Origin of the sequence: Bacillus sp. Root131 (genome assembly GCF_001429475.1) — a bacterium.
Classification (GTDB): domain Bacteria; phylum Bacillota; class Bacilli; order Bacillales; family Bacillaceae_G; genus Bacillus_A; species Bacillus_A thuringiensis_S.
On the sequence record NZ_LMJQ01000001.1, the window covers coordinates 360887 to 418557 of the forward strand.

The following is a 57671-nucleotide window of genomic DNA, read 5'->3' on the forward strand; positions in this document are numbered from 1 at the left end:
AGATTTACTAGTATCAACAGGCGGCACAGTATACGTAACAGTAACGAAACCGAATAAAGATGAGAGTAAGAGAGTCGCAGTGAAGTACGAAGCAGAGCCAACAACGGTGGCACCAGCCGTAGAAAAAATCACAGTGTCAAATAATAAAGTGGAAGCAGAAGATACAATTACAGTGTCAGAACTGAAAAAAGGTGACATTGTNAACGGTGGCACCAGCCGTAGAAAAAATCACAGTGTCAAATAATAAAGTGGAAGCAGAAGATACAATTACAGTGTCAGAACTGAAAAAAGGTGACATTGTYCGTGTATATGAAGCATCAAAAGGTGGAGAAGCAATCGTAACATCAGAAGCAGTAGCGGAAGGAAAAACAGAAGCAACAATTTTAGGGAAAGATCTTTTAAAAGTAACAGGTGGCACGGTATATGTAAGTGTACAAAGTGAAAATGAGCTAGAAAGTGCTCGTACAGCGGTGAAATATGAATCACAAGTAACGGCGGAGCCAGTAGGTGGAAATATTGTTGTTTTAAATAATGACGGAGCGGCTGATATTGTTAGAGTGACTGGTTTAACAGCAGGTGATAAGGTAAGTGTATATAATGAAGAGACAGTCCAAGAAGCAATTGGAACAGCAACGGTAGCAGAAAATAAAACGGCGGTAAATGTTGTAATCCCTCAATTAGGAGAAGTAGCAGGAAAAATCTATGTAAGTGTTACAAAAGTAAATAAAGATGAAAGTAAACGTGTTGCAATAAATTATATTGCTGAGTAATTCGTGCAGTTAATGAATTAGATGGAATAAAGGAAAGTGCACTAGTAAATAGTTGGCTAACTATTTACTAGTAGCACTTTTTTATTTAATAAATAATTTTTAAATAGAAAAATAGTTTGTTAATAACGATTTTTAGGATGGTAGGTGTAAATAGTCTGTGAAAAAATACTTAATAGTATATTTTAGATTAAGGGAAGAAAATATAATTATTTCTAAGTTATATTAAAAAAGAGCGTTTGAAAAGTTGAAGTGACCCCTAAAAGTTAGACACGGTTATTTCATTAGGCAGCTTGATAAAAGTGAGTCCGGTATTGTACCGGGCTCATTTTTAATTTTTCCTTAATCCGTTTCGTATTATAATAATCTATATATTTTTCTAATTCTATTTTAAAGTGCTCTACATTTTCAAATTCTTTTATGTAGAGGAACTCCGACTTCATAATCCCAAAGAAATTTTCTATTACTGCGTTGTCGTAACAGTTGCCTTTTCGAGACATACTCTGGGCGATAGCTCTTGATTCAAGAGTACGGACGTACTGTCTCATTTGATAATGCTATCCTTGATCCGAATGCATCAGTAGCTGGTGCGTTTCAGGTAAACGTTCCAATGTTTTCTCTAACATGTCTGAAACAAGCGAATACGTCGGTCTAGAACCAATTGTATAGGTAATAATTTCACCATTATACAAATCTAATACAGGTGATACATACAGTTTTTCTCCAAACAATTTAAACTCTGTGATGTCTGTTACCCACTTTTGATTCGGTGCATCTGTATGAAAATTACGCTCTAAAATATTAGGTGCAATTCTACCGACTTTTCCTTTATAGGATTTATATTTCTTCATACGCACAACACACTTTAACCCAAGCTCTTTCATAATGCGCTGAACCTTCTTGTGGTTCACTTTCTGGCCACGATTCGTTAACTCATCACGAATGCGACGGTAACCATAACGACCTTTATTTTCCTCATAAATCGCTTTAATCTCAGCTTTCAAATCGGCATCTACATCTGGAAGATTCATTTTCTTTACTAAATCATAATACGTGCTTCGAGGAATAGTAGCTAGCTCCACGAGTGCCTTCACCGAATATTTATGCCTTAATTCATAGACTACTTGCGCTTTGTCTTGTTTTGTGATTTTTCCTTGTTTTGAACTAAGGCATTTAACTTTTTTAAGTACTCATTTTCCATCTCAAGCTGTTTAATGCGTGCTTCAAGTGCTTCGACTGATCCTTCAGCTAAAGGTTGTTTTAATTGTTTATTTGAATCTTTTTTCATGGATGGACGCCCCTTTTTCTTAGATTGAAGGGCATCAATTCCTTGTGTTTCGAGCTGTTTTTTCCAAACAGAAATCGTTGAAGGGGTAGGAATATTAAAGATAGCTGCCGTCTCAAATAAGGACATACCGTTTTCAATCATAAAGTTTAGTACGTCTAGTTTAAATTGTTGTGTGTAATTTGTACATCGTTTTAGAAAAGCTTCCAGACCATTCTGTTTATATTGGTTTACCCAATTCAAAATGATTGTGTCACTTATACCGAGCGATCTACCTATTTCTCGATAACTTTCATTTCCGTTCAAATAACGTAGAACAATTTGTATTTTTTCATCAGCTGTAAATTTAGCCATAGAAAAACTGCACCCCCAATTGTTAGACTGTGCCTAACAATTGGGTGCAGTTCAGTTAGGCTATTCTCTTTTATTTTATGATGAAATAAATAGTTGAACTTCTTTATATAGTGGAATGATAAAAGAGAGGGAAGTATGGTTTGGAATGCATTAGACGCATTGAAATAGCTATGCCAAGTTTGTAAGCATTCAAACAGTGAATAGATATTTGGCCTTAATTGTTGGGGGGATATTGATATATAAAAACACACCTCTCAATTTGTAGAGAGGTGTGTTTTTATAGTTACTAAATGGATTATTGTAATAATTTACTTACCATTTGTGGAGTTTGGTTTGCTTGAGAAAGCATGCTGATACCAGCTTCGTTTAAAATTTTGAACTTAGTCATTTCAGACATTTCTTTTGCCATATCAGCATCTTCGATTTGAGAAGCAGCATCAGCCATGCTAGTTTCTTGACTCTTCAAGTTGTTAGCATTAAATTCAAAACGGTTTAATGTTGCACCAAGTGTAGCGCGTTGTCCAGCAACTGTTGTGATGGCAGCGTCAATTGCATCAATTGCTTGCTTAGCACTCGTTGGATCTGCAGCAGCTGTACTTTCAGCATCACCTTCATCACCAATTTGTACATCAAGACCTAAATCAGCGGATTTAACACTGTTAAGTGTAATCTCGATTTGAGCAGGATTAGTAGATCCTGTATCTAGCGTTTGAATTTTAATTTTTTTATCTGCAGTACCTAATAATTGTTGATCATTGAATTGCGTATTTTTTGCAATATAATCAATTTGTTCTGTAAGTTGAGCAAATTCTTTTTGTAAAGAAGCTTGGTTACCTTTAGTGTTTGTACCATTGGCAGATTGGTTAGCAAGGTCACGCATACGTAATAAAATGTTAGAAACTGAGTTTAAAGCTGAGTCAGCTGTACGAATTAAAGACATACCATCTTGAGTGTTTCGTCCAGCTACGTTTAAACCGCCTTCACGTGCTTTCATACGAGTTGCGATTGCAAGACCTGCTGCATCGTCAGAAGCGCTGTTGATACGTTTACCGCTTGATAAACGGTCCATAGCGTTGCTCATTTTTGCTTGGTTTTGGCGCATGTACTCTTGAGTACGCATGCTGTTAATGTTTGTATTAATTCTCATGTTAAGAAACCCCCATTTTTTTATATTGACTTTTCTGCAAATTGAAAAACGGTAATATGCGAAAAAATCAATTTCGAGATTTATTGTAATCCTTGCTACAACGGGTGTCAACTAAAAATTCGAATTAATAAATATAAAAAAATAACAGTTTAACAATATATTCATTTTTTTATTACATAATTATTAAAAGGATTATTGCAAACTTTAAAAAAAAACTCTAATATTAGATTATCTTTGTTTACCGAAAAGGTGATATTATGATAGTTGGAAATATAGTAAAAGAAGTGCTTGCATATAAGAAAGGACAAATTCAGCAAAAGCTAAGTAGTCCACAAGCATTTGTTAGTAGTCGTTTTCAAGAGAAGTTGCAGAGTGAGCCTGCGAAGGAGACGAAAGAAACTACGCAGCCGGCAAAAGTAGAGGATATGAGTCAGCCGGTACAATCTACGAAAATAGAAGCGGTTGTTAATAAACCGGCAGAAACTATTAATAAAGTAGAGGAAGCGAGTAAGCCTGAAGAAAAGGCTGAAACGAAGAAAGCAGATGAAGTGCAAGTTGCGCAAAAAGAGTTTGAACGACGTTTCCCAGAAACGAAAAATGAGGCTGTTGATACGTGGGAATTAACGAAGAAGTATAATATTCAAAAAATACGTTCTTCCAATGAAGGGAAGTATGAGGATATTATTGATCGCACTAGCCGTACATACGGAATTCCGAAAACGTTAATTCAAAAAATGATTGAAGTAGAGTCTAATTTTAATCCGAAAACGGTGTCACATGCAGGTGCGATGGGACTTATGCAGCTTATGCCAGCGAATGTGAAGGAGATGGGCGTGAAGAATCCCTTTTCACCAGCTGAAAGTATTGAAGGTGGCGTGAAAGAGTTAAGCGGTTATTTAAAGAAGAATAACGGCGACTTAGTATTGGCACTTGCTTCTTATAATGCTGGCCCTGGGAATGTGAGAAAGTACGGAGGCGTACCGCCATTTAAAGAAACGCAAGGATATATTAAAAAAATATTAAATATCGACGTTTCAAAATAGGGAGTTTCATATATAGAGAGAACATGAAATTTTCGTGAACATGATATGGGAGTTGGCTAGATTTGAAATTACAAGATGATATTCCGTTAACAATTTATTTTGAAATCGGAAATACGAAAAAGAAAATTGAAGATTTGCTTCATATTACGAAAGGTACATTGTATCGTCTTGAAAATTCAACGAAAAATACGGTGCGTCTTATGCTTGAGAATGAAGAGATTGGAACCGGAAAGATTTTGACGAAGAATGGGAAGATGTACGTTGAAATCGTTGAATTGAAAAGGTAGGGAAGGGGATTGTCATGAGTGGCGAAAAATTAAGCCAAGAGCAAATTGATGCCCTGCTGAAGGCGGTAAATGAAGGCGAGGAAATGCCAGCTTTCGCACAAGAAGCAGGAAAGCAAGAGAAATTTCAAGAGTATGATTTTAATAGACCAGAGAAGTTCGGTGTTGAGCATTTACGTAGTTTGCAAGCGATTGCTTCTACGTTTGGAAAACAGACGTCACAGACGTTATCAGCGCGTATGCGTATTCCAATTGAACTAGAGCCTTCAACAGTTGAGCAAGTTCCATTTACGAGTGAGTATGTGGAGAAAATGCCGAAAGATTATTATTTATATTGCGTGATTGATCTCGGTTTACCAGAGCTTGGAGAAATTGTTATTGAGATTGATTTAGCATTCGTTATTTATATTCATGAATGTTGGCTTGGCGGAGATAGTAAGCGTAACTTTACGATGCGCAGACCGTTAACAGCATTTGAGTTTTTAACGCTTGATAATATATTCTTGCTTCTTTGTAAAAATTTAGAGCAATCATTTGAAAGTGTTGTTGCGATTGAACCGAAATTTGTAACGACGGAAACAGATCCGAATGCATTAAAGATTACGACAGCGAGCGATATCATTTCATTACTTAACGTAAATATGAAAACAGATTTTTGGAATACGACGGTGCGTATCGGGATTCCGTTCTTATCTGTTGAAGAAATTATGGATAAGTTAACGTCTGAAAATATTGTCGAACATTCTTCGGACAAACGTAGGAAGTATACGTCTGAAGTGGAAGTGAAAGTAAATCAAGTGTACAAACCTGTTCACGTTGCGATTGGTGAGCAGAAAATGACAATGAGTGAGATTGAACAAATTGAAGAAGGCGATATTATTCCGCTTCATACGAAAGTTTCGGATGAATTACTTGGTTATGTAGATGGAAAGCATAAATTTAATTGTTTTATTGGAAAAGATGGAACGCGTAAGGCGCTCCTATTTAAAAGTTTTGTAGAGTAGGAGGATCCATATGAAGCATGAAGTATCTCCCGTGTCATTAATGGGATTAGAAGATTTTGCAGGAAAGCGAAATGAAGCAGGTAAAGCACATATCGATACTGTTTCAGATATTTCGATTGAACTTGGTGTAAAGCTTGGAAAGTCATCTATTACGCTTGGAGATGTAAAGCAGTTAAAAGTTGGCGATGTTCTTGAAGTAGAGAAAAACTTAGGACATAAAGTAGATGTGTATTTAAGTAATATGAAAGTCGGCATCGGTGAAGCAATCGTAATGGACGAGAAATTCGGTATTATCATTTCTGAAATTGAAGCTGACAAGAAACAAGCGGCGCTTATGAAAGCGCAAAGTCAAATGCAAGATAAAGAGTAGAGGAGGAGTCATATGTCGTATATGACGACCTTATTTCAAGTCGTTTTACTGTTTGGTGCGCTCGGTTACGGTGCATATTATATGACGAAAAAGACGCGCAAACAGCAGTTTTTTAAGCAGGGTGAAAATGGCCATATTCAAGTAAAAGACGGCGTTTATTTAAATCATCAAACGAGTGCCTTTTTATTTGAAGTGGACGGAAAGCAAGTGTTCACTGTTATTAGTAATAACGGTGTACAGTCTGTGCAATTAACCGGAACAGGAAATCAGTTTCAACAAGCACTAGAAGACGCGGTGAAGACTGAAACGAAAAAAGTAGAGGATCCATCATGAGAATAAAGAAACAGTTATCATTATTAGCCGTTATTTTCGTATTTTCTATCGTTTTTTCAATTATTTTTGTAAATCCAGCGTATGCGGCCCCGAACGGTTTTATTAATTTCGAAAATGGAAAAGAGTTTACGAGTAATTCAAGTGTACAACTATTTGCGCTCGTTACCCTTTTATCATTATCTTCTTCTATCGTTCTATTATTTACACATTTTACTTATTTTATGATCGTTCTTGGGATTACACGTCAAGGACTTGGGGTAATGAATTTACCACCAAACCAAGTGCTTGTTGGACTTGCATTATTTTTATCACTCTTTACGATGCAGCCTGTACTCGGGCAACTGAAGAGCGATGTGTGGGATCCGATGACGAAAGAGAAAATAACAGTAAGTCAAGCTGCGGAAACGACAGCTCCTATTATGAAAGAATATATGTCAAAGCATACGTATAAGCATGATTTGAAAATGATGCTGAAAGTACGCGGAGAAGAGTTGCCGAAAGATTTGAAAGATCTTTCCTTATTTACACTCGTACCATCCTTTACGTTAACGCAAATTCAAAAAGGTTTACTAACAGGGATGTTCATTTATTTAGCGTTTGTATTTATAGATTTGATTATTAGTACACTTTTAATGTACCTCGGGATGATGATGGTACCGCCGATGATTTTAAGTTTACCGTTTAAAATACTCGTTTTCGTATATTTAGGTGGATATACAAAAATTGTCGATATTATGTTTAAGACGGTCGCCTGAAGCGTTTGATGCTATGTGATAGGAGTCATATAAATGAATACGTCACCAATTATAGATATTTTCCAAACCTTTTTTTATAAAGGGGTTATGATTTTAATGCCGATTGCCGTTGTAAGTCTGATTGTCGTTATTATTATCGCGGTTATTATGGCAATGATGCAAATTCAAGAGCAAACGCTGACGTTTTTACCGAAAATGGCGAGTATTGTGCTCGTAATTATCATTTTAGGTCCGTGGATGTTCCAAGAGTTAACGATGCTTATTTTAGATTTATTTGATAAAATCCCATCGCTATTGCGTTCGTACTAAGATAGGTGAACTGAAATGAATATGGAATTATGGGCGGCAACGTTTTTTGCGTTTTGTCGCATTACTTCATTTTTATATTTTTTACCGTTTTTCTCAGGCCGATCCATTCCAGCAATGGCGAAGGTTACAGTTGGACTCGCTCTTTCAATTACAGTGGCGGATCAAGTGGATGTCTCTCACATCAAGACAGTTTGGGACGTTGCAGCTTATGCAGGAACGCAAATTGTAATTGGATTATCACTTTCAAAAATTGTAGAAATGCTGTGGAACATTCCGAAAATGGCAGGGCATATTTTAGACTTTGATATTGGTTTATCACAAGCAAGTTTGTTTGATGTAAATGCAGGGTCACAGTCCACTTTGCTATCAACAATTTTTGATATATTTTTTCTTATTATTTTTATTTCACTGGGCGGCATTAACTATTTCGTTGCCACTATTTTAAAGTCGTTTCAATATACAGAGGCGATTTCAAAATTGTTGACGACTAGTTTTTTAGATAGTCTACTCGCAACGTTATTATTTGCGATCACATCAGCGGTTGAAATTGCTCTGCCGCTTATGGGAAGTTTATTCATCATTAACTTTGTTCTTATTTTAATTGCAAAAAATGCTCCGCAATTAAACGTTTTTATGAATGCATACGTAATTAAAATTACATGTGGGATTTTGTTTATTGCGATGAGTGTACCGATGCTCGGTTATGTGTTTAAAAATATGACGGATGTATTACTTGAAGAGTATACGAAACTATTTAACTTTTTCTTAACGAAGTAGGGGGACGCGCATGGCAAAGGATAATAAAACAGAAAAGGCCACCCCGCAGAAGCGTAAAAAATCGCGTGAAGAAGGGAATATTGCCCGGAGTAAAGATTTAAATAATTTATTTTCCATACTTGTATTAGCAGTTGTCGTTTATTTCTTCGGAGATTGGCTAGGGTTTGAGATTGCGAATTCCGTAGCGGTACTGTTTAATCAAATTGGAAAAAATACAGATTCAACCGAGTATTTCTATTTAATGGGGATGCTACTACTAAAAGTATCAGCTCCGATATTAATACTCGTATACGCTTTTCATTTATTCAATTATATGATTCAAGTCGGCTTTTTATTTTCTTCAAAAGTTATTAAGCCGAAAGCGTCACGTATTAATCCGAAAAACTATTTTACGAGACTGTTTAGTCGTAAAAGTTTAGTAGATATTTTGAAATCACTATTTTATATGGGATTAATCGGTTACGTCGCTTATGTTCTTTTTAAAAAGAATTTAGAGAAAATCGTGAGCATGATTGGATTTAACTGGACTGCGTCACTTACTGAAATTATTAGGCAAATTAAATTTATTTTCTTAGCAATTTTAATTATTTTAATCGTTCTTTCTATTATTGATTTCATTTACCAAAGATGGGAGTACGAGCAAGATATTAAGATGAAAAAAGAAGAAGTAAAAAGGGAGCATAAAGATAATGAAGGGGACCCGCAAGTAAAGGGGAAACGAAAAAACTTTATGCATGCCATCTTGCAAGGGACAATCGCGAAGAAGATGGATGGTGCAACGTTTATTGTGAACAACCCGACGCATATTTCGGTTGTACTTCGTTACAATAAACACATTGATGCAGCACCAATTGTCGTTGCAAAAGGGGAAGATGAGCTCGCATTATATATACGAACGCTTGCCCGTGAACAAGAAATACCAATGGTGGAAAACCGTCCGCTTGCTCGTTCTTTATATTATCAGGTCGAGGAAGATGAGACGATTCCAGAAGATTTATACGTAGCTGTAATTGAAGTTATGCGCTATTTAATTCAGACGAACGAACTTGAAGTGTAATAGCGCGTTTGGAGGAGATCTCTTTGTTTAAGATAGAGTCTGCAAGAACCTATTTTTCTATCTTTTTAGCAGCGTCATTCGTAGTGGCGCTCTTAATTCCACTTCCACCATTTATACTTGATATCATTATCGTTTTTCTACTAAGTATGTCAGTGCTTATTTATATGCGAGCGACAAGTATTAACGAGTGGGATGAATTAAAGTCATTTCCAACGATGTTGTTATTAATCGGGATTTTCCGCGTATCGATTAACGTTTCGACGACGCGAGCGATTTTGACAGATGGAAATGCAGGTCATGTTATTGAAGAGTTCGGCCAGTTCGTAATTGGCGGAAACTTATTAATTGGTATCGTTATTTTTACAGTATTAATCATATTCCAGTTTATCGTTGCAAACGGTGCATCTCGTACAGCTGAAGTAGCAGCTCGTTTTACACTTGATTCTTTACCGGGGAAACAAATGTCTATCGATGCTGATTTAAACCAGCGTATTATTTCAGAAAAAGATGCACAGGCAAAACGAAAAAAATTAAATATGGAAACAGAGTTTTACGGGGCGATGGATGGTGCCGGAAAGTTCATTAAAGGGGACGTTATTTTCGGGATTGTCATTTTATTCGTAAACATTATTTTCGGTTTAATTGTCGGCATGATGCAGCAAGGAATGAGCTTTGCAGATGCAGCTCTTCATTATACACAGTTAACTGTCGGTGACGGAATCGTAAACCAAATCGGTTCATTAATGCTTGCAATTTCAACAGGTATTATCGTAACGCGTGTATTTGACGGCTCACCGGATACAGTAACAGAAGGTATCTTTAAAGAGTTATTAGCGCATGAAGTCGTTGTATATGCACTAGGTGGTTTATTTATCGCAATGGGTATTTTTACTCCGCTACCGTTTCTACCATTCGCACTCGTTGGTGGAACGATTATCTTCTTAGGCATTCGTAATAAAAATCGAATAAAGAAAGAAAAAGAAGACGAGCTTCAAAAAGAATTAGAAATGATTCAAGGCGAAGATGAGCAACTGCAACAAGTGGAAGATTCATTCGGAGTATTTACGGATAAATATCCGATTATTGTAGAACTCGGTTTAGATTTAGCAGCACTTGTAAAGCAGAAAATTAACGGGGAAACAGCTCGTGATAAAGTTGTTCTTATGCGGAAGTCGATTATTACTGACCTTGGTATTAACGTTCCTGGAATTAACTTTAAAGATAATACGAGCTTTAGACCACGCGGACGTTACATTATTCGTATTAAAGGTGCGAAGGCAGCTGAAGGTGTTTTAAAATCAGGTTATTTATTAGCACTGAAAACACCGAACGTAATGGCTGATTTAGATGCAGAGCCAGCTAAAGATCCAATTTTCGGTGAAGATGGATATTGGATTTTAGAGCATATGGTGCAAGATGCACAAATGAAAGGCTATCAAGTGTTAGAGCCACTTAGCATATTAATTACACATTTAGATGTTGTCGTTAGACGTAATCTTCATGAATTAATTCAGCGTCAACATGTAAAAGACTTAATTAACTCGCTTGAAAATGATAATGGCGTTCTATTAGAAGAGATTAAGAAGAAAGAAATTGATTTATCACTCGTTCAAAATGTTATTAAACAACTTCTAAAAGAAGGTATTTCTATTCGTGATTTACCAACAATTATTGAAGGTATTATTGACGGCAAAGAAATTTATCAAAACCACGTTGACGGTGTGACATCATTTGTTCGTGAATGTATTTCAAAAGTTATTTGTGAAAATGCGAAAAATCCGGACGGAAAAATATATGCAGCGCTCTTCTCTGATTCAATTGAGTTAGATGCGGATGTTGTGAATAATTCATATCAAGGTTACTTATTAAACTGGGATTTAGATTTAGAAACACGTGTCGTTGAGCAAGTGCAGCGCGTCTTTAAGCAAGCACGTTTAATGGGAAGAGAACCAGTGTTATTAACACGTAGAAAAGATTTTAGATTTGCGATCGTAAGACTGCTAGAACGTTATCAAGTGGAAGCACAAGTACTTTGTATTAGCGAATTAGCACCAGAAATTGTTGTGGATCAAATTGCTTATATTGAATAGTAGGGGGTGAAGTAATGGAAAGTACAGAAAAGAAAGAAGCGTTAATGCGAATAAAAGCAGCTTCGAAAAATGAATTGTATCGAAAGTTATTTGACCAATATGGTACAGATTATTATTACGTTGTCGATGAAAGTGTAAAACGAAATATACCGTTTTTCTGGAAAAAGGATTATGAAATGTTAGTTGCTTTTCCAGAAGAAAAACAGGAAGAAGTGAATGAAGGTACAGCTCAATTTCATGAACAGTTAATGGATGTTGTGAATGATCCTTCAGAACAAATTGTGAAGGCGAATGGAATTCAATCAGTACTGCACAATTTAGAAAACGTAACGACTTCTATGTCATACGCGGCGATGCAAACAGGAAATAGTGAAGAATGGGCAAGAAAAAAAGAGAAACTATTAAAGCTGTTCGAAAAAGGAATTGTCGTTGTGAAACCGACGAAAGAAGCGGAAGTAACGAAAAAGAAAAAAGTTGTGAAACAAGTCGTTCCGGTAAAGAAAGAAGAAGTAGCTCCAAAGAAAGAAAATCAAGAATCTGTACCGTTTATTATTCAAAAAGTAATTCGGATGCTAGAACAAAACGATGTAGAACAATATTTCATTTATGCATATGCTGAAAAGTTAAAAATAAAGTTTGAAAATGCAACGATGATTACAGAAGAAGAAGTTATCAGGTACATATTGGAAGATATGAAATCTCATTTTAATACGGAAAACGTCTTTGAAAAAGAAGTACAAACAATCGCATTAATCGGTCCAACTGGCGTTGGTAAAACGACGACACTCGCGAAAATGGCATGGCAATTTCACGGTAAGAACAAAACAGTTGGTTTTATAACGACAGATCATTCTCGCATAGGGACAGTGCAGCAATTGCAAGATAACGTAAAGACAATTGGATCGGAAGTAATTGCTGTGCGTGATGAAGCTGCAATGACAAGAGCGCTTACGTATTTTAAAGAAGAAGCACGCGTCGATTATATTTTAATTGATACAGCCGGAAAAAATTATCGTACGTCAGAAACAGTGGAAGAAATGATTGAAACGATGGGACAAGTAGAACCAGATTATATTTGTTTAACGTTATCAGCTTCGATGAAAAGTAAAGATATGATTGAAATCATTACAAACTTTAAAGATATTCATATAGATGGTATTGTGTTTACAAAATTTGATGAAACAGCAAGTAGTGGCGAATTGTTGAAAATTCCAGCAGTATCATCAGCTCCTATTGTATTAATGACAGATGGCCAAGACATAAGGAAAAATATACATATCGCTACAGCTGAACATTTAGCGAAACAAATGTTACAAACATCGTAGAAAAGAGGTGAAGAATAAGGCGCTTGCCTTATTCAAATGAATATGAACGGTCTTTATATAGGTTCTATGGGTATGATGAATTACATGCAGCGTATTAATGTTCATTCGAATAACGTTGCAAATGCTCAAACGACAGGATTTAAAGCAGAAAATATGACGTCTAAAGTATTTGATGTACAAGACACATATCGCCGAGGAGATGGGGCGGTAACAAATATCGGTTCGGTCGATTACGCTGTAGTACCAGCTGCAACACATGTGAATTTAGTACAAGGAAATATACAAATGACAAATAGTGCTACAGATTTCTTTTTAGATGACGGCGCGGCCGGCACAACATCATTTTTCGTTACTTCTAAAAATGATGAAACGTTTTTAACGAGAGATGGTAGTTTCACATTAAATAGTGATCGTTATTTACAAACATCTTCAGGTGCTTTCGTAATGGGAGAGAATAATGAGCGTATTCGTATTCCAGAAGGAGCAAAGGTTGCTGTACAAGCAGACGGTACATTATATGATGAAGTAACACAAAATAATATTGCTCGTTTACAAACAAAAACAGTAGATGCCGAAACGAATGCTCGTCTCGTGCAACGTGAGAACAAAAGCTTTACACTAGCAGAAGGAAACATTGCTAATTTACCGAACGGAACAGGAATAGTAAAAAATCATATGCTAGAAAATTCAAATGTTGATATGACGAAAGAGATGGCAGATCTTATGACGGATCAAAAAATGATTCAAGCATCACAGCGTGTTATGACGTCATTTGATAAAATTTATGAAAAAGAAGCGAATGAAATATTGAGATAAAAGACTTCCAAAAGTGGGAGTCTTTTTTGTTATTGCTTTTATTACAGTTACATCATAAAATGATAATGATTATCAATATCATTTTATCTATTTTCATAAGAATAGAATTTCATAATGACAGCAACATTTGTTTAACTAAGTGAATTAAAAATAAGGGGATGGTGTGAAGATGTCTAAAAAGAATCAACTTTGCATTGGATTATGTTTAATTTCTAGAAAGAAAGAACAAGAGAATGAGTTTAATTCCGGAATTGATGAGCAAGTAGAGTTGGCACTACAGGCAGAAAAGGCTAAGTTAGATTTTGTTTTTAAAGCCGATTATTTAGTGGCCCACCCAGATTTAATTGCTAGAAATAAAGGGAATGTAATTTTAGACCCAACATTATTGTTTACTGCTATTGCGTACGCAACTGAAAAAATTGGAGTCGTTACAACCGCTTCAACTTCATTTTATCCACCATATATATTAGCAAGGCAATTACAATCGTTACACTGGATTAGTAACGGCCGAGTAGGGTGGAATATTGTTACATCAATTGACGGTGCTGAAAACTTTGGTGAGGAAGGGATGCCATCATCTGAGGAGAGATATGCGAAAGCAGCAGAATGTACAGAGTTAGTAAGAAAACTTTGGAGGAGTCATCCTTATGAAGTGTTGAAAATAGATAACACTGAAGTTATTAGAGAGATGGCCAAGCCAATTGAACATAGTGGTGAATATTTTGAGGTAAAAGGTCCGCTGAATATCCCACAGCATATATCAGGAGAAATGCCATTATTTCAAGCCGGTGCTTCAGAGTCTGGTCGGAATTTTGCTGCTTCTGTTGCAGATGCAATTTTTGCTGCAACGCCAGATGTAGAGTCAGGTATTGAACTTCGTCAAGATTTAAGAAGAAGAGCAGAACAGCATGGCCGGAAGCAAGATGCTATACGCGTATTACCTGGATTATATTTCTTTATAGGTGATACATATGAAGAGGCGCTAGAAATGCATAGACAAGCTCATCAACATCTCACAAAAGAGAAGAGATATGCGTTACTTGAAATGGTTCTCGGATTAGATGCGAGAGGGATTCCGCTAGAAAGTAAAATTACCGAAGAGATGCTGCCAAGTCGGGATCAAACTGTACGTAGTAAAACACATGCAGAATTATTACGGCATTTCATTATTAAAAATGAACCAACAGTTGAACAAATACTAGAGCGACCAGAAGTTGTTGGATCGGCTCATTGGGTTGCGGTTGGTACACCAAAAGACGTTGCGAAGCAAATTATGGATAGGTTTGAGGCCGGAGCGTTAGATGGATTTATTGCTATTCCAGGAGGACCTCCCAAGTCACTAAATCTATTCTTTAGTGAAGTCATTCCTTTATTTGTGAAGGCGGGAGTATTTAGAGAAGAGTATACAGGTTCTACTTTACGGGAGCATTTGGCGGGAAACATGTTAAATACTTTACAGTTAAAATAAATAATAGCATGTAGAAAAAAGCCTTATTATAAAAGGCTTTTTTTATTTAAAATTAAAAATTCTGAAATATAAGTTGACTGTATGAATATTATTTTTTATATTAGTAGGTATAACTATAACTACTAAAGAGGTGAGAGTATGAAAACGGCATTATATTTAGAAGATGCATACAAAACGAGTTGCGAGACAGAAGTGATAAGAGTGGAAGGGAATAAAGTATTTGTAAAAGAAACAGTTTTTTATCCAACTGGTGGAGGACAGGAATGTGATACGGGTGTCATTGTACAAGATGGGTCTGTATTTGAAGTTGAAAAAGTAAAGAAGGAGCAGGGAGAAATAGTTCACTATATAAAAGATGAAGCTCAAGTAAAATTAGGTCCAGTTAAATTAGAGATTAATTGGGAAAGACGTCATAATTTAATGCGTCATCACTCTTTACTGCATCTTATCGGAGCTGTAGTTTATGAAAAGTATGGAGCTCTATGCACCGGAAATCAAATTTATCCTGATAAAGCACGTATCGATTTTAATGAGTTACAAGAGTTATCGAGCGTGGAAGTAGAAGAAATTGTTGAGGCAGTGAATAAACTTATTAAGCAAAATAAAGAAATTTCCACTCGTTATATGAGCCGCGAAGAAGCAGAAAATGCTGTAGGAATGATTAAAACAGCAATCAATCTCCTGCCAACTACTATCCAAGAAATCCGCATTGTTACAATTGAAAACTTAGACGAACAAGCTTGTGGAGGCACACATGTGAAAAATACGAGTGAAATAGGAACACTTGTTATTGATAAAGTAAAAAGTAAAGGGAAGCAAAATCGCCGTTTTGAAGTAAGAGCGATTTAGATTGTGAGGGGTTACCGATGGATGAAATTATAAAGGAATTACAAAAGTTAGGATTTTCCCAATATGAATGTAAAGCGTATATTGGATTGTTAAAACATTCCCCAGTAACTGGCTATGAAGTGAGTAAACAAACAGGAGTACCTCGTTCTATGATTTACGAGGTACTCGGTAAGTTAATGGATAAAGGAGCAGTGCATATTGTACCTTCTGAACCAGTTAAATATGTACCAGTACCAGCTACCGAATTAATGAATCGAATGCGAAAAGACTTTGAAAAGTCCTTTGAATTTTTAGATGAGAAATTAAATTGTTTAGAACAAGAGCGACAAATAGATGTAATTTCGCATATTCGCTCAAATGATCGTGTTTTAAAAGAAATATGCAATATAATTAATAGGGCAAAGGAAGAATTATGGATTTCTGTATGGGAAGATCAAGTGCATGAAATTGAGCCATACATTTATCAAAAGGAAGAGGAAGGCGTACATATATTTTCAATCTTATTTGGAGCTCCAGAAACAAAAATAGGAGCGACGTTTCACCATAATTATATGACGCCTCACGTTGTTGAAAAGAGAATGGGTGGTCATTTAACTGTTATTGCGCGTGATGGAGAGGAAGTATTAATTGCGAACTTCTCAAATGATAGCACTTCATGGGCCGTTACAACGTATGACCCAGCGCTAGTTCTCGTTGCTACAGAGTATGTGCGGCACGATATTATGGTTGAAGAAATCACGAAGGAATTTGGAGCTGATAAGTTAGATACGTTATGGCGTGAAAATATAGATTTAGTTCATGTCGTAACAGGAAAACGAACTTTAGAAGGAATGGAGGATGATAGAGATGAGTAAAGCTCAGGCACATGTAGCTTTGCAGAGCGATGATACATTTCAGCAAGGAGTAAAAGATTGTTTACCAACTGTATTTGGTTACTTGAGCATCGGTATAGCAGCTGGTGTAATTGCAAAAACAGCAGGTTTTTCTATCATTGAAATTGCATTTATGTCCACTTTAATTTATGCAGGTTCTGCCCAATTTATATTAGCTGGTATGTATGCAGCCGGTGCTCCTGCTTCCGCAATTATTTTTACTGTATTTTTTGTTAACTTGCGCCACCTTCTTATGAGTGCTGCACTCGCGCCGTACTTTACGAAAATTCCTCTATTTAAAAACTTAATCATCGGTTCGCAAATTACAGATGAAACTTTCGGCGTTGCAGTGCAACACGCGGCGCAAAAAGGATATTTAGGTGAAAGATGGATGATCGGGCTTAACGTAACAGCGTATTTAAATTGGATTCTTGCTACTATTATTGGTGGACTGTTTGGTGAGTGGATACCAGATCCACATACATACGGGATGGATTATGCATTACCAGCGATGTTTATTGGATTATTTGTTCTTCAGCTCATAAGTAGTAAACCAAAACTAGCAATTCATTTAAGTGTTGCAATTGTAGCGATTATCATCGCATACGTTTCACACCTATTTATGCCAGATAGTATAGCGGTTATTATCGCAACCTTACTAGCTGCGACGATTGGAGTGGTGATTGAAAAATGGAAATGAGATTAGATGTATTATTACTTTTACTAGCAGCAGGAGCTGTTACACTCGTGCCACGTATTTTACCTCTACTCGTATTTAGCAAACTACAAATTCCTGACTGGGGTTTAAAATGGTTAAATTACATACCAATTGCGATATTAGCAGCGCTTTTAGCACAAGTTTTATTTATGCATGAGACGATGCAGTGGGATTACCTTATCGCAGCAATTCCCACATTTCTTGTAGCGATATATACTCGTAGTTTATTAGGTACAGTATTAACGGGAGTGGTTGTGATTATTTTGTTACGTTTCTTTTTCTAAAAAGGATTACGCTCATATAATAGCGAAAGGTGTAATAACATGAAAAATATAGGGGTGGTGTTATGATACTTTTAACGATAGGAGCAATTTTGTTAACGTTGTTTATTTTCTTTATTATCGGCTTTATTACGTTTATGATGTTTGTTGATAAGGCGACACCTCAAATATATTATACACCTTGTGAATCAGTGACAGTGAAAGCTAAAGGTAAAGATAGAAGGAAGAAAAGTTGAATGTTGGCTTTTCTTCCTTCTTCTATTACATCCCCGAAATAACTAACAACAATAACCCAAATAAAGAACTAATAAAGTTTCACTTTACAAGAAATGAATCTATTACATTGTATGCTTGTTTTGTAGAGTGCCCGTTATATTTTTCAGTGTACGGATTTAGAAATCCATGTTCACCGTGTAGTTGTTGTATTTCTAGTAAAGGATTTTTTTGTTGCTGCAATGTTTGAATTAAAGAGGATACTGAAAAACTAGCTTCTTTTTCAGGAAATATAAGTAGTGTAGCGCATGTAGGCTTTATGTGAACATAGTCGCGTATACGAGAACCGTAACATCCGATGATAAAATCTATTTTCGGATTGTTACTACATAGCCATGAGATGGTAGCTCCAACACTAAAGCCGATAAGTCCAATATGTGTATAATTGCTTGAAAGGGTATTGATGAATGCTTCAATTTGGTCTTTTCCATCATTAAATCCAATATGATTTACAAAATGTTCATATGCTTTTTCTTCATCACGATAATGAAATGCGTGTTGTAAGTGCAGAAGATTAGGACAGAATACGTCAATATGAGATGAAGTAAATTGCTCGGTAACGTGATGCATATGGTCGTTCACACCATATATTTCATGAACAATAACGAGAGCTAATTTTTCCTTCATAGTTATATTGTGCCTCTTTGAAACTTAAATTCTTTCTCAACAAGGCAAATACGCAGATGGAAGTTTTCATACCATTGCTCACGACCTCTTTTTTTCGCTTCTTTATGTAAGGCGTTCTTCTTCCAATTTTCAATTGCATCAAGTGATTCCCAATAAGAAATTGTTATTCCGAGCCCAGAATTACCTCGTGCACTTTCTACACCTAAAAATCCAGGTTGTTGCTTTGCAAGTTCCTCCATTGTTTCGGCAACGGTATTATAGTCTGTTGTATCATTTGATAAATTAGAAGTGAATATCACGGCATAATAATGACTCATTTTTTGTGAAGTATTTTTCATATACATTCCCCCCTTTAATAAGTATTTTAGCATGTAAAAAAGAAAAGAAGCACGACGCTTCTTTTCTTTTTTACGCTGTGAATTTTAATCCAGCATATATTTTACGACCCTTTTTTTGAATCCAACACACTTGTGCATTTTTCTTTTGAATATTACGTTCTTCCATTGTTACTTGTATAATTTGGTCAATCACAAGAGGGATGTTCGTTTGTACTTGGCACCCACCTGTACTATAGTCGATAATGGTCGCTTCAATCGGCATCCCATTCATATGCAATGTTCCAGGAGACATCAGTTGCTCACGTATATGTTGCCTGCGAAATTGTCTTGGTGCTTTTTTTGTGTTTTTTATGAAAGATGCAATTGCTAGTGTAAGAAATGCTTTATCGTACACCTTTTCCACCCGGTCATTAACCGGTTTACTAAATAGATGAAGAATGAGTTTACAATATTGCTCATGGGATACATCATCAAATGATACACCAACTTGTACAGAACTTTCTTGTCTCCGAATCCATTTTTTTGTACTATAAATCTTTTCTACCTCGCCAAAAGATAGCATATAGGAAGATAGACTTGATAAAGTTTCAAATGGAATGGAGGAATCTAATTCAAAACGTGCCCCCGTTTCACTAATATCAAGGATATTGCAAGAAATGATCATATCTTCGGCATATAAAGTACCTGGTAAATTTACTACGAAACGTTCTGAATTTCGAAAACGCGGTCTTTCAAATGCTACAAATAGTGAAGTGACAATAGCTATCCCGTTGTATAGTAACCAGAAAATGTTAATATATAAGCTCTCTCTTTCAATATAATATTGCTCAGGGTATAAGAGCATAAGTGTTGCTCGAATAAGTGCAATAATTGTTAAAATGAGTAATATGAGATGAGGGATGCTTGCAATCCATAAAAAATGCCTTGTATTATTTTGAACTCCCTTTCTTGTCACATGAAATTGAAACTTTTTACGTAAGAAAATTTCTGATAAAATAGCAAATCCCATATAAGGAGCCATAGCAACTTCGTACACATGACTCCACGTAGTTGTTCGTTTTTTATTAGAAACAGCTTTGAAAATAAGCTGTGATGTTAAAAAGGCAGGTGCCCAGAACATAAATAAGTGCATGAAATTAATTTCTAAACTATAAATATCAAATACTAAAAATAATAGCGGTGCTAATAAAAATATCATTTTATAAACACCGAAAAACCAATAATGAATTCCATCTGCATATAAAAGACGCTGCATAAAAGATAATCCTTTTATAGTGAAAGGATTCCATTTTTTTACGACTTGAATGTTCCCTCTACACCAGCGGTCCCGTTGTTTTAATAAATCACTAAATGTTTCTGGGGATAATCCAACAGCTAGTGTTTCATTGACAAATATAGTCTCCCATTTGTTAGCTTGTAGTAGCATACCAGTTGCCATATCTTCAGTAATAACTCCAGTCGCAAATCCTCCAATTTCTTCAAGCGCGGTGCGGCCAAATAGGGCGTTACTACCAACATACATCGTAGCATTAAAGCGATCTTTCCCTTCTTCTAACTGGCGCATAAAGAAATCTTGTTCATTGGCGATGTTATCTTCAAAAAACAAATTATATTGGAAAGGATCAGCATTATAAAAAACTTGTGGTGCTTGAACGAATACAACATTATTTTTAGAAAAATATCCAATCGTTCGCTCTAAAAAGTTAGCTCGTGGTATCATATCGGCATCCATTGTTACGATAATATCACCTTTTGAATGAAGCATCGCATGATTTAAATTTCCAGCTTTTGCATGCTTGTTTTCGGTGCGAGTTATGTGATGAACAGAAAAATCTGCCGCAAGTTGCTTTACACTTTCACGGCGCCCGTCGTCACAAATATAAATGTTTAGTAACTCTTTCGGATAAGTAATCAACGTACAACCAGCTACAGTACGTTTTAACAAATCGATCGGTTCATTGTAAGTGGCAATAAATATGTCGACAGTAGGTAGTTTTTCAAAAGTGGATAATGGTACTTCTTTCCGTTTATATGGTTTCCATGAAACAATGCTAAAAACGATAGATTGTAAGTAACCAGCCCATTCTGTAATTAACAATATAATACCAGCGATAATACTTATGAGATTAATAGTTGGTAACGAATAAAAAGTTCGCCAAATAAGATAAATAGCATTACAAATGAGAAATAGAATAATAAGTAATTTTTTTGACCATAAATATTTGTGTGCAAGGGCGTAAGTAATAATGATTACGAAAAAAATAATACCTAAACCTTCGTATATAGAGAGGCTCATACAATTCCTCCTTTATGTATAGAGTGGGAAATAGAAAAAATTATATTATTCATCTATAAAGATTTAATTATTTCCAGAGTATAAAATATCACAAAATATAGGGTTAGAGTATAAAATTTACATTTTCTTATTATAAGCTTAAAAAATTAGAAGAAATAATAGTTGTATTTTTGATTCATAAGAAAAATGCCACTTCAAAAGAGAAGTGGCATTTCTTATATTTCCTCTAAGCTATTAACTGGAACAGTTAATTCGCGTCCTGGGTTTTTTACTTCATATATGCGGGCGGTTTCATTGCTTTCATCGACGTGTTGAATCATAACAGGCATGCCTTGAAAACTGACATTGGCTTGTTCCGCTGACACAGAAAGCTCTATTGCACGTTGTATATTCATTTATATTCCTCCCATCATTATTATCTTTGCTAAAAAAGAGGAATAATATACCATTTTGAGACATTCTTAAAGTTTTTGTATTATTTGTAATGTTTCTTTAATAAATGAAGAAAAGATGGAATTAGGATAACCATCCATCGTTTGAACTGCTTCTTTTGCTTCTTTCAGAGCAGCCGTTTTATCTTGAAGTTCTATATGACACAGGGCACGATATGATCCAGCTGTTAATAACCATGACTGATCAAGTGGATGACTCATATAATCTGGAATGTTAGCACGTTTTAATGTTTCCAAAGCTTCCTCGTAACGTTTTAAACCATACAGAGATTTTCCTTTTTCAAGATAATACAATCCATCGTCTTGAAAAATCGGTACATCTTTTAGTTTTTCTCGGAATTGTTCTAAATGTTCTAATGCAATTGTATATTCATTCGTAACGGTATTGTAGTAATAAGCTTTTAATATATCTATATTTGCAGCGGATAAAGTATCTTCTGTAAAAATGGCAAATTGCTCCGATTTTTTTATGTAATATAAATATCGTTCTTTATCGGTTGTAATGATTTTTTGATAAGATAAAATACGGTAAAATTCATCTGTTTTATAATACACTTGATGTTTTTTTGAAAATGCAAGTGCATCTAAAATGATTTTTTCACATTTTTCATAATTACCATATGCGAGTAAAATAATTGCTTCTTTTAAATATAATTGTATATGTGTAATAAGATCCATTTCTAAATTCTTCGTTTTATATTCATCGCGAATTCTGCTAATCAACTGTAAACATTCTTTATATTTTTTCCGTTTGTAGAGCATATAGTAAAACAGTAGTTTCGTTTCAGTACTTTCACGATACAAAGTATATTTTTCAAATATAGAAACAGCTGTTTCAACGTAATATTCAATATTGTAATCGTTCATAATGGCCGCTCCAGTTATGAACTGTTTATATAAACGTGCTGTGTTTAAAGTAAGGGGTAGTTCTTTTTGAACGATAGGTAGTAAAGTCTTGTATACTTCATCGCATTTATTTGATTTTATTAATGGCTCCATTTTTTGAATGAGTTCCACAATTTCTTCTTCATCTTCTTCTAATAAAAAGCTCGTTTCACATTCAAGTTTTTCCGCAATATATTGTAATGTTTTCATAGAAGGTGTAGCTTTTCCATTTTCAATTTGACTAAGCATACTTTTTGTCAGTTCCGAACCTGCCAGTGCTGTTTGCGTAAGCTTTTTTTCTTTTCGTAATGCTTTAATTTTTTCACCGAGAGTTGCCATATAATTGCTCCTTTATATTTAAAAAGTTTAATTGTATTTAACTTTTTGTTGTAAAAATTGGAAAGTTGATTATATAATAAGTTTAACACAATTTAACTTTTAAGGGGAGAGAGTCAAAAATGGGAGATATAAGTATAGGACAACATGATTCAAGAATGAAGATTGCAACTAGAAATATCATTTTAATGATGATTGGAAAAATGACGTCTTTATTAGGCGCAGGTATTTATACGTTCGCAATGGGATTATATGTATTAAAGACTACTGGTTCAGGGATGGGGTTTGCAATTACGCTCGTTTGCGGATCACTTCCAAGGATGATCTGTGGCCCAATTGCTGGTGCTGTAGCAGACCGTGTGAATCGAAAATGGCTTGTCATTGGTACTGATTTATTAAGTAGTTTAACGATGCTTAGTATGTTTATTCTTGCTACTATATTTGGGTCATCACTTCTTTTTATTTATATTTCAGCAGCATTATTATCAATTTGTGCAAGTTTTTATTCTGTTGCATTAACTTCGTCTATTCCGAGTTTAGTAGATGAAGGACGTATTCAAAAAGCGAGTGCTTTAAATCAAACGGCGGCTTCTTTATCAAATATTTTAGGACCGATTATTGGCGGAGTTGTATATGGTTTCTTTTCAATTAAATCGTTTTTCCTATTAAATAGCATTACGTTCTTTTTAGCGGTTATTTTGCAATTATTTATCGTATTTGATTTATATAAAAAAGAAGTGGCTGAAAGTACAGAGCATTTCTTGACGAGTATAAAAGAAGGTTTTTTATATGTAAAAAGACAACGTGAAATATATGGTTTAATGAAAATAGCATTGTGGGTAAACTTTTTTGCGTGTGGTCTAACAGTTGCACTTCCGTACATTATCGTCCATACATTGCATTTATCTTCAAAGCAACTCGGTACTGTAGAGGGAATGTTAGCAGTCGGGATGCTAATGGGAGCGATTGCTTTATCAGTGCGTAAAGAATTGAATAATCCGTTTCGTTCTATTTATACTGGACTGTTTTTGTTTGCAGGTTTAAGTTTATGTACAGTCTTTCCGTTGTTAGTTGTCATTCCAAAAGTAGCAAGTTTTATTTACTATATTGCTTTTATGATGTTAACTGGTATAGCAATTATGATTGTAAACATTCCAATGCAAGTACATATGCAAAAAACGACAGGTCCGAGCTACCTAGGGCGTGTGTTTGGCCTACTTGAAACAATTGCGACTGCAATCGCACCACTTGGTATGATTGTATATGGACTACTATTAGATATGTTGCCAACTAGCATTGTTATGATGACAATAGGCGGAGGGTTATTGTTAGTTGTATTAGTTGGAGTAAAGCAACATATGGCGAAAAAACAAGTAGATGTGTCCGCTTAAAAATAATAAAAATTTGACTTATCATTATAAAAATGACTAAATTAGTATTTTAGTTTTTGAAACTCTTTTTCATGTATGTTAAAGTAAAGTGAGCTTGCAAAGAAAAGGAGACAACAGCATGAAAAAATTAAATTTTGTTATGCTTTTTCTATTAATCGTAATGGCTGGATGTAGCAATTATGACACATATATTGAAACAGGTATGCAATCATTGAAAGATGAAAAGTATAGTGATGCAACAATGTGGTTCGAAAAAGCAGAAAAAGAGAAATCAGGAAATGAAGCGAAATCATATAAAGAAGTTGCTGAGAAAATGGATCACGGGGCAACAGCATTAAAAGACGGTAAGTATTTAGAAGCGAAAGACATTGCAAATGAAGTGTTACAAAAGAAAAAAGATGATGCACTTGAAAAAGCTGTAACATCAAATGCAGAGAATATGCTTCAAAAAGCAAAAGATGTAGAAGAGAAAGTGAATGAAAGAGTAGCAAAGCGTAGAAAGGTAGAAGAAGAAGGAATCGATAAAATTATTAAAGCTGTCGATAGTATAGATGAAGTGAAAGAAAAAGAGAAGAAAGTATCAGAAGCATTAGATAAGGCTGAAGAGGCGCAAGCAAAAATTGAGGCAAAGAAAAATAAATAGATTTATAGTGTAAAAGGCTGTCGTGCATAACGACAGCCTTTTAATTTTTTGTTGCAAATGAATGGATGCTCTGTAGTAAAAAAGAAATGATTTTAGAATTCCATCTGTCCTCATGATGAATCGTATAAATATTACGCTGAAATTCAAATTCTGGGATTGGTATATAGCATAGCTCATTTCGTTGTATTTCTTGCTCAATAGCAAGTTTAGAAATAAAGGCAATTCCATTACCATATTTTAAAATTTGTTTCATCGTTTCTAATGAGTCTAATTCAATTTCTGATTGGAATGTAATGTTATGAACTGACATCCATTTTGTAAGTAAATCTCTCGTTGTAGATGGATTACGATGCAATAGTATGCGTTCCTTTTCGATATTTTGTAACGATACATTTTCTTTCTTTGAAAAATGATGTTCTTTGGAAAAGGCAAGAACAAGTGTATCAGGTATTATATTCGTTTGTTTTAAAAGTGGTTCATCAAATGGAGCAGCGGAAATTATCCCAAGATCGATTTCGTGATTTTGTAGCATCATTCGAATTTCAGGGGCTGTTTTAACTAGTAGCGTTATTTTTATATTGGGAAATTCACATTGAAATTCATGAACGACTTCTGGCAAAAGATAAGTCGCTGGTACATAACTAGCGCCGATTGTTATAGCACCTTTATTAAAATCTTTAAACTCTTGCGTGACACGTCTAGCTTCTTTCATAAGTGCATCTATTTTAGAAGCATAATGGTGCAAAGCCTCACCAGCCTCTGTTAAGAAATACCTTCCAGAACGTAATTCGAATAAAGACACACCGAGTTCTTCTTCTAAGCTTTTTATATGAAATGTAATAGTTGGTTGTTTAACGCCAAGTTTTTCTGCAACAATTGTAAGCTTTTTGTATTTCTTAATAAGTACTACAATTTCTAATTTTAAGAGATTCATTATGAATTGCCGCCTTTTTTATTTTAACTATAGAAAAAATCTATAGAAATAAATAGTTTATTAGAAGTTTTTTAATTTAATCTTTACAGTACATTAACATTCAGTATAAATCTTCCATATAGAATGAAAGCAGGTTAAGAATGAGGGGAGAGAGGTGAAGCAATGGATATTACAATTAGTGGATTAGAAAAGACATTTGGAAAAACACAGGCGTTAAAGCCGTTGCAGATTGTAATGAAACAAGGGGAATTCACTACACTTTTAGGACCTTCGGGGTGTGGGAAAACGACTTTACTTAGAATGATAGCAGGGCTTGAAGAACCGGATAAGGGAGAAATATATTTTGGAGACCAGTGCATGTATTCTGCTGCAAAAAAGATAAAGACACCTCCTCATGAACGGAATATCGGTATGGTATTTCAAGATTTTGCTTTATGGCCGCACATGACTGTTTTTGACAATGTTGCATTTGGTTTAAGGGCTACAAAGCAAACAAATCATTTACGAGAAAAAGTAGAAGATGCGATAAAGCGAGTTCGCCTGCAAGGTATGGAGAAAAGGTATCCACACGAACTTTCTGGTGGACAGCAACAACGTGTCGCATTCGCTAGAGCAATTGTAACAAAACCTCATTTTATTTTATTTGATGAACCGCTAAGTGCACTCGATGCAATTTTACGAGAAGAAATGAGAATAGAGCTTATGGATATCGTTCATTCCATTGGTTTAACTGCACTGTATGTCACTCACGATCAAACAGAAGCAATGTCAATGTCAGACCAAATTATTGTCATGAAACAAGGAGAAGTATTACAAAAAGGAACACCGGAAGATATTTATGTGAAACCGTCTCATGAATTTGTTGCCAAATTTGTTGGTAAGGCGAATTGGCTTGTAGAGGGTAAAAAAATGGTTCGTCCAGAGCATGTGAGCTGGACGAAAAATGAAGTGTGCGAAATGTATACAGGTGAAATTAAGCACGTTACATATGTAGGAGAACGGTATGAAATAAAAGTAAACATGGGGGCACTCGGAATATGGACAGCTTATCACAATAGTAAATTAAGCATCGGTAAACCAGTATCGTTATATGTGCCAAAAAAATGTATTCATCATATAGGGGGAGAATCGTATGAAGAAATTCAGTTCGCTTAAGTCTTTATTTGTATGTACTTTATTATTTTCGGCTGTAGTAACAGGGTGTAGTTCAAAGACAGGCAATGCAGATGCAAAAAGTAAAAATACGAATGAAAAGAAAATTGTTGTATATAGTGCAGGGCCAAAAGGGTTAGCAGAAAAAATTCAAAAAGACTTTGAAAAGAAAACAGGTATAAAAGTAGAAATGTTTCAAGGAACAACAGGTAAGATTTTAGCGAGAATGGAAGCTGAAAAGAAAAATCCAGTCGTTGATGTAGTCGTACTTGCATCATTACCAGCGATGGAAGGATTAAAGAAAGAGGGTCAAACGTTAGCTTATAAAGAAGCGAAACAAGCTGATAAGCTGCGTTCTGAATGGTCAGATGATAAAGGACATTATTTCGGGTATAGTGCTTCAGCATTAGGGATTGTGTACAATACAAAAAATGTGAAGACAGCGCCTGAAGATTGGAGCGATATAACGAAAGGGGAATGGAAAGGAAAAGTGAATCTTCCAGATCCAGCACTTTCAGGTTCAGCTTTAGACTTTGTAACAGGATATGTGAAAAAGAATGGAAAAGATGGATGGAATTTATTTGAACAGCTTAAGAAAAATGAAGTTACAGTAGCAGGAGCAAATCAAGAAGCTTTAGATCCAGTAGTAACAGGTGCGAAAGATATGGTAATTGCAGGTGTTGATTATATGACGTACAGCGCAAAAGTAAAGGGTGAACCGGTTGATATTGTTTATCCAAAAAGCGGAACAGTTATTAGCCCACGTGCAGCGGGGATTATGAAGGATAGTAAAAATGTAGAGGGTGCAAAAGAGTTTATTGATTATTTATTATCAGATGATGTGCAAAAACAAGTTGCTAAAGCGTATTTATTGCCAGGTAGAACAGATATAAAAGCTGAAAATAGACCGAATGTAGAAGAGATTCCAGTATTAAATATTGATTGGAAAACAGTTGAGAAAGAGCAAGATGAAATAGGAAAACAATTTAAGAAAGTATTTCAATAAGATGGTGATTCCATGGTAAATCGATTCATATCAGTAAGACAAGTTGGAATGACGGTAGCGTTATTACTTGTGGCGATGTTAATCGTCATTCCGCTTTTTCTCATTTTATTTTCTAGTATATATGAAAATAGCAGCTGGAACTTTTTAAAGCCTTTTGAAGTGATGCAGAGTGGTGGATTAGCTGGGATTTTTCTAAACTCGATGCTTCTAGGTGTACTCGTTGTAATAGGAGCTACAATATTTGCATTTCCATTGGCGTTTATTATGAGCAAAACAGATGTAGGAAAGTATAGTAAGTTAGATATTGTTTTTATGATTCCATTTATGACACCGCCGTATATTGGATCAATGGGCTGGATTTTGTTCATGCAACCTAACGGCTATTTTGAACAATTTTTTCCGATGCTAAAGACAGTTTCATCATCGTTTTTTAGTTTAGGAGGTATGGTCTTAATTATGAGTCTGCATTTATTCCCATTCCTTTATTTCATGCTGAAAAACACGTTACTTCAGATTGGGAGTAGTAAAGAAGAAGCTGCAGCAGTTCATGGCGGAAGTTTTCTCTATCGTTTAAGAAAAATAATATTGCCGTTATTAGTATCAAGTTATGTAATGGGTGCTTTACTCATTTTCGTAAAGACGATTGCTGAATTTGGAACACCGGCTACATTCGGACGTAGAATAGGATTCCACGTGTTAACATCAGAAATCCATAAATTTATTTCGAGTTGGCCAATTGATTTTAGTAGTGCAACAGCATTATCTTCTTTATTACTTAGTGCTTGTATGCTCATTTGGTATATGCAAAATGTATTGAATCGAAAGTATTCATATGCAATGGTTAGTGGAAAAGGTGTGAAATCTAAAAGATATACTTTGTCTATATTTACGCGCGTTGTAGCATGGATGTATGTAATTGGTTTATTAATCGTATCAATTGGAATTCCATACTTTTCTATACTGATTGCTTCTTTGTCAAAATTAAGAGGCGGCGGTTTACATGTAAATAACTTTACAACAAGCCATTATGAGGCATTGTTTACAATGGGATCTCCGGGATTAGAGGCTTTATGGAATAGTTTTCTTTTTTCACTCGTAACAGCGATTATTGCGGTAATGATTGGAGTCTTTTTGGCACTTATGATTCGAAAGGGGAAAAAAAACTCTGAAAAATGGCTCGATATGTGCGGTATGTTACCCAATATGGTACCAGGAATCGTTATGGTTGTAGGTCTTATTCTATTTTGGAATTCACCATATATGGCCCTGTCAATTTACAATACACCAGTCATGGTTATCGTAACGTATGTTGTGCTGTTTTTACCTTACACGGTGCAATATGTAAAATCATCACTCGGACAAATTGATGATTCTCTCATGCAGGCAGGAAGCATTTTTTCGGGAAATTATATTTATATTTTTAGAAAAATAATATTGCCTCTTATTATCCCAGGCATTCTTGCTGGATGGGCGATGACATTTACAATTTCGATAAGAGAGTTAGTAGCATCGCTTCTCGTATTACCTCCATCAGTAGAAACGTCAGCAACGTTTATTTTTGCTCAATTTGAACAGGGTGAAGTATCTATAGGCATGGCGATGGCCGTTGTTTCTGTTGGACTTACAACAATGTGCTTATTACTGCTACAACATATGGAGCAAAAGCGAAAAGGGGTAGCATGATGAGGATAGAAGTATGGGGTGGGGCAGGAGAATACGGTCGCTCCTGCTATTTTGTAAAAAATAAAGAGACGAAAATATTATTTGATTGTGGTATTAATCGATCATATGAGAAGAGTTATCCAGAAATAGAGAGAGAAGCTGTTCCATTTTTAGATGCGGTATTTTTATCACATATTCATGAAGATCATACGATGGGTTTACCTTTATTAGCGAAGTATGGATATAAGAAAAAAATTTGGACGACTCGTTATACGAAGGAGCAACTGCCGTTATATTATGAAAAATGGAGAAACTATAATGTGATGCAAGGGTGGAATTTACCTTATAGCGACCAACACATAAAAGATTTAAATTATGTATGTATTGATGAGATTAGTAATCCAAATGAATGGATACAAATTACTCCTACATTGCGGTTTCAGTGGGGATATAGTGGGCATGTATTAGGAGCTGTTTGGTTTTTAGTTGATTTGTGTAATACATACGTGTTCTATTCCGGCGATTATTCAGCAGAGTCTAATATACTACGAGCTAATTTACCTGAGAAATTGGGCCACAATATAAAAGTTGCAATTGTAGATGCCGCTTACCACACAGATGATGTTTCGCAAAATGAAAGATTAGATGATCTATGTGCAGAAATTGAGCGAGTTATGCAGAATAAAGGAATAGCATTGCTACCGCTGCCACAACTTGGTAGGGCGCAAGATATAGTATTGTATTTATATGAACGATATAAAGAATTTCCGCTTATAGTAGATAAAGAAATTTTGGCTGGATTTGAAGAGATGTTCATATATAAAGATTGGATAAAAAATAATGAAGAACTTAAATGGATTATGGAGAGTTTAAAAAGAAACATAATCGTTATGGATAATGACATTAGTATGCAAAATAGTTATGGAATAGTTGTAATGAGTGATGCGAATATGCAAACGAAACGAGCACAGTTATGCTATGAACAGCTTCGGAATGAAAAACGTAATTCCGTTATTTTTACTGGGCATATTGCGAAAGGGAGTTTTGCAGAAAGAGTTATGAAAGAACATGTAAGGAGTACATGTAGGGTGAAGCGAGTTCCGTATAAAGTTCACCAAAGTATAAAAGAAGTTAAAGAGATGTTAAATACATTATTACCAGAACATACGGTGCTAGTGCATGCTTTGAAAGAGGATACGGATCGATTACAACAAAAGCTAAGTACAGCAGGATATGAAAATGTATATTCACTTGCAATGGAACGTATAGAAGTCATTTAAAATGTAAAGGGGATAGGTATATGAAAAAAGTATTTGTATTCGTAAGTATTTTCTTTTGTTGTTTTCTTTATAACGTTAAGGAAGGGTTTGCTGCTAGTCCAATGAAACCTAGTTTTGAAGTAAAGTTATTATTGAAGCCAGAACAAGTATTAGGTTATAACAAAGAGATGAAGCAAGAGGTGCTAGAACATTTCCAGGCTGGTACAAAATATGAAAGAATACAAGTACAATTTTTAGATACTGCAAATAAAAGTTTAAGTGATGAAGGTTGGTTTGCTAGAATTCGAAAGAAAGAATTTAGTAAAGATTTTGAACTAACATATAAAAAAAGATATCCTATTCAAAATGGTGTAATTCAAGATGCACTAGAAGTAGCTAAAAAAGAAGGATTCGATAGTAATACGGATAGTTATGAGGCGGAAATAGATTGGGGATTTGAGAAGAAAACATTAAGCATTTCAAATAAGAAAAGCTACAGTGCTAAAGGATATGGGATACTTGATTTACCAAATGAACAAGCTGCTCAAAACATGTTAATAGAAAAATTACCAGGGAAAATGAACAAATGGTTGTATACAAATTGGGGAGAAGAGATGTTAAAGAATTCCCGTATTTACGGTCCTGTATTAATGAAGCGATATACAGGAGAGTTTGAAAACATAAAAGCAAATATTGAAATTTGGCCATTAAGTAATACCGGAAAATTAGAAGATGACTTCGTAATAGAAGTGTCATTTAAAACAAATGAAGAAAGTATTGCGACAAAACAAAGGGAATTATTAATAGCGAGTTTAGAGAAAAAAGGCTGGTTGTTACCGAAAGATAGTTTGAAGACAGAGCTTATTTTTCAGTAAATAGTAAAAAGGAATCCATATGCCATGGATTCCTTTTTATATATGAGTATTAAGCTAAATCAGCTGACACGAACATATCACTATTTTGAAGATTTTTAGAGCGTAAACTATAAGCAACTACCTTCTTTTTATATTGTTTTACAACATCAACATGCTCTTCATGACTGTAAATATAAAATATGAAATCTTTTTTACCACGTTTTGCATTGATAATTAAAGGAGTGCCTTCATTATGGGGTGGTGCATAATAGCGATCTAAAAATAAACCTTCGTTAAAATCATGAATAATTTTTGATTTCTGTTCGCCTTCTACGTTATTTCCGTGAATTGTAATAGTCACATTCTCTTCTTCAAGTTTTGGATGTGTTTCGTACTTGCTAATAATGGATTCAATAACAGTGTTAGGAAGGCTAGAAACGATAATTTTAAATGCCCCAAATACAACTAACATTACAATAAACCAAGTCGTCATAGTAATCATCCCCTTTATTCTATTTAATAATATAACTCATATGGTAATAGTACATATGGTGAAGTTTTGTATAATTTGTGAAAAATATGCCATTTTTACGAATGAAATATTAGAAAAATCAATTTTGTTACAAAAAGTTGAAATTGAAGTATTTTAAAAGAAAAAGGTTTATAATAAAAATATAACTAATAACCACATTACTAATTATAAGGAAGTGTAACTATGAGTACTGTAGCAATCGTATATGGTATTATTCTTTCCACAATTATTGTTTTGTTTTTTGTTGGGGTTTCACGTTATATTCATAAATGGAAAGAAAGCGTTGCGAAATTAAATCACATTGAAGAAGAACTTAGTGATTTAATGTTACATCATGGTAAATAAAAAGATAATTTTTTAACGAAACAATGTGAAGAATATCACAAAACATGCTCTCATCATGAAAGCATGTTTTTTTGTTATGTGAATGTTAGACATATTCATGAGATTTTTTCGTGCAATACAGTGTGAAATAAAATAATAATTCTTTATGTGTAGGAAGAGTTATCCTATTTTGTATAATTTTGTAATTTAGTTCGGCATAATTATGATATAGAAGGAAATTTGTTAGAGGAGGTACATTGTGAACATATTAAAGATTATAGGAATTGTTGCAGGAGTGATTATAGTAGCAGTTATAGTTTTCTTTGTCATAATGAAGTATTATTTGTCAAAAAAAGATTCTGATTACGTATTAACGTATATAAAAGAACATAAAGACGATGAGACATGTTCATTACTGATTAGAAAAAATGGTGAGGTATTAACATCTATAAATGAAAATAAAAAATTGCCATTAGCGAGTACGGCAAAAATCGTAATAGCAGTTGAATTTGCTAAGCAAGTGTCAGAAGGAAAAATAAGTCGAGATGAACAAATTTCATTGCAGGAGCTAGAAAAATATTACGTTAAAAATACTGATGGTGGAGCGCATCCTACCTGGTTAGAAGATGCCAAAGTGAGAGAATTAGTGAAAAATAGACAAATCGCTTTAGAAGAAGTCGCTAAAGGAATGATTCATTATAGTTCTAATGCAAATACAACATATTTGTTAGATAAGCTTGGAATAGAAAGAGTAAATGAAAGTATAAAAGAGTTAGAGCTTACTAGTCATGATAAGTTCACTTCTTATACGTCTGCACTATATATGAGAGGATACGTAGAAAAAGAACTTCATGTGCCAGAAAATCAGTCATTAAAAACGTTACGTAACATGTCAAAAGATGAGTATAATAAACATGTGTTACAAATTCATGAATGGATGAAAGATGAAGAAGAATGGAAAAAACGTGAAATTCCATTAAAGGTAGATATGGAATTTCAGCGAATTTGGTCAGATCGATTAGTGAGTGCAAACGCTAAAGATTATATGAGTATAATGGAAAAAATAAATAGTAGAAATTATTTTCCTAAATTAATGCAAGAAGAAATCGAGAATATTTTCAAAGGCACAGTTGATAATAGTAAGTTAGAATTTGCGGGGCAAAAAGGTGGATCTACCGCATTCGTATTGACCAAAAGTTTGTATAGTACAGATAAGAAAGGTAATAAGATAGAAGCTGTCATTATGTTTAACGATATAGAAAATCAAGTTGTATATCAAAAGCTGAGAAATAATATAAATTATTTTATTCAAGATGCTATAACAGATGAAGAGTTTAGAAATAAATTATAATGAAATAATTTTATTATGTAAACAACATGCTATTAAAGGTAGGTATTGAGATGAGGTTGAATGAGTATATGCTTGAAACGTTTCCGAATTTAGAACTTAGACCACTTCTATTTTATAATTGGGATATTGGTATTCGTTTTAGATTAGGTGTGGACTATGATTGTAATAACATTTATGAAAATTGTCTATATTTAGAAGGCGTTTATAAAAGGACGATTACTTTATTTCAGTCTTTACATTCAACAAAAGATGATATTTATATTGTAGTGGATGTAAATGACCATGCAAACGGTGAAACTTTCAAACAGAAATTGAATATCTTTTCTAAGTATGTCAAAGAGAAGTCCGATTTGTTTAAGTTACAGAAAAATACAATCCCTTATGTTTTTCCAGATGAAGATGAAGATGGAGCATATAAAACACATAGATATACTTTGAAATGTGAAATCTCTGACTTTACATACATTCCTATGCTAAAAGCAATTTGTAATCAAGATATGGGAATAAAACCGAGTATTTTTCATAGGGTGTATTTTATAAATGTTAACAAGAATACTATATTTCACGTTTATGATGATAGAGGTTGTGATGTATTAGCTATCTCTCCTGATACAATTAGGGATATTTATAATACATATAATGATTGGATATTAGAATACGATAGAAATAAAATTGATAAAGTATTTAATTGGATGTAGTCTATTTTAATTGAGGGAAATACCATATGAGGTGTTTCCCTTTTATTAATATGAAAATCAACATTTAAATTTGACAGTACTTATAATAAAGGTAAAGGGATTTGATGGTAATGTATTGAATTTGGATAAAAACGGAAAAGGGAGATGAATAAATGACGACAATCTATTTCGTTCGCCATGCCCACTCTACATATACAAAAGAAGAAAGGGAACGACCTTTATCTGAAAAAGGGCACTGTGATGCAGAGAATGTAACGCATTTATTAAAAGATAAACATATTGATGTTGTTATTTCTAGTCCGTACAAAAGAGCGATCCAAACTGTACAAGGAATTGCGAATACATATAAATTATTAATACAAACAGAAGAAGATTTGCGTGAAAGATTATTGAGTACAGAGCCAGTAGCAGATTTTAATGTTGCTATGCAGAATGTGTGGAAAGATTGGAGTTTTGCATACGAAGGCGGAGAATCGAGTGATGTCGCACAAAGGCGCGCTGTAATATGTATGCAAAATATATTAAAACAATATGAAGGTAAGAACATTGTAATAGGTACGCATGGGAATATTATGGTATTACTAATGAATTATTTTAATTCGAAATATGATTTTGAGTTTTGGAAAACACTTCATATGCCTGATGTGTATAAATTAAATTTTGATAAAAATCGCTTCATTTCTGCTGAAAGAATAGAGAAAACAGGTCATCGGTTAAATATTTTGTAAAAGTTTATCAAAAAAAGAGGAAACAGAGAAGTTATTGTAGAAGTATGACTTTGTAACATAAAAAATATATGTTAAAGGAGGCTGTTTACATGTTTGAGAAAGAGAAAGAAGGGCTTATTGAAGTTCAAAACGTATATGAAATTGCACCAGAAGATGGAACAATTATTGGTATGGCAACGGAAGAAGAAATGGAAATTGCTGCTGAACTAGAGTTACAGTACTATGCTCATTCTCGTTTGTTAGAAGCAAATATTCAGTTAGACGGTTCCTCCTACAAAGAGTTACTTCAGGAGTTCCAGGAGTACGAAAGAAAATCAATGAGCTTTTGGCGAGCGATACATAAACGTTTAGCTGTGCCATGGGCGTGGGTACTACGTATTGATGTTGCGAATGGCCCTATATATGTAAGTAATGGTAGTTCATATTACGAAGAAATCGATGATGAAGAAGATTATGAATAGAAGATAAGTAAGGAAGCAGCTTTAGTTGCTTCCTTTTTTGATTTGTAAGAAATGAATTGCTTCAATAATAATATCTGGTCGATCATTTTCTATACCGTGACTAGCATGTTGGGCAAGAATATAGTGGCTGTTAGTTGAGAGGTGTAATTGTTCATGAATTAGTTCTTGCCACATTGCTTCAAGTTGTGTTGCTTCCTCTTTTGGCATGCCACCATTAGTCAATTGAGTAATAGAATATTGAGGATCTCTACCGATAACGATTAATGGTATTTCTAATGTTTTACATAGCTCTTTTAGTGAGAGAGCACAGTTTTTCCACTCAGATAGTTCAGAAGCTGTCGCTTTATATAATGAGGCGGAGGTAGAGAATTCAATTTGCTGTTTTGATTGATTGGCGATCATAGATTTTAGTTCATTATAAAGTGTGTCTACATCCATTTTGGAATACATATTATATTTTTGAAACCAAACATCATCAGAATCAGTTTGATCAGAAATTGGTAAATGAAGTTCATCTAAACGGTGTAAGTTCATCGAAGTAGAATCAACTAAAATAAGTGCTTGCAGCTTATCTTCATGTAACATCGCAAAATGTTGTGCACATAATCCTCCGTAGGAATGACCGATTAGAATAAATGGCTCTTGAATAGCTAGTTTGTTTAGTAACATATGTAGCTCTTTTGTAACTTGCCTTATTGTACGCGGCTGATGGCCTACATCACTTTTTCCGTAACCTGGGCGATGGTATGAAACGACTGTAAAGTACTCTGAAAGCTTTTCTATAATAGGAAACCAATCATAAAATGAGCAACTCATTCCGGTTTGAATGACTACAGTTTGTTTACCACTTCCTTTTATATGTACTTCTATATTTTGCCCCATTATTTCTACAAATTTATGAATGTTAATTCCTCCTAAGCTTGAAATAATTTTTGACAAGCAAAAACGATACACCAAACACCTATACCGAGTAGGACAGATGTACTAAGTGTAAATGAATTTTTTAAACCAATATAGACGATAAATAATAGTAGTGCTGATGCGGGGAATCCATATAATACCCCTAAAGCAAATTGACTTAATTCTTGTTTATTCCCGCCTTCGAATGAAATCCAAAATAGACTAAGTAAACTAACGAGTGGAAGGGCAGCAATAAAGCCACCTATCGTACTGAAATGTTTAGCAACTTCAGTGATAACGCCGATAATAAGTGCCGAAACGATTACTTTAACGAGGAAATGCATATTTTGCCTCCTTCGCTAATAACGAAAATGCTTTTTCAATTAATTGTTGTTCTTCTTTTGATAACTGTGATTCTAATATTTTTATCTTTTCTTTATCCAGTAAAGTATGTTTTTCTAATACTTCAATCCCTTCAATTGTTAATGTAAGGTTTACCACTCTTTCATCTTGTTTATTTCTCTCTTTAACGATGAAGCCCTTTTGAATAAGGCGCTTTATGTGTTCAGACGCTGTGTTATGAGAAAGACTAAGCTCAGTAGCGACTTTTCCAATTGTTATATCTTTCTCACGAGAAACGATTTGTAAAATACGAATTGCTTGGTGGGAAAGGTTGTCCTCGTATTCGTATCGTAAGTGATAATAAATGCTCTCCCAATGTTGATTAATGTTGTTCATAATAATAAATCCCCTTTTTATATCGTATAGTAAGATATATTCGTTATTTTAGAAATAAAATCCTTTTATTTGGATAAAAAATGTTGAAAAAGTTTATTTTTATTGAAATATAAGGTAATCTATGTGTAAAGGTATACATTTAGCAAGAGAGAGGATGATAGCTGTGAATACATTCAAATGGATTAGTCATGAACAGATGTATGTAGATGAAATACATGTTGAAAAATGTGGTCCTCTTTCAGTCGGCGTATATGGGGGGAATCAAGAGAGTGATGCATATGAACGAGGAGATGCGGTGCTTGCTTGGTGGGATCCTGAATTACAATTTGAATTTGTTATGATTTTTGATACACATCACAAAACAAAAAATATAGATTATATAATAGAAGCGATTTCGGCAAGAAAAGAAAAACTAAAAGAGTTATTCTCATATCCAATACATTTAGCTTTTCATCATACACATATGTACTTATTAGCGTTATTTACAGATGAGTTATTTATTAAAAAATGTGATCAAGATGATGAGGAACTCGCTTGCTTAATTTGTTTACGAAAAGGCGAATTTTTATATTGGTTATCAGTTGGTGATTGTTTCGCGTATTTATTCCATTCTGAGAAAACGAAAAATGGAAAAGGACGATTAAATAAACGGAAAAATTACGAATATATTGGTAGGAAAAATATTTTTGCAGCAAATACACCTTGCTTTACGTCAGGTGTAAGAGGATTAGAAAAAGGAATGAATCACATTGTAATGGCAACAGATGGTATTTTAGAGTGTGACAAACGAAGGTTTGATGATGATCAATCTTTAGTAGAAATATTACACGACGGAAGTTGCTTGCAGATTGAGCCCGTATTAACAAATGTATTGCAGTGGAAAGGTAGAGATTGTGCCACGATTATTGGATGGTCTATTGATACTGATAATAAACAATGTGCTAATTAATATAAAAGGAGTTCAAGGTTTTTATCCTTGAACTCTTTTTTGTTAAGCAATATGAATATGATATGTTTTCAACCATTCATTTACTTGTAGCATATACTCCATGGCACTTCTTGCCTCAAAATTGTTAATCTCTTTATTACTTTGATTAGCAATTGAAAGTAAGATGGAATGGTTAATAAGTGAGAAAATAGGATTGTTTTTATTGCTACACATATCAAGTGTTAAATTACGGATTGTTTGTAAGTAGTGTGGATCTTGTGAAGTTGGATAAGCACTTTTTCTTCTATTGCGTACATCGTCAGGTAAAGCTGGTTGTAGTGCTCTACGTAAAATGCCTTTTTCAATATTATCAATACTTTTTATGTTGAAAGGAACATTCCATAAATATTCAACTAATCTATAATCGCAAAACGGTACACGAACTTCAAAACCAACAGCCATACTCATACGATCTTTACGGTCAAGTAAGAAAGGAAGGAATCTCGTTAAAAATAAATAAAACATTTGGCGTTGTTTCGCGGATTTTTTACTTTCCCCTTCAAGAGTAGGTACTTCATGAACAGCTTCATGGAATCTTTTATTGATATAGTGTTCAGGATTACATTGCTTTGTTACTTCGTTTAATAATAGAGAAGATGTGTTTTTCCAGTTTGTTAACCATGGAAACTTATCTACATACAGTAGTTCTTCTTGATGAAACCAAGGATATCCCCCGAATACTTCATCAGCCGATTCACCAGATAAAGCTACGGTTGCATCTTTTTTCATTTCGCAAAATAGTAAATATAGTGAAGTTTCCATTTCGCCTGCACTTGGCAAATCTTTCGCATGGAGGGGAACGAATAAGTGATTTGCTAATTCTTCAGCATTCACAATAATGTCATGATGCGATGTCCCTACATGTTCGGAAACACGTTTTACCCAAGGAGCGTCTAAGCCAGTGCGAGCAAATGTCAGCTCGAAATCTTTGGCGCTATTTAAAAAGTCGATTGAATACGTGTGAAGTGTTTCGTGCTCCTCTGCAAATTCTTTACCTGCAAGTGCAGTAATACCGCTAGAGTCTAATCCGCCTGATAACATACAAACGAGAGGAACATCGGCAATTAATTGTCTTTTTACTGTATCTTGTAAAATAGATAAAATATGCGAAGATGTATCTTCTATAGAGTCTGTATGGATCTTACTTTCTAAATTCCAATACTTCGTAACTACTTTTTTATGACGTGTAAATGTTATAGAATGTCCAGCACGTACTTCTTGAATATGCTTAAACACACCACATCCTGGAGTGCGAAATAAGCCTAATCCAAATATTTCATTTATTCCATCCGCATCAATTTCAGCAGGGACAGATGGATGCGCTAATAATGCTTTAATTTCAGAGCCGAAAATAATACTGCCATTTCTTTCTGTAAAAAAGAGCGGTTTTACACCTAAATGATCTCGTGCTAAAAACAATTGTTGCTTCTGTTCATCCCATAATGCAAAAGCGAAAATTCCGTTTAAATGTCGTACGCAGTCTTCTTTCCATTCTAAATAAGCATGTAGTAATACTTCTGTATCTGAATGGGTTTCAAATGTATGACCACATTTTTGAAGTTGCTCTCTCAGTTCACGGAAATTATAAATTTCTCCATTATAAGTAAGAGCATACGTATAATCACCAGCACGAAATGTCTTCGGCTGCGTCCCGCCTTCTGGATCAATAACAATTAAACGTCGGTGTGCAAAGGCCGCGCGAGGTGAAAACCAAAATCCTTCAGCATCAGGACCACGATGCTGGATACTATTTGCCATCTTTTCTAAAATAACATGTTCATTGGAGAGATCCTTATTCCAATTTACCCAACCTGTAATTCCACACATACACATCTCATCTCCTAATTTTAAAAATATATTAATGAAATAAAATGTACACCAAATTAAAGAATGACTATATAAATAGTGTACTACATGAATTAAATTGTAGACTTGAGAAAATTTTCTTTGAACGCATAGTCATGTGAGACAATGGCTAAGGGGAAGTATTCCATTACATACAAAAAATAAAAAAGATGAGAGAAAAAATTTCTTCAGACGTTATATAGGGTGTAAAAGCTTTTACAAAACAATAAGGGGAATCGCTACATGAAATCAAATGAGAAAAATTTTATAAAAAGATTACAGCGGCAAAAAGAAGACGCGTTAGAATTTGTTGTCGATACATACTTACCACTCATAAAGGGGATCACGCATAAAGTTCTACTTCCAATTCAAAATGATGGACTCATAGAGGAATGTATAAACGATATATTTCTTTCCATTTGGAATAACGCAAATAAATTTCATGGAGAGCCGAGTGATTTTAAAAAATGGATTGCAGCGATTGCAAAGTTTAAAGCAATTGATTATTACCGAAAAGCGACTAAAAAAGTAGAAATTATTTCAGATGAGTTTCATATCAGTACAGAAAAATCAGCAGAAGACGAATTAATCGTTATGGAAGATAGGGAAGAATTATTGAAGCTCATTAATCAATTAGAACCGTTAGATCAAAAGGTATTCATTATGAAATATCTCCTCGGTATGAAGACAGAGGAAATTGGAGAAAAATTAAGATTAACTCGAGCAGCTATAGATAATCGAGTGTACCAGGGGAAAAAGAAACTACAACAAAATGCTACGAAAATTAGTTTTGGAGGTAGTGCAATATGAAAGACATTTATGAACTATTGAATAATATTGATATAGATGAAAAAGAACTAGAGGAAATTGAGGCTTCTGAAATTGAAAAAGAAAAAGTGAAGCGTAATGTAAAACAATCGATACGTACGAAGAAAAAGATGAAAAGTTGGAAAAAAGGTGTCGCTGCTGCATCTATTTTAGTAGGACTATCAGTTGCAACACTTGGTATTGGTTTTCCAACCTATGCTGGAGGTCTTCCTATAGTAGGAGATATATTCCGATTTTTAGATAATGATAGAACAGGGCTACATGAAAATTATAAAGAGTTTTCGACTGAATTGAATATGACGAGAGAGAGTAATGGGGTTAAGGTTACAATTAATGATGCTGTGTTTGATGGGAGAACTGTAACGATAACGTATTCTATCGAAAGTGAAAAAGATTTAGGAGAGCATCCGAGCATATTTGGTTCCCCGCAAGTAAGCATGTCTAATGGTGCGGCTGGAAGTTCTAAAACTACGAAAGTAGGAGATAAAAAATATGTAGGTATGACTACAACAAGTGATCTTGGTAGTAAAAGAATGGACGTTGCAAATGTTAGATGGAATATGGAATCAATTAATATGTACGAAGAAAAAAAATCAATAAAAGGGAATTGGAATTTTGCTCTTACTTTAAAGGCGATGGATAGTAAGGATATAAAAGTTAATGGGATTTCCGAAAAAGAAGGTATAAAAGTAAATATAGACAAAATGGAAGTAACACCTATGTCATTTATCGTTTTTTATAATCAGGAAGAATCTAAGGCATTAAGGCGCATATGGGATAGTGCAGATGTTGAGCTAGAAATAAAAGATGATTTAGGAAATCAATACGCTGGTGAAGGAAATGGCGGAACGGGTACAGTAGCAGAACCACATAAAAGTAGTTGGAGTACTACATTCCAAAAATTGAATAAAAATGCTACAAAGCTTATCGTTACGCCTCATGTGAATTTGCGAGTGCATACACCTGAAAATCATGGTGGAGTGGAGTATGTGAATGGAAAAGAGAAGAAAATTGAAGTGCCGAAAAAAGAAGCGAAGAGTAAAGATATTGTTCTAGATGATATCGTAATTGATTTAAAGAAATAGAAGAGAGACTGCCTAAAAACATTAGGCAGTCTCTCTTTTCGCTAAAAACTAGTTACGAGTAACGCATGTGGATGCTGCGTTTTATACTCATCTTTCCACGGAATGTTTAGTTGTTCCCACGATTCGCCGCTATCATTGGATTGAAACACGCCGTTGTTATTTAACGTGTAAAACGTATGTGGTTCTGCCTTGTTTGTCGCAAACATCGAAATGACTGTACCGATTGCGGATGGTAGTCCTTGTTGTACTTGCTGGAAAGGAGTATCTTTCGTTTTTCGATAAATATAAGATTCATAAGGAATATGGTGATGAGCGAGATCAGCACTCGGTGCAGCTGAAACGAGAATCGTATTGCAATCAGCGGGATCGATAGCCATGCTGTATAAATAATGATGTTCAAGTCCTTCACTGCATGAGATCCAGCTGTTTCCATTGTTATAACTTTCAAGATATGCACGATCAGGTCCGCCCATAAATCCGTCACCACATGATGCATAAAGGCGATTTGGTGCTTCAGGGTGCATAAGTAATTGATGAGCATCGATAGGGGCACCGAATTTTTTATCGATCCATGTATGCCCTTTATCATTACTTTGAATAACAGCACCAGCTTCGATTGAAACGTGTATTGTATTAGGGTTGTTTGGATCAACTGTAATCCAGCGTACGTGATGGGTAAAAGGTCTAGGCGGAAATGCCCACGTATAAGAAGATAATAATGATTTCATATTTTTAAGTTCAGTCCACGTTTCACCACCATTTTCAGAGCGGAATAAAGCGCTCGGTTCTGTGCCAACATAAACGACACCATATCCGTTAACTTGTTCATTTGAGCTTATTGTTATGGAAGTGATAGAGGAGTGCAAAATACCATCTTCTTTAGGAAAATCAAAGTAACGATAAGAATCTCCAATTGGTCTCCATGAATCCCCGCTATCGTCACTTAACCATAGACCTCGTCCAAATGTTCCGCAATATACACGATTTTTTTGAAATGGATCAACAGCGATACAGGTAGGTTGCATATTTTGTAAGTGGTAAGTCGTTTCATAGTCATCATATTGTTCTTTCACTACAACAAGTTCACGTTCCATACAGAGAAATAAACGTTTCATTTTAGTAACCTCCTTAAAAATTCTTTCATTAGTAAACAATATGAAAATAAAAAAGAAGTAGTCTTGTTTTATTTGAGAAAAAGGGATTGTTTAAAAAGAAGCGAAGTGTGTATACAGAGGAAGCGGGCGTTTACAATCAGTCAATTCGGGATAAAGATGGGGAGTTTGTTTCATACTAACATACAGATATTGTACTTAAAGGAGTATTCGTATGGGACATTCGCATGATCATGGTCATTCAAAAAATAAAAAGGCGTTACTAATTGCCTTCCTACTAACAACAAGTTTTATGATTGCAGAAGTTGTTGGTGGATTTGTAACAAATAGCTTAGCACTATTATCTGACGCGGGGCATATGTTAAGTGATGCGGTATCTTTAGCCTTAAGTTTACTTGCGTTTAAGCTCGGAGAAAAAACAGCAACAACTGCGAAAACATATGGATATAAGCGAGTCGAAATGTTAGCAGCATTATGTAACGGTGTCGTTCTTATTGTCATTTCGGTATACATTTTTATTGAAGCAATCCGCCGTTTTAAAGAACCAGTTGAGATTGCTAGTAATGGGATGCTCATTATTGCTGTACTTGGTCTGCTTATTAATATTTTATCAGCTTGGATATTAATGAGAGGCGGAGATGTGAAGGGGAACTTGAATTTAAGAAGTGCTTTCCTCCAAGTATTAGGCGATCTATTAGGATCAGTCGGAGCGATTATTGCAGCGCTATGTATTAAATTTTTCGGATGGACGGTTGCTGATGCGATTGCTAGTATTCTTGTGTCTATTTTAGTCATTATTAGTGGATGGCGTGTAACACGTGATACCGTCCATATATTAATGGAAGGTGCACCCCAGCACATAAATGTTGAAGAGGTAAAAAGTACATTATTAAATATTACGGTTGTAAAAGAAGTTCATGATTTGCACATATGGTCTGTCACATCTGATTTTCAAGTATTAACTTGCCATTTGATTATTAAAGGTGATGAAACGCAAAATGTATTAAAAGAGGCTACGGATGTATTAAAGGAGAAGTTTCATGTAGAACATGTCACCATTCAAGTAGAAATAGATGGTGAATTTAATCATAGTGAGACAACCTGCAAAGTATGAAAGAAAAAGGATAAGAAAATGTGTCATAACATTTTTCGCACGGCATACATATATATAATGTGGCCACAAATACTTTGTCAGGTAAATATTTCATGAAATTACTTTACTTATAAAGAGTCATCTTTTATAATCAAAAGTGGTAATTGATAAAGATTATCATTTTCAATGATCGTGGAAAGGAGTTTTTTTAAAGATGAGTAGTCAACTCCGTTTTGCTGTTGAAAATCGTAAGAGGCATTTAATTGATGAGTTAATTGGAGCAGGTGTGTTTAAAATTCGTGACCGACAATTATACGAGCTGTCTTTAGAGGAATTAGAAAAAGAGTATGAAGATATTGAGGATTACGCAAATATTCAGGCATAGCACATAGATTAGTAAATAAGGAGCTGGTTACACTTTTGTGTAGCCAGCTTTATTATTTCATAGAAATCATTTTTTATATTTCTTTCATGGGACGGAGCCAGTTTTGAGACATCATTTGTTCCATTTGTTTTTCATCTTGTTTTTGTAGCGCTTGAATAATAGGGTGCTGTTCTTTAGAGGTTGTTTTTGTTAGCAGGATATCAAGAAGAAACGTTTGTTGGAGATAAAAATAAATTAGTGAAGCTTTCAGGAGCATTTTCTTATATAGTCGGAGTTGCTACTATAATATTACCGCTTGGCTTAGAAAAAATAGGTGATGTAGTTGGTAACATATATACTATATTAATTGTTTTAGGTACAGTTGTATTTATAATTAAAGCAAACCTATTAAATAAGAGTGCTATAAAATAAAAAGGCTTCATTCTACTGAAGCCTTTTATTAATTATTATGAAGTATAAGTAAAAGCCGGAATAGGATCAATAAATGTATTCCACTTTTGTTCCATTTCCTTTTCTGTTAATAGACAATCATCTAATGATTGTTCAATCACAGAACGATTCATATCAATACCGATAAATACGAGCTCAGTTATTCGATCTCCATATCGCTCGTCCCAGTTTTTTAATACTTCTGGTTCTTCTGCAATCATTTGATTTCTTTCAGTTTCAGGTAATGCGGCTATCCATTCACCGGCTCCTTGAATTGTAATAGAGGAACCTGCTTGAGATAGAAGCCCTATCATATTATTACGAGATGCGAGCCAGAAGAATCCTTTCGCTCTTACAACATCTAAAGGCCATTTTTCTAGCCAATTCATAAGGCGCTCGGGATGGAAAGGATATTTGCGACGGTAAACAAAGGAATTGATACCGTATTCTTCCGTTTCCGGTGTATGATGTTCACTATTTAATTCTTGTATCCAGCCGGCCGATTGACTGGCTTCTTCATAATTAAATAGATTTGTGTTTAAAATTTCTTGTAATGGTACTTTGCTAAACGAAGATTTAAGAACTTTTGCATTAGGATTTAATTTTTTTAGTAAATGATGAAGCTCTATCACATCTTCTTTTTCTAGCAAATCTATTTTATTAAGAATAATTACGTTTGCAAACTCAATTTGATCTATTAATAAATCAATAACTTCCCGGGTATCATTCTCATCGATTGCTTGTTTTCGGTCTAATAAACTTTCTCCATCTGCAAAATCATCCCAAAACCTATTTGCATCTACAACTGTAACCATCGTATCGAGGCGACAATTTCTCGTTAAATCAATGTTAAGAACTTCGTCTGTATAAGTAAACGTTTGAGCAACTGGAATAGGCTCACTTATACCAGAAGATTCAATAATAATATAGTCAATATCACCATTTTCAACAAGACGATCCACTTCTATCATTAAATCTTCTCGTAGTGTACAGCAGATGCAACCATTTTGAATTTCTACTAATTTCTCTTCCGTACGTGAAAAACCACCCTTTTTTATAAGAGATGCATCAATGTTTACTTCGCTCATATCATTAACGATAACAGCTACTTTTAAGTTGTTCTTATTAGTCAAAATGTGATGTAGTAAGGTAGTTTTTCCAGATCCTAAAAACCCACTTAATACAGTGATAGGTACTTTTTTCATGAAATGATCTCCCCTTAAATCGTAATGATTACGTTTTATATTAAACGATGGAAAAAGAAAAATCAATAATAAATCATAATGATTACGATTTGAGAATAGAAATAGACTATAAAATTTGTGCTGTAGTATGAAGCATTTGGACAAGCACATGTTTACATATAAATAAAATGGAGGCGAGAAGCTTGGTCTTTAATAGAGTTTCAAAAGAATTAGTAGGCATAGCTCTTATCGCTATGTTTCTCTTTTTATTATTTTTTGTAGATTTTACAAGTCTAGCAAATTTGCACAAAAATATACCACAGGAATGGTTGAATGTGAATACAGTATTTTTAAGTATCATTTTTGAAGCAATACCCTTTATTTTATTAGGGGTAATTGTTTCTTCATTTATTCAAGTGTTTGTGACGGAAGATATGATTCAAAAAGTAATGCCGAAATCTCCGATTGTTGCAATGATTCCAGCAGTATTTGTGGGAGTTCTTTTTCCAATGTGTGAATGTGTCATTATACCAATTGTAAGAAGGCTCATTCAAAAGGGGTTACCACTTCATGTAGGCATTGTTATTTTACTGAGTGCACCCATTATGAATCCAGTCGTTTTTTTATCTACTGTATATGCGTTTCAAAAAAATGATTATGTTGTATATGCACGCTTTGGGATAACAATTTTAGTTGCTCTATTCATAGGTCTAATTGTGTATTATTGCTATCGCGAAAGAAATGTTTTAAAAGACGTAGAGGTTTCAGTTCAAACAAGCAAAAAAAAGAGTTGGAAAGATGTTATGAATCACACTGTAGATGAGTTTTTTGATACTGGTAAGTATTTATTGATTGGTGCTTTTTTAGCAAGTGTATTTCAAACGTTTTTTGATCGGAATGTACTGGATGCAGTAGCACATAACGAAGTAATTGCCCCCTTTATTATGATGGGATTTGGTTATGTTTTATCAATTTGCTCTGCAGCCGATGCTTTTATAGCGGCATCTTTTGGACATGTTTTCTCAGTAAAGGCACTTCTCGCATTTCTTGTGTTTGGGCCGATGCTTGATATGAAAAATACGTTAATGCTATTTGCATATTTTCAAAAGAAATTTGTATTCTTTTTAATGGGAATTGTCATTGTATCTGTGTATACCATCCTGCAAATTATAATGTTATAGGAGGTGAGAAAGAATGGAGAAAGAGGAGCAGAAGGCATATCATCGCTATATTCGTGGTATTATTTTAATTGGTTTAGCAATGCTCTTATTTAAACTACTTGTAACAGGGAATATTTATAATTTTATCGCTCCAAAAATGATTAAATTTACGTATATAGCTTTTGTAGTGATTTTACTTCTTGGTTCTTTACAAGTTTGGAGAGATGGGAGAGAAAAAGAGGATGATTGTAATTGTTGTAAGCATCATACAGCATTAAAATCAGGGATGAAAAGTTTCTTTGTATATGTTTTATTTGTTGTTCCGATTATTAGTGCTTTTCTATTTGGAAATGTAACAATTGATGGAAGTTTAGCAGGAAAAAGGGGTATGAATCAAAGTGTACAGGCGAGAAGTATGGAAGGGAACGAAAAAGAGGGGAAACAGGATGATTTTGATGGGCGAGAGGTATTCGATGATCCAGATGAAACATCAAATTTATCAACGACTTATGAAACGGAAGAGCAAGTAGTAAAAAGTATGTTAGGACAGCATAAACTACAAGTAGAGGATAAGGATTATGTTCAAACAATGAGTATAATTGGTCAAGATGTAAAAGGGTTTAAAGGGAAAGAAATTATATTCTCAGGGTTTATATATAATGATAAGGATGTGACGGGTAATAAAGCAGTAGTGGCTCGATATGGCATAACTTGTTGTATTGCGGATGCATCAGTCTGGGGGATGATTGTTACCGGGAAAAATGTTGAAAAAATATCAGAAGAAACATGGGTGAAAATAACAGGATTATTAGATGAAACGACATATAAAGGAACAGTCTTTCCACTTGTAAAAGTAAACAAAATCGAGAAAATTAATAAGCCAACTGACCCATATGTATATGATGCTTTACCGCAATAGAAAAGAATAAATTCTTCATATTTTCATGAAATAGAATCATAATCAAGGCGATAAAAAAATAAAGATAAGAGTAATTTGGTTTGTTAAAAATATGTGCAGAAGGAGTTATGCGATGAACTGGGTTACTCATAAACCATCATTTGAATTTGAAACATTTAGTCCTATTATTCGGTCACAATCTGCGTGGAGTGGACATTTAGATTTTGCATATGACTTAGTACGATTTGAAAAACCAGAAACTTTAGTTGAGTTAGGTACACATCTAGGTGCTTCTTTCTTCAGTTTTTGTCAGGGAGTAAAAGATGGAGGGTTATCGACTAAATGCTTTGCAGTAGATACTTGGGCTGGAGATGGGCATACAGGTCCATATGGAGAAGGGGTTTTTCAAATAGTAGAAAAAGTAGTGAGCGATAACTACCTTAATATAGGAAATTTAATTCGATCTACTTTTGATGATGCTGTAGACCAGTTTCAAGATGAAACGATAAATCTTTTGCATATTGATGGCTATCATACGTATGAAGCTGTTTCTCACGATTATAACACATGGCTACCGAAAGTCGCGAAAAACGGTATTGTATTATTTCATGATATTGAAGTTAGAAGTGGTGATTTCGGCGTATATCAGTTTTGGGATGAGGTAAAAGCGAAGTACCCTCATTTTCAATTTGCGCATTCATATGGACTGGGAGTGTTATTTCCGAAGGGTTGTAGTGATAAGTTTGAGGAAATACTTAAAAATAAAGAAGAAATACAAAATATGTATAAATAAAGATAGGGCATGCATCATTTTAATGATGTGTGCCCTATTTTTTGTGTAGAAAATAATGGTGTTAATTAAAAAGTGAAGATAGTTGTAAAAAGTTTTGTTGCAGCAAATATTAAAAAAGTTAGTATGGGATTGTTCTTTGTAAATAAAGTGAAGCTTTAATACGTTCATATCAATTCGGAATTTTACAGTAGTTAATTTCTTATCTAAGTGCTTTGCGCTTACTGAATTTTAAGGCGGAGGTCTTATTGGCCGAAAATATCGGGATAAATAAAAATACAACATTTTTTATATTTTTCATTGCGAAAAACGTAATCTACTTTTACAATAGAAAGGGTTGTGAATATATTATACTGGAAAAATAAATCGAAATAATATGAAAATTTTGTTTTGTCTTCGCTAATTGTATATTACATACATGTAAGACGACATACGTCATGTTATCGACTTGTAAGGAGAGAAAAAAATGAAAAGTGTAAGATTACCATCGATGCTAGAAATCATAGTTCTTTTATTACTATTTCTTGCTGTTGTCTTTTCCTTCCAAACGATTTTTGATCTCCCAATTCAATTAGCGCTATTTATTTCATGGTTTTTAGTAATTGCGCTTGGATTAAGATTAGGATTTCGTTATCAAGAATTGCAAGATGCAATTACGAAAGGGATTTCTAACGGATTAGAAGCAATACTGATTTTAGTTGCAGTAGGTGCTTTAATTGGAACGTGGATTGCTGGTGGGGTAGTACCAACATTAATCTATTATGGATTAGAATTTATTCATCCTAGCATATTCCTATTAGCAACATTAATTATTTGTTCTATAACTTCTATCGCAACAGGAACGTCTTGGGGAACAGTGGGAACAGCAGGTATTGCTATGATGGCGATTGGTGAAGGACTTGGTTTACCACTTCCGCTTGTTGCTGGTGCAGTTCTTTCAGGAGCTTATTTCGGCGACAAATTATCACCACTTTCTGATAGCACAGTTCTTGCAGCTTCTATGGCGAAAGTAGATGTTATTGCTCACGTTCGAGCTATGCTCGTATTAGATGTTCCAGCTTATATTATTACTAGTATTATGTTTACTGTAGCTGGTTGGATGTATGGCGGCGATAATGTAGATTTGAATCGAGTAGAATTTTTAAAAGAAGCTTTATTAAAGCAATTTGATATTAAAATATGGATGCTTATTCCAGCGGTCATTGTTATCGTTCTATTAGCGATGAAGAAACCGTCTATGCCAACAATTGCAATGGGAGCTTTAATTGGTGCAATTTGGGCAACTCTTTTCCAAGGGATGAACTTTGGAGAGGCGATTGGAACAGCTTATAACGGATTCTCAATTCAATCTGGTGTTGAGTTTGTTGACAAGTTATTAAACCGTGGTGGAATTAACGGCATGCTTGGCTCAGTAGCTGTTATTATTTTCGGTTTAGGATTTGGTGGATTACTTGAAAAACTAGGTGTTTTAAAAGTAATCGTATCAAAATTTGAGAAGAAATTAAATTCTGCAGGTAATGTAACATTGTCTACATTAATCGTGGCATTCTTAGCTAATATATTTGGTTGTGCGATGTATGTATCACTAATTTTAACACCAAAAATTATGGAAGATAGCTATGATAAATTAAAAATAGACCGTCGTGTATTAGCGCGTAACTCAGAAGTAGGTGGAACGTTAACTTCAGGTATGGTTCCATGGTCTGATAATGGTATTTTTATGGCGGGTATTTTAGGTGTAGCAACGTTCTCATACGTTCCGTTTATGTGGTTAAGCTTCGTATCGTTAATTTTAGCAGTTATTTACGGATATACAGGCAAATTCATCTGGTATGTAGATGATGCAGATAAAGGAAAGCAAGCATCATAAAATAAAAATCACCTTCTACAATATGTAGAAGGTGATTTTTTATTTTGTAATAGCATCTGCTGAAGTTACTTCATTCTCATATTTAGCAATTTTTTGTTGTATCTTTTTTAAGTTTTTTTCAGTGTCTTGGATGAGCTGTAAGACATTGGTCTCTTGTTGTTTCATTAATTCCAACCGTTGAAAGATGGTAGATTCTCCTTCCATAGACCAGTCGATAAATTGTTTTATTTTTTGAATAGGCATACCAGTGTTTTTTAAACACAAAATCATTTCTAAGTATTTGAGTGCTTCTTCATCAAAAGCTCGATCTCCTTTTTCATTTCTTTGCAGAAAAGGGAACAGTCCTTGTTTATCATAATAACGTATTTGAGAAATAGTTAAGTGTTGCATTTTGGCGACTTGCCCAATTGTATAATACATATCATTCATCCTTTTGTTACCAAGGTATAATGCCATTTTTATTTAGTATTTTACCATTATAGTTTGTTTCACTTAATGCATATTTAATAATAATTTTAGCACTTTCAATAGTTGTATGGCCACCAGGGGAATTTCCATTAAGATCAGTAGTTGTAAAACCAGGAGTTATCCCAAATACTTCTGGACCGTTAGTAGCAAATTCTTTACTAAAAGCTAATGTTAAAGCATTAATAGCAGTTTTGGAAGAATTATATCCTAGTGTATTGATTGGATGTGTTTCACCATTAGCAAACATTGTTAGTGAGGCCATGTCAGTTGTTACATTTAGTATTTTACTGTTGCTTGAATTCTTTAATAATGGTAAAAAGGCTTGTATCATTTGGAAAGTTCCAAAAAAGTTAACTTCAAATCCTTGGCGTAAAGTTTCAATATTTAATTCACTAGGTAGCGTATTGAAGTCTAATGCAATGCCTGCGTTATTAATTAATAAATGTAAATGGTCAGTCGTTTCGTGAATTTTCTTTGTTGCTTCTTGAATGGATTGTGAATTTGAAATATCTACTTGAATATAGGAAACGTTTGAAACATTTAAAGAGTCTACGGCTTGTTGTCCAAGTTGTTCATTACGAGCACCTAAAAATACGTGATAATTTTTTTCTGCTAATTGACGAACAAGTTCATATCCAATTCCTTTATTCGCACCTGTTATAAAAGCATATTTTTTCATATTGAATTCCTCCAGTAGTGTTATAGTAGGTTACAATGGAAAGGATACAGCCTAAACTTAAGTTTAGGTCAAGAGGAATTTTTTAAAATAAATATAAAATATCTATATATAAGAGTGAGAATTCTTATCATTTAAGAAAAAGTCTGTTATTATAAGAGATGTAGGTATTATATTTTCAAGGGGATGAAAACATGGAGTACAGAATTGAAAGAGATACATTAGGAGAAATAAAAGTTCCAGCTGATAAATTATGGGCAGCACAAACACAACGTAGTAAAGAAAACTTTCCAATTGGAACAGAGCAAATGCCGCTTGAAATTGTAAAAGCATTTGCAATTTTAAAGAAGAGTGCAGCGCTTAGCAATCAAAAATTAGGAAAGTTATCAGAAGAAAAAGCAGAAGCAATTGTAGAAGCTGCTGATGAAGTGATTGCAGGGAAATGGAATGAACATTTTCCGCTTGTCGTATGGCAAACAGGTAGTGGTACACAGTCAAACATGAATGTGAATGAAGTAATTGCAAATCGTGGGAATCAAATTTTGAAAGAGAATGGATCTGACGTACATATTCATCCAAATGATGATGTGAACATGTCACAAAGTTCAAATGATACATTTCCAACGGCGCTCCATGTAGCTTGTGTAATCGCAGTAGAAAATCACGTATTACCAGCAATCAGGAAATTAAAAGGAACTTTAGCAGAAAAAGTAACTGCATTTGAACATATTATAAAAATTGGTCGTACACATTTACAAGATGCAACACCGTTAACTTTAGGGCAAGAAATTAGCGGATGGCACCGTATGCTTGAAAAAACAGAGCGTATGATTGCAGAGAGCAATACATATATGAAAGAGTTAGCAATTGGTGGAACTGCGGTTGGAACAGGTATTAATGCTCATCCTAAATTTGGTGAGATGGTATCAGAGGAAATTAGTCAATTTACAGGTAAACAATTTGTTTCTGCACCAAATAAGTTCCATGCATTAACGAGCCATGATGAAGTTGTATATACTCACGGTGCATTAAAAGCATTAGCTGCAGATCTAATGAAGATCGCTAACGATGTACGTTGGCTTGCAAGTGGTCCACGTAGTGGTCTTGGAGAAATTATTATTCCAGCCAATGAACCAGGAAGCTCTATTATGCCAGGTAAAGTAAATCCAACGCAAAGTGAAGCATTAACGATGGTTGTAGCGCAAGTGATGGGGAATGATGCAACAATCGGATTTGCTGCGAGCCAAGGTAACTTTGAGTTAAACGTATTTAAACCTGTTATTGCTTATAACTTCTTACAATCAGCTCACTTATTAGCGGATGCAATTGTTTCGTTTAATGACAATTGTGCAGTTGGTATTGAAGCAGATGAAGAAGTAATTAATGAAAATGTGAATCGTTCACTAATGCTTGTAACAGCGCTAAACCCACATATCGGATATGAAAATGCAGCGAAAATTGCGAAGTATGCTCATAAAGAGGGATTAACTTTAAAAGAAGCAGCATTGCAATCTGGGCTACTAACAGAAGGGCAATTTGATGAAATTGTAGATCCAAAGAAAATGATTGCTCCAAAAGAGTAATAGAAAAAGCCAAGGTTCTTAGTATAGAATCTTGGCTTTTTTGATGTTCATTTTTATGTTTCATCTACTTGCAATACTGCAAGCTTCAAAATATATTATTTGTTAGCAGGCGTATTCATTACTTTCATCTGTGGGCAGTTCTCTTTTAAGAGTGAAATGAATTTTTCTTCTTCTTGTGGTACGAAAGTGGTCACTGAGTCAAATAAATTATAATTAATTTCTAATTGTTGCCTAGTCCATTTTTTTGAACGAAGTTTTTTGCCAGAGTACTTAATATGGCGAATGTCTTTAAATGGGATTTCAGTACGAAGTATGAAACCGTGTTTTACAACAAGAGATGATTCCGTTACGTTGTAGTGAGAGAAATAGAATGAAGAAAGATTCACGATATTTAATAGCATCATGAGAGTGAAAAAAATAGAATTTTCATTTTGGAAGAATAACGAAACGAAAAAAATAATTAGAAATAATGTAATGAAAATGACGTGGAATGGATTTTTTTTCGCTTTAAATTTCAAGTTAGTCACCTCGGTATACTTGTTCTTTAACTAAATTAAATCATAACATTGTGATAAAACGTGTGAATATGCAGAATTGCATATTCACACGTTTTATTATTCATGTAAAATTTCTTGATAGGATAAATTCAAAAGAAGTTTTGTAATAGTGGAGTGACATGAAGTGACTTACAAGAATAGAAAGATAGTGTTAGTCATAATTAGTTGTATGATGATTATGAGTAGTTGTGCTAATAAATTTGTTGAAGATAGAAATCGAAAGCATACATTTGTACAAGCAAGTAAGGTTTTAGTAGAGACTGTAAATAGAATATATAAATTGAAACTTTAATCAACTGATTATTAGCCCTCACCAATCGGGCTTTTAAGGGCAGCCCGCCCTCATTTAACTTCTTTGCTTCCGCTGAATTTTGATGTGGGAGTCTTACTGCCCTTAAATGTGGGATAAAAAGTAAAAGGTGTTTTCTTATACGGAAACATCTTTTTTGTAGTTGAAATTGAATACTGAAGTTTTGTAATGGATGAATACCGGTTCCATATTCACTAATCGCATATGTATTCTGTGCAATTTGCTTAACGGTAAACCAAGAGTCTTGAAGAATATCCATGTTCTAATCCACATCATATAAAATGAATTTCTATAAACACATTCGCTTTTCGTTGTATTAAACCCTTTCGGTAGATGTTTTTATAAAAGTTTATAAAATGGGTAAACGAAATGTTGAAATGTTTGTTTGTGTTATGATAAGATGGTGAAGTGGTAATAAACGTTATAGTGATTTGTTTGGTTTTTGAATAAACATTTTGAAGGAGTGTTTAGTATGAGTGGTATTTCAGAGAAGTTTTGGGATGCGTCAATAGAGGAATTAAAGAAAGGGTATGTGTTTGATGGAGAAAAAGAGGAGTACATTTGCTTAGCTTGTGGTGAAACATTTATTAAAGGTGTTATTTATCAAGATAATCAAGTTTTGTATGAAGCAGAGAAGTTCGTCCGATTGCATATTCAAAATGAGCATACGTCTATGTTTGATTATTTGTTAAATATGGATAAGAAATTTACTGGTTTAACGGATTTACAAAAGAAAATGGTTCAGTTTTTCCATATGGGACTGAATGATAAAGAAATTGTAAAAGAGTTGGATGGCGGAAGTACATCAACAATTCGTAATCATCGATTTACACTGCGAGAGAAAATGAAGCAAGCAAAAGTATTTTTAGCTCTAATGGAATTATCAGAAGAAAAATCAAAAGTACAAACGAAATTTGTACCAATTCATAGAACAGCAACGATGGTGGATGATCGATACAATATTACGGAAGAAGAAAATGATGAAGTATTAAAAGCTCATTTTACAGAAGGATTAGATGGACCTCTTTCTAAATTTCCGAAAAAACAAAAGCGTAAATTAATTATATTACGTCATTTAGTAAAGAAGTTTGATAGTAATAAAAAGTATACTGAAAAAGAAGTAAATACAGTGATAGAAAATGTATACCCTGATTTCGTAACTTTAAGAAGATATTTAATCGAGTATGGATTTTTAGATCGAACAGCCGATGGAAGTCAATATTGGGTGAAGTTATAATCATACGAAAAGAAAGTGAATAGAAGCACAGTATTATAACAACTATACAAAGAGATAGATATTGAAAATTGATTTTTAATAAAAGGAGAAATGAAATTTGAAACCACCTGCAGATAACAATAAAGAAGGTGCGGAGTCACATAAGTTGGAAAGTGAGAGTAAACCGATTTGGAAATCGATGTCGATGTTTTTAGTACCATTATTATTAAGTAATGTACTACAATCAGTTGGACAATTATTTGGTATGGTAGTAGTAGGAAGATGGCTTGGAGTTAATGATTTAGCGGCTATATCAGCATTCTTCCCATTATTTTTCTTGCTCGTTTCATTTGTAATTGGTATCGGTTCAGGAAGCTCTATTTTAATTGGTCAGGCGTTTGGTGCTAAAAACGAAGATCGTTTAAAAGCTATCGTTGGTACGACGCTGACATTTACCTTTATTATTGGAGTTGTGTTGGCGATAATAGGCAGTATTTTTGCGATGGATATTATGCGTCTAATGGGAACGCCAGAAAATATTATTGAAATAAGTGTACATTATGCACGAATTTTATTTATATCGATGCCAGTATTATTTTTATATTTCGCATACACAACATTTATGAGAGGTACAGGAGATTCTAAAACGCCATTTTACTTTTTAATTGTAAGTACAGCGCTAAATATGATCTTATTACCAATTCTTATTTTTGGATGGTTAGGAGCTCCGAAATTAGATGTGTATGGAGCAGCCTATGCCTCTGTTATATCTACAGTTATTACGTTTATTGTCATGCTTTTGTATTTAAAGAAGAAAAATCACCCATTACAACTAGATAGCACGGTTAGAAAATACCTTCGAATGGATGGGGAGTTATTAAAGCTATTGCTAAGGCTCGGTATTCCAGCGAGTATTAATATGATATTAGTTTCATTATCTGAAATTGCTGTAATCGCGTTTGTAAATCGTTACGGTTCGGATGCAACAGCTGCTTACGGAGTTGTGAATCAAGTTGCAAGTTATGTACAAATGCCAGCAGTTAGCCTTGGTATTACAGTTTCTATTTTTGCAGCACAATCAATTGGGGCGAATCAATTTGATCGATTGCAGAAAGTTGTGAAGGTCGGAATTATTATGAACTACGTCATCGGTGGTGTGTTAATAGCTCTTATTTACTTATTCTCAAGAGACATTTTATCACTATTTTTAACGAGTCAAACTACAATTGAAATTGCTCATAGCTTAGTTATGATTACGTTATGGAGTTATTTAATTTTCGGTCATGCACAAATTATTAGTGCGACAATGCGAGCGAGTGGTACAGTACTTTGGCCAACTGTTATTGGAGTTGTTTCAATTTGGCTTGTGGAAGTACCCGTAGCATATTATCTTTCTTACCATACAAGTCTTGGAATAGAAGGGATCTGGATCGGGTATCCAGCAGCATTT

At 34.3% G+C, this 57671-nt stretch carries 62 protein-coding genes and 2 pseudogenes (1 of these 64 cut by a window edge); 44 read left to right on the forward strand and 20 right to left on the reverse strand.

Going from position 1 to position 57671, the window contains the following annotated elements; translation table 11 throughout:
- Window positions 1–1051: 1051 nt before the first annotated feature.
- A pseudogene (locus tag ASE54_RS33430) lies at window positions 1052–2406 on the reverse strand (IS3 family transposase).
- Between the two features lie 295 nt (window positions 2407–2701).
- The gene (locus tag ASE54_RS01885; RefSeq protein WP_001222366.1) at window positions 2702–3553 is read right to left on the reverse strand and encodes a flagellin; all 852 of its coding nucleotides are present in this window, start codon (window positions 3551–3553) and stop codon (window positions 2702–2704) included.
- Window positions 3554–3810: 257 nt separating this feature from the next.
- On the opposite strand from ASE54_RS01885, the gene ASE54_RS01890 reads away from it, so the two are divergent.
- The 18 genes from ASE54_RS01890 (at window position 3811) to ASE54_RS33440 (ending at window position 18140) form a co-directional block, all read left to right on the forward strand.
- Complete coding sequence (locus tag ASE54_RS01890; protein ID WP_000635229.1) at window positions 3811–4596, forward strand: lytic transglycosylase domain-containing protein; 786 nt, start codon at window positions 3811–3813, stop codon at window positions 4594–4596.
- A gap of 62 nt (window positions 4597–4658) precedes the next feature.
- A complete protein-coding gene (locus ASE54_RS01895) occupies window positions 4659–4883 on the forward strand; it encodes a flagellar motor switch protein FliN (RefSeq protein ID WP_000775712.1) in 225 nt (74 codons plus the stop codon).
- 14 nt (window positions 4884–4897) lie between these two features.
- Window positions 4898–5884 carry a flagellar motor switch protein FliM gene (gene fliM / locus ASE54_RS01900; protein ID WP_000012361.1) on the forward strand — a complete coding sequence of 329 codons (987 nt, stop codon included), beginning with the start codon at window positions 4898–4900 and terminating at the stop codon, window positions 5882–5884.
- A gap of 10 nt (window positions 5885–5894) precedes the next feature.
- Window positions 5895–6254: a flagellar motor switch protein FliN gene (gene fliN / locus ASE54_RS01905; protein ID WP_000680010.1), complete on the forward strand. Its 360-nt coding sequence runs from the start codon at window positions 5895–5897 to the stop codon at window positions 6252–6254.
- Window positions 6255–6266: 12 nt separating this feature from the next.
- A complete protein-coding gene (locus ASE54_RS01910) occupies window positions 6267–6587 on the forward strand; it encodes a hypothetical protein (RefSeq protein WP_000121178.1) in 321 nt (106 codons plus the stop codon).
- The gene (locus ASE54_RS01915) at window positions 6584–7342 is read left to right on the forward strand and encodes a flagellar type III secretion system pore protein FliP (RefSeq protein WP_001220582.1); all 759 of its coding nucleotides are present in this window, start codon (window positions 6584–6586) and stop codon (window positions 7340–7342) included. The genes ASE54_RS01910 and ASE54_RS01915 overlap by 4 nt, the downstream gene beginning before the upstream one ends.
- Before the next feature lie 33 nt (window positions 7343–7375).
- Entirely contained in the window at window positions 7376–7651 is a 276-nt protein-coding gene (locus tag ASE54_RS01920) for a flagellar biosynthetic protein FliQ (RefSeq protein WP_001098080.1), read from the forward strand.
- A gap of 15 nt (window positions 7652–7666) precedes the next feature.
- Window positions 7667–8428 (forward strand): flagellar biosynthetic protein FliR, encoded by a 762-nt coding sequence (locus ASE54_RS01925; RefSeq protein WP_001055718.1) that lies wholly within the window; start codon window positions 7667–7669, stop codon window positions 8426–8428.
- Between the two features lie 10 nt (window positions 8429–8438).
- Complete coding sequence (locus ASE54_RS01930) at window positions 8439–9485, forward strand: flagellar type III secretion system protein FlhB (protein WP_014895213.1); 1047 nt, start codon at window positions 8439–8441, stop codon at window positions 9483–9485.
- 23 nt (window positions 9486–9508) lie between these two features.
- Window positions 9509–11575, forward strand: a complete 2067-nt coding sequence (flhA, locus tag ASE54_RS01935) for a flagellar biosynthesis protein FlhA (RefSeq protein WP_000472586.1) — start codon at window positions 9509–9511, stop codon at window positions 11573–11575.
- Between the two features lie 14 nt (window positions 11576–11589).
- Window positions 11590–12900 carry a flagellar biosynthesis protein FlhF gene (flhF, locus tag ASE54_RS01940; protein WP_000446177.1) on the forward strand — a complete coding sequence of 437 codons (1311 nt, stop codon included), beginning with the start codon at window positions 11590–11592 and terminating at the stop codon, window positions 12898–12900.
- A gap of 42 nt (window positions 12901–12942) precedes the next feature.
- Complete coding sequence (locus ASE54_RS01945) at window positions 12943–13716, forward strand: flagellar basal-body rod protein FlgG (RefSeq protein ID WP_001013934.1); 774 nt, start codon at window positions 12943–12945, stop codon at window positions 13714–13716.
- A gap of 169 nt (window positions 13717–13885) precedes the next feature.
- Window positions 13886–15184: an NtaA/DmoA family FMN-dependent monooxygenase gene (locus ASE54_RS01950; RefSeq protein ID WP_000038859.1), complete on the forward strand. Its 1299-nt coding sequence runs from the start codon at window positions 13886–13888 to the stop codon at window positions 15182–15184.
- 138 nt (window positions 15185–15322) lie between these two features.
- Entirely contained in the window at window positions 15323–16033 is a 711-nt protein-coding gene (locus tag ASE54_RS01955) for an alanyl-tRNA editing protein (protein ID WP_000844966.1), read from the forward strand.
- Between the two features lie 17 nt (window positions 16034–16050).
- Entirely contained in the window at window positions 16051–16887 is an 837-nt protein-coding gene (locus ASE54_RS01960; RefSeq protein ID WP_000343356.1) for a helix-turn-helix domain-containing protein, read from the forward strand.
- The gene (locus ASE54_RS01965) at window positions 16880–17605 is read left to right on the forward strand and encodes an AzlC family ABC transporter permease (RefSeq protein WP_000030479.1); all 726 of its coding nucleotides are present in this window, start codon (window positions 16880–16882) and stop codon (window positions 17603–17605) included. Before ASE54_RS01960 ends, ASE54_RS01965 begins: the two co-directional genes overlap by 8 nt.
- On the forward strand, window positions 17596–17907 hold the full coding sequence (locus ASE54_RS01970) for an AzlD domain-containing protein (protein WP_000425944.1): 312 nt from the start codon (window positions 17596–17598) through the stop codon (window positions 17905–17907). Before ASE54_RS01965 ends, ASE54_RS01970 begins: the two co-directional genes overlap by 10 nt.
- A 62-nt stretch (window positions 17908–17969) precedes the next feature.
- Entirely contained in the window at window positions 17970–18140 is a 171-nt protein-coding gene (locus tag ASE54_RS33440; protein ID WP_000602229.1) for a DUF3951 domain-containing protein, read from the forward strand.
- 79 nt (window positions 18141–18219) lie between these two features.
- Here ASE54_RS33440 and ASE54_RS01975 read toward each other — a convergent pair whose 3' ends face one another.
- The 5 genes from ASE54_RS01975 to ASE54_RS01995 form a co-directional block, all read right to left on the reverse strand.
- Window positions 18220–18804 (reverse strand): dienelactone hydrolase family protein, encoded by a 585-nt coding sequence (locus ASE54_RS01975; RefSeq protein ID WP_000660112.1) that lies wholly within the window; start codon window positions 18802–18804, stop codon window positions 18220–18222.
- Window positions 18805–18806: 2 nt separating this feature from the next.
- Window positions 18807–19142 carry a DUF4188 domain-containing protein gene (locus ASE54_RS01980; protein WP_000799455.1) on the reverse strand — a complete coding sequence of 112 codons (336 nt, stop codon included), beginning with the start codon at window positions 19140–19142 and terminating at the stop codon, window positions 18807–18809.
- Between the two features lie 70 nt (window positions 19143–19212).
- Window positions 19213–21438 (reverse strand): glycosyltransferase, encoded by a 2226-nt coding sequence (locus tag ASE54_RS01985; RefSeq protein WP_000059016.1) that lies wholly within the window; start codon window positions 21436–21438, stop codon window positions 19213–19215.
- 215 nt (window positions 21439–21653) lie between these two features.
- Complete coding sequence (locus ASE54_RS01990; RefSeq protein ID WP_001025734.1) at window positions 21654–21833, reverse strand: H-type small acid-soluble spore protein; 180 nt, start codon at window positions 21831–21833, stop codon at window positions 21654–21656.
- Window positions 21834–21899: 66 nt separating this feature from the next.
- Window positions 21900–23114: a helix-turn-helix transcriptional regulator gene (locus tag ASE54_RS01995; RefSeq protein ID WP_000212346.1), complete on the reverse strand. Its 1215-nt coding sequence runs from the start codon at window positions 23112–23114 to the stop codon at window positions 21900–21902.
- A 119-nt stretch (window positions 23115–23233) separates the two neighbouring features.
- Here ASE54_RS01995 and ASE54_RS02000 point away from each other — a divergent pair, with 119 nt between their 5' ends.
- A complete protein-coding gene (locus tag ASE54_RS02000; RefSeq protein WP_000502474.1) occupies window positions 23234–24502 on the forward strand; it encodes an MFS transporter in 1269 nt (422 codons plus the stop codon).
- 118 nt (window positions 24503–24620) lie between these two features.
- Window positions 24621–25145 carry a DUF4398 domain-containing protein gene (locus tag ASE54_RS02005; RefSeq protein WP_000735854.1) on the forward strand — a complete coding sequence of 175 codons (525 nt, stop codon included), beginning with the start codon at window positions 24621–24623 and terminating at the stop codon, window positions 25143–25145.
- Between the two features lie 40 nt (window positions 25146–25185).
- On the opposite strand, the gene ASE54_RS02010 is transcribed toward ASE54_RS02005, so the two are convergent.
- Window positions 25186–26079: a LysR family transcriptional regulator gene (locus ASE54_RS02010; protein WP_001050622.1), complete on the reverse strand. Its 894-nt coding sequence runs from the start codon at window positions 26077–26079 to the stop codon at window positions 25186–25188.
- A 162-nt stretch (window positions 26080–26241) separates the two neighbouring features.
- On the opposite strand from ASE54_RS02010, the gene ASE54_RS02015 reads away from it, so the two are divergent.
- From ASE54_RS02015 to ASE54_RS02035, 5 genes are read left to right on the forward strand one after another with little or no spacing between them, the layout of a single operon-like run.
- Entirely contained in the window at window positions 26242–27234 is a 993-nt protein-coding gene (locus ASE54_RS02015; protein ID WP_000355542.1) for an ABC transporter ATP-binding protein, read from the forward strand.
- Entirely contained in the window at window positions 27212–28237 is a 1026-nt protein-coding gene (locus tag ASE54_RS02020; protein WP_000714683.1) for an ABC transporter substrate-binding protein, read from the forward strand. Before ASE54_RS02015 ends, ASE54_RS02020 begins: the two co-directional genes overlap by 23 nt.
- Window positions 28238–28249: 12 nt before the next feature.
- Window positions 28250–29920 (forward strand): iron ABC transporter permease, encoded by a 1671-nt coding sequence (locus ASE54_RS02025; protein WP_000248134.1) that lies wholly within the window; start codon window positions 28250–28252, stop codon window positions 29918–29920.
- Window positions 29917–31179 (forward strand): MBL fold metallo-hydrolase, encoded by a 1263-nt coding sequence (locus tag ASE54_RS02030; RefSeq protein ID WP_033795229.1) that lies wholly within the window; start codon window positions 29917–29919, stop codon window positions 31177–31179. Before ASE54_RS02025 ends, ASE54_RS02030 begins: the two co-directional genes overlap by 4 nt.
- A 20-nt stretch (window positions 31180–31199) precedes the next feature.
- On the forward strand, window positions 31200–32033 hold the full coding sequence (locus tag ASE54_RS02035) for a hypothetical protein (RefSeq protein ID WP_000755318.1): 834 nt from the start codon (window positions 31200–31202) through the stop codon (window positions 32031–32033).
- A gap of 49 nt (window positions 32034–32082) precedes the next feature.
- Here the strand turns inward: ASE54_RS02035 and ASE54_RS02040 are convergent, their stop codons facing one another.
- Window positions 32083–32505 carry a YfmQ family protein gene (locus ASE54_RS02040; protein ID WP_000214588.1) on the reverse strand — a complete coding sequence of 141 codons (423 nt, stop codon included), beginning with the start codon at window positions 32503–32505 and terminating at the stop codon, window positions 32083–32085.
- A 40-nt stretch (window positions 32506–32545) separates the two neighbouring features.
- On the opposite strand from ASE54_RS02040, the gene ASE54_RS33445 reads away from it, so the two are divergent.
- The 6 genes from ASE54_RS33445 (at window position 32546) to ASE54_RS02065 (ending at window position 36106) form a co-directional block, all read left to right on the forward strand.
- A complete protein-coding gene (locus ASE54_RS33445) occupies window positions 32546–32662 on the forward strand; it encodes a hypothetical protein (RefSeq protein WP_002011946.1) in 117 nt (38 codons plus the stop codon).
- 65 nt (window positions 32663–32727) lie between these two features.
- The gene (locus tag ASE54_RS02045) at window positions 32728–32889 is read left to right on the forward strand and encodes a hypothetical protein (RefSeq protein WP_000108702.1); all 162 of its coding nucleotides are present in this window, start codon (window positions 32728–32730) and stop codon (window positions 32887–32889) included.
- A gap of 238 nt (window positions 32890–33127) precedes the next feature.
- Window positions 33128–34219 (forward strand): serine hydrolase, encoded by a 1092-nt coding sequence (locus ASE54_RS02050; protein WP_001023335.1) that lies wholly within the window; start codon window positions 33128–33130, stop codon window positions 34217–34219.
- Window positions 34220–34287: 68 nt separating this feature from the next.
- The gene (locus ASE54_RS02055) at window positions 34288–34917 is read left to right on the forward strand and encodes a DUF3885 domain-containing protein (RefSeq protein ID WP_033795234.1); all 630 of its coding nucleotides are present in this window, start codon (window positions 34288–34290) and stop codon (window positions 34915–34917) included.
- Between the two features lie 152 nt (window positions 34918–35069).
- Window positions 35070–35645: a histidine phosphatase family protein gene (locus ASE54_RS02060; protein ID WP_000208260.1), complete on the forward strand. Its 576-nt coding sequence runs from the start codon at window positions 35070–35072 to the stop codon at window positions 35643–35645.
- 89 nt (window positions 35646–35734) lie between these two features.
- The gene (locus tag ASE54_RS02065; RefSeq protein ID WP_000461779.1) at window positions 35735–36106 is read left to right on the forward strand and encodes a hypothetical protein; all 372 of its coding nucleotides are present in this window, start codon (window positions 35735–35737) and stop codon (window positions 36104–36106) included.
- A 21-nt stretch (window positions 36107–36127) separates the two neighbouring features.
- Here the strand turns inward: ASE54_RS02065 and ASE54_RS02070 are convergent, their stop codons facing one another.
- Genes ASE54_RS02070 through ASE54_RS02080 form a run of 3 tightly spaced genes read right to left on the reverse strand, consistent with a single transcriptional unit; the run spans window position 36128 to window position 37744 of the window.
- Complete coding sequence (locus ASE54_RS02070; RefSeq protein ID WP_033795228.1) at window positions 36128–37060, reverse strand: alpha/beta hydrolase; 933 nt, start codon at window positions 37058–37060, stop codon at window positions 36128–36130.
- Complete coding sequence (locus ASE54_RS02075; protein ID WP_000545623.1) at window positions 37021–37350, reverse strand: DUF3147 family protein; 330 nt, start codon at window positions 37348–37350, stop codon at window positions 37021–37023. The genes ASE54_RS02070 and ASE54_RS02075 overlap by 40 nt, the downstream gene beginning before the upstream one ends.
- Entirely contained in the window at window positions 37334–37744 is a 411-nt protein-coding gene (locus ASE54_RS02080) for a MarR family transcriptional regulator (protein ID WP_001059787.1), read from the reverse strand. The genes ASE54_RS02075 and ASE54_RS02080 overlap by 17 nt, the downstream gene beginning before the upstream one ends.
- 121 nt (window positions 37745–37865) lie before the next feature.
- Here ASE54_RS02080 and ASE54_RS02085 point away from each other — a divergent pair, with 121 nt between their 5' ends.
- Window positions 37866–38693 carry a protein phosphatase 2C domain-containing protein gene (locus tag ASE54_RS02085; RefSeq protein ID WP_002083203.1) on the forward strand — a complete coding sequence of 276 codons (828 nt, stop codon included), beginning with the start codon at window positions 37866–37868 and terminating at the stop codon, window positions 38691–38693.
- Window positions 38694–38735: 42 nt separating this feature from the next.
- Here the strand turns inward: ASE54_RS02085 and asnB are convergent, their stop codons facing one another.
- Window positions 38736–40559 carry an asparagine synthase (glutamine-hydrolyzing) gene (gene asnB, locus ASE54_RS02090; protein WP_000334020.1) on the reverse strand — a complete coding sequence of 608 codons (1824 nt, stop codon included), beginning with the start codon at window positions 40557–40559 and terminating at the stop codon, window positions 38736–38738.
- 261 nt (window positions 40560–40820) lie between these two features.
- Between asnB and ASE54_RS02095 the strand changes: the two genes are divergently transcribed.
- Window positions 40821–41387: a sigma-70 family RNA polymerase sigma factor gene (locus ASE54_RS02095; RefSeq protein ID WP_000840003.1), complete on the forward strand. Its 567-nt coding sequence runs from the start codon at window positions 40821–40823 to the stop codon at window positions 41385–41387.
- Window positions 41384–42490 carry a DUF4179 domain-containing protein gene (locus ASE54_RS02100; RefSeq protein WP_000653176.1) on the forward strand — a complete coding sequence of 369 codons (1107 nt, stop codon included), beginning with the start codon at window positions 41384–41386 and terminating at the stop codon, window positions 42488–42490. The genes ASE54_RS02095 and ASE54_RS02100 overlap by 4 nt, the downstream gene beginning before the upstream one ends.
- A 41-nt stretch (window positions 42491–42531) precedes the next feature.
- On the opposite strand, the gene ASE54_RS02105 is transcribed toward ASE54_RS02100, so the two are convergent.
- Complete coding sequence (locus ASE54_RS02105; RefSeq protein WP_000825316.1) at window positions 42532–43605, reverse strand: hypothetical protein; 1074 nt, start codon at window positions 43603–43605, stop codon at window positions 42532–42534.
- Between the two features lie 211 nt (window positions 43606–43816).
- Between ASE54_RS02105 and ASE54_RS02110 the strand changes: the two genes are divergently transcribed.
- Together ASE54_RS02110 and fbpA are read left to right on the forward strand one after the other, a co-directional pair.
- Window positions 43817–44716: a cation diffusion facilitator family transporter gene (locus ASE54_RS02110; RefSeq protein WP_000510036.1), complete on the forward strand. Its 900-nt coding sequence runs from the start codon at window positions 43817–43819 to the stop codon at window positions 44714–44716.
- 193 nt (window positions 44717–44909) lie between these two features.
- A complete protein-coding gene (gene fbpA, locus ASE54_RS02115; protein WP_000098300.1) occupies window positions 44910–45080 on the forward strand; it encodes a Fur-regulated basic protein FbpA in 171 nt (56 codons plus the stop codon).
- 73 nt (window positions 45081–45153) lie between these two features.
- Here fbpA and ASE54_RS35590 read toward each other — a convergent pair.
- A pseudogene (locus ASE54_RS35590) lies at window positions 45154–45261 on the reverse strand (GntR family transcriptional regulator); the annotation flags it as partial.
- Between ASE54_RS35590 and ASE54_RS02120 the strand changes: the two are divergent.
- Window positions 45261–45491: a hypothetical protein gene (locus ASE54_RS02120; protein WP_102981840.1), complete on the forward strand. Its 231-nt coding sequence runs from the start codon at window positions 45261–45263 to the stop codon at window positions 45489–45491. The pseudogene ASE54_RS35590 and the gene ASE54_RS02120 sit on opposite strands and share 1 nt — an antisense overlap.
- A gap of 35 nt (window positions 45492–45526) precedes the next feature.
- Here the strand turns inward: ASE54_RS02120 and ASE54_RS02125 are convergent, their stop codons facing one another.
- Window positions 45527–46714 (reverse strand): GTP-binding protein, encoded by a 1188-nt coding sequence (locus ASE54_RS02125; RefSeq protein WP_000757662.1) that lies wholly within the window; start codon window positions 46712–46714, stop codon window positions 45527–45529.
- A 167-nt stretch (window positions 46715–46881) separates the two neighbouring features.
- On the opposite strand from ASE54_RS02125, the gene ASE54_RS02130 reads away from it, so the two are divergent.
- From ASE54_RS02130 to nhaC, 4 genes are all read left to right on the forward strand, one after another.
- On the forward strand, window positions 46882–47874 hold the full coding sequence (locus ASE54_RS02130; protein ID WP_003309320.1) for a permease: 993 nt from the start codon (window positions 46882–46884) through the stop codon (window positions 47872–47874).
- A gap of 13 nt (window positions 47875–47887) precedes the next feature.
- A complete protein-coding gene (locus ASE54_RS02135; RefSeq protein ID WP_000409944.1) occupies window positions 47888–48772 on the forward strand; it encodes a TIGR03943 family protein in 885 nt (294 codons plus the stop codon).
- Window positions 48773–48884: 112 nt separating this feature from the next.
- On the forward strand, window positions 48885–49544 hold the full coding sequence (locus ASE54_RS02140) for a class I SAM-dependent methyltransferase (protein WP_001104666.1): 660 nt from the start codon (window positions 48885–48887) through the stop codon (window positions 49542–49544).
- 463 nt (window positions 49545–50007) lie between these two features.
- The gene (gene nhaC, locus ASE54_RS02145; RefSeq protein ID WP_000843986.1) at window positions 50008–51411 is read left to right on the forward strand and encodes a Na+/H+ antiporter NhaC; all 1404 of its coding nucleotides are present in this window, start codon (window positions 50008–50010) and stop codon (window positions 51409–51411) included.
- A 39-nt stretch (window positions 51412–51450) separates the two neighbouring features.
- Here the strand turns inward: nhaC and ASE54_RS02150 are convergent, their stop codons facing one another.
- The gene (locus ASE54_RS02150) at window positions 51451–51831 is read right to left on the reverse strand and encodes a MerR family transcriptional regulator (protein ID WP_000291857.1); all 381 of its coding nucleotides are present in this window, start codon (window positions 51829–51831) and stop codon (window positions 51451–51453) included.
- Window positions 51832–51847: 16 nt separating this feature from the next.
- On the reverse strand, window positions 51848–52558 hold the full coding sequence (locus ASE54_RS02155; RefSeq protein WP_000759560.1) for an SDR family NAD(P)-dependent oxidoreductase: 711 nt from the start codon (window positions 52556–52558) through the stop codon (window positions 51848–51850).
- A 191-nt stretch (window positions 52559–52749) separates the two neighbouring features.
- Here ASE54_RS02155 and fumC point away from each other — a divergent pair, with 191 nt between their 5' ends.
- On the forward strand, window positions 52750–54138 hold the full coding sequence (gene fumC / locus ASE54_RS02160; protein WP_000456612.1) for a class II fumarate hydratase: 1389 nt from the start codon (window positions 52750–52752) through the stop codon (window positions 54136–54138).
- A 95-nt stretch (window positions 54139–54233) separates the two neighbouring features.
- On the opposite strand, the gene ASE54_RS02165 is transcribed toward fumC, so the two are convergent.
- Together ASE54_RS02165 and ASE54_RS36175 are read right to left on the reverse strand one after the other, a co-directional pair.
- The gene (locus ASE54_RS02165) at window positions 54234–54656 is read right to left on the reverse strand and encodes a PH domain-containing protein (protein WP_000669083.1); all 423 of its coding nucleotides are present in this window, start codon (window positions 54654–54656) and stop codon (window positions 54234–54236) included.
- Between the two features lie 230 nt (window positions 54657–54886).
- Window positions 54887–55264 carry a hypothetical protein gene (locus ASE54_RS36175; RefSeq protein WP_002162860.1) on the reverse strand — a complete coding sequence of 126 codons (378 nt, stop codon included), beginning with the start codon at window positions 55262–55264 and terminating at the stop codon, window positions 54887–54889.
- A 213-nt stretch (window positions 55265–55477) separates the two neighbouring features.
- Here ASE54_RS36175 and ASE54_RS02175 point away from each other — a divergent pair, with 213 nt between their 5' ends.
- Both ASE54_RS02175 and ASE54_RS02180 read left to right on the forward strand, forming a co-directional pair.
- Window positions 55478–56242, forward strand: coding sequence for a DUF2087 domain-containing protein (locus ASE54_RS02175; RefSeq protein WP_000014491.1), 765 nt, complete (start codon window positions 55478–55480; stop codon window positions 56240–56242).
- A gap of 97 nt (window positions 56243–56339) precedes the next feature.
- Window positions 56340–57671, forward strand: partial view of an MATE family efflux transporter gene (locus ASE54_RS02180; protein WP_000804121.1) — the 5' portion only. The gene runs 78 nt beyond the window's last position; 1332 of the gene's 1410 nt are visible here — the first part of the coding sequence; its start codon is at window positions 56340–56342; its stop codon lies beyond the right edge, outside the window.

Excerpts from the sequence above, each read along its gene's own strand:
- ASE54_RS01930 (WP_014895213.1), top strand. The coding sequence starts at position 8,439 with ATGGCAAAGGATAATAAAACAGAAAAGGCCACCCCGCAGAAGCGTAAA.
- ASE54_RS01920 (WP_001098080.1), top strand. The coding sequence starts at position 7,376 with ATGAATACGTCACCAATTATAGATATTTTCCAAACCTTTTTTTATAAA.
- ASE54_RS36175 (WP_002162860.1), bottom strand. The coding sequence starts at position 55,264 with ATGGATATTCTTCAAGACTCTTGGTTTACCGTTAAGCAAATTGCACAG.
- ASE54_RS02175 (WP_000014491.1), top strand. The coding sequence starts at position 55,478 with ATGAGTGGTATTTCAGAGAAGTTTTGGGATGCGTCAATAGAGGAATTA.
- ASE54_RS02135 (WP_000409944.1), top strand. The coding sequence starts at position 47,888 with ATGGAGAAAGAGGAGCAGAAGGCATATCATCGCTATATTCGTGGTATT.
- ASE54_RS02075 (WP_000545623.1), bottom strand. The coding sequence starts at position 37,350 with ATGCATTTCCTCGTTAAAGTAATCGTTTCGGCACTTATTATCGGCGTT.
- ASE54_RS02030 (WP_033795229.1), top strand. The coding sequence starts at position 29,917 with ATGATGAGGATAGAAGTATGGGGTGGGGCAGGAGAATACGGTCGCTCC.
- ASE54_RS02125 (WP_000757662.1), bottom strand. The coding sequence starts at position 46,714 with ATGAAAAAAGTACCTATCACTGTATTAAGTGGGTTTTTAGGATCTGGA.
- ASE54_RS02130 (WP_003309320.1), top strand. The coding sequence starts at position 46,882 with ATGGAGGCGAGAAGCTTGGTCTTTAATAGAGTTTCAAAAGAATTAGTA.
- ASE54_RS01955 (WP_000844966.1), top strand. The coding sequence starts at position 15,323 with ATGAAAACGGCATTATATTTAGAAGATGCATACAAAACGAGTTGCGAG.
- asnB (WP_000334020.1), bottom strand. The coding sequence starts at position 40,559 with ATGTGTGGAATTACAGGTTGGGTAAATTGGAATAAGGATCTCTCCAAT.
- ASE54_RS02100 (WP_000653176.1), top strand. The coding sequence starts at position 41,384 with ATGAAAGACATTTATGAACTATTGAATAATATTGATATAGATGAAAAA.
- ASE54_RS33445 (WP_002011946.1), top strand. The coding sequence starts at position 32,546 with ATGGTAATAGTACATATGGTGAAGTTTTGTATAATTTGTGAAAAATAT.
- nhaC (WP_000843986.1), top strand. The coding sequence starts at position 50,008 with ATGAAAAGTGTAAGATTACCATCGATGCTAGAAATCATAGTTCTTTTA.
- ASE54_RS02150 (WP_000291857.1), bottom strand. The coding sequence starts at position 51,831 with ATGTATTATACAATTGGGCAAGTCGCCAAAATGCAACACTTAACTATT.
- ASE54_RS02000 (WP_000502474.1), top strand. The coding sequence starts at position 23,234 with ATGGGAGATATAAGTATAGGACAACATGATTCAAGAATGAAGATTGCA.
- ASE54_RS02110 (WP_000510036.1), top strand. The coding sequence starts at position 43,817 with ATGGGACATTCGCATGATCATGGTCATTCAAAAAATAAAAAGGCGTTA.
- ASE54_RS01985 (WP_000059016.1), bottom strand. The coding sequence starts at position 21,438 with ATGAGCCTCTCTATATACGAAGGTTTAGGTATTATTTTTTTCGTAATC.
- ASE54_RS01990 (WP_001025734.1), bottom strand. The coding sequence starts at position 21,833 with ATGAATATACAACGTGCAATAGAGCTTTCTGTGTCAGCGGAACAAGCC.
- ASE54_RS02020 (WP_000714683.1), top strand. The coding sequence starts at position 27,212 with ATGAAGAAATTCAGTTCGCTTAAGTCTTTATTTGTATGTACTTTATTA.
- ASE54_RS01980 (WP_000799455.1), bottom strand. The coding sequence starts at position 19,142 with ATGAAAAATACTTCACAAAAAATGAGTCATTATTATGCCGTGATATTC.
- ASE54_RS01915 (WP_001220582.1), top strand. The coding sequence starts at position 6,584 with ATGAGAATAAAGAAACAGTTATCATTATTAGCCGTTATTTTCGTATTT.
- ASE54_RS01960 (WP_000343356.1), top strand. The coding sequence starts at position 16,051 with ATGGATGAAATTATAAAGGAATTACAAAAGTTAGGATTTTCCCAATAT.
- ASE54_RS02040 (WP_000214588.1), bottom strand. The coding sequence starts at position 32,505 with ATGACGACTTGGTTTATTGTAATGTTAGTTGTATTTGGGGCATTTAAA.
- ASE54_RS01965 (WP_000030479.1), top strand. The coding sequence starts at position 16,880 with ATGAGTAAAGCTCAGGCACATGTAGCTTTGCAGAGCGATGATACATTT.
- ASE54_RS01890 (WP_000635229.1), top strand. The coding sequence starts at position 3,811 with ATGATAGTTGGAAATATAGTAAAAGAAGTGCTTGCATATAAGAAAGGA.
- flhF (WP_000446177.1), top strand. The coding sequence starts at position 11,590 with ATGGAAAGTACAGAAAAGAAAGAAGCGTTAATGCGAATAAAAGCAGCT.
- fumC (WP_000456612.1), top strand. The coding sequence starts at position 52,750 with ATGGAGTACAGAATTGAAAGAGATACATTAGGAGAAATAAAAGTTCCA.
- ASE54_RS02105 (WP_000825316.1), bottom strand. The coding sequence starts at position 43,605 with ATGAAACGTTTATTTCTCTGTATGGAACGTGAACTTGTTGTAGTGAAA.
- ASE54_RS33440 (WP_000602229.1), top strand. The coding sequence starts at position 17,970 with ATGATACTTTTAACGATAGGAGCAATTTTGTTAACGTTGTTTATTTTC.
- ASE54_RS02055 (WP_033795234.1), top strand. The coding sequence starts at position 34,288 with ATGCTTGAAACGTTTCCGAATTTAGAACTTAGACCACTTCTATTTTAT.
- ASE54_RS02005 (WP_000735854.1), top strand. The coding sequence starts at position 24,621 with ATGAAAAAATTAAATTTTGTTATGCTTTTTCTATTAATCGTAATGGCT.
- ASE54_RS01925 (WP_001055718.1), top strand. The coding sequence starts at position 7,667 with ATGAATATGGAATTATGGGCGGCAACGTTTTTTGCGTTTTGTCGCATT.
- ASE54_RS02095 (WP_000840003.1), top strand. The coding sequence starts at position 40,821 with ATGAAATCAAATGAGAAAAATTTTATAAAAAGATTACAGCGGCAAAAA.
- ASE54_RS01970 (WP_000425944.1), top strand. The coding sequence starts at position 17,596 with ATGGAAATGAGATTAGATGTATTATTACTTTTACTAGCAGCAGGAGCT.
- fbpA (WP_000098300.1), top strand. The coding sequence starts at position 44,910 with ATGAGTAGTCAACTCCGTTTTGCTGTTGAAAATCGTAAGAGGCATTTA.
- ASE54_RS01995 (WP_000212346.1), bottom strand. The coding sequence starts at position 23,114 with ATGGCAACTCTCGGTGAAAAAATTAAAGCATTACGAAAAGAAAAAAAG.
- ASE54_RS02080 (WP_001059787.1), bottom strand. The coding sequence starts at position 37,744 with ATGAACAACATTAATCAACATTGGGAGAGCATTTATTATCACTTACGA.
- fliM (WP_000012361.1), top strand. The coding sequence starts at position 4,898 with ATGAGTGGCGAAAAATTAAGCCAAGAGCAAATTGATGCCCTGCTGAAG.
- ASE54_RS02085 (WP_002083203.1), top strand. The coding sequence starts at position 37,866 with ATGTGTAAAGGTATACATTTAGCAAGAGAGAGGATGATAGCTGTGAAT.
- ASE54_RS01885 (WP_001222366.1), bottom strand. The coding sequence starts at position 3,553 with ATGAGAATTAATACAAACATTAACAGCATGCGTACTCAAGAGTACATG.
- ASE54_RS02065 (WP_000461779.1), top strand. The coding sequence starts at position 35,735 with ATGTTTGAGAAAGAGAAAGAAGGGCTTATTGAAGTTCAAAACGTATAT.
- ASE54_RS02025 (WP_000248134.1), top strand. The coding sequence starts at position 28,250 with ATGGTAAATCGATTCATATCAGTAAGACAAGTTGGAATGACGGTAGCG.
- ASE54_RS02155 (WP_000759560.1), bottom strand. The coding sequence starts at position 52,558 with ATGAAAAAATATGCTTTTATAACAGGTGCGAATAAAGGAATTGGATAT.
- ASE54_RS01910 (WP_000121178.1), top strand. The coding sequence starts at position 6,267 with ATGTCGTATATGACGACCTTATTTCAAGTCGTTTTACTGTTTGGTGCG.
- ASE54_RS01950 (WP_000038859.1), top strand. The coding sequence starts at position 13,886 with ATGTCTAAAAAGAATCAACTTTGCATTGGATTATGTTTAATTTCTAGA.
- ASE54_RS02060 (WP_000208260.1), top strand. The coding sequence starts at position 35,070 with ATGACGACAATCTATTTCGTTCGCCATGCCCACTCTACATATACAAAA.
- ASE54_RS01945 (WP_001013934.1), top strand. The coding sequence starts at position 12,943 with ATGAACGGTCTTTATATAGGTTCTATGGGTATGATGAATTACATGCAG.
- ASE54_RS02045 (WP_000108702.1), top strand. The coding sequence starts at position 32,728 with ATGAGTACTGTAGCAATCGTATATGGTATTATTCTTTCCACAATTATT.
- ASE54_RS01975 (WP_000660112.1), bottom strand. The coding sequence starts at position 18,804 with ATGAAGGAAAAATTAGCTCTCGTTATTGTTCATGAAATATATGGTGTG.
- fliN (WP_000680010.1), top strand. The coding sequence starts at position 5,895 with ATGAAGCATGAAGTATCTCCCGTGTCATTAATGGGATTAGAAGATTTT.
- ASE54_RS02035 (WP_000755318.1), top strand. The coding sequence starts at position 31,200 with ATGAAAAAAGTATTTGTATTCGTAAGTATTTTCTTTTGTTGTTTTCTT.
- ASE54_RS02010 (WP_001050622.1), bottom strand. The coding sequence starts at position 26,079 with ATGAATCTCTTAAAATTAGAAATTGTAGTACTTATTAAGAAATACAAA.
- ASE54_RS02015 (WP_000355542.1), top strand. The coding sequence starts at position 26,242 with ATGGATATTACAATTAGTGGATTAGAAAAGACATTTGGAAAAACACAG.
- ASE54_RS02140 (WP_001104666.1), top strand. The coding sequence starts at position 48,885 with ATGAACTGGGTTACTCATAAACCATCATTTGAATTTGAAACATTTAGT.